The 54,362-nt window shown below is 66.2% G+C and carries 59 protein-coding genes (2 of these 59 only partly in view); 28 read left to right on the plus strand and 31 right to left on the minus strand.

Features of this window, described 5'->3' with window-relative positions:
- On the minus strand, positions 1-222 hold the 5' portion of the coding sequence (locus ASD15_RS15035) for a winged helix-turn-helix domain-containing protein (RefSeq protein ID WP_057156094.1). 354 nt of this gene lie to the left of the window's left edge; 222 of the gene's 576 nt are visible here — the first part of the coding sequence; it begins with the start codon at positions 220-222; its stop codon lies beyond the left edge, outside the window.
- Between the two features lie 289 nt (positions 223-511).
- Here ASD15_RS15035 and ASD15_RS15040 point away from each other — a divergent pair, with 289 nt between their 5' ends.
- The 3 genes from ASD15_RS15040 (at position 512) to ASD15_RS15050 (ending at position 3,065) form a co-directional block, all read left to right on the plus strand.
- Positions 512-760, plus strand: coding sequence for a hypothetical protein (locus ASD15_RS15040; protein ID WP_057155769.1), 249 nt, complete (start codon positions 512-514; stop codon positions 758-760).
- A gap of 287 nt (positions 761-1,047) precedes the next feature.
- Complete coding sequence (locus ASD15_RS15045; protein WP_229418193.1) at positions 1,048-2,094, plus strand: OmpA family protein; 1,047 nt, start codon at positions 1,048-1,050, stop codon at positions 2,092-2,094.
- Between the two features lie 74 nt (positions 2,095-2,168).
- Positions 2,169-3,065 (plus strand): YihY/virulence factor BrkB family protein, encoded by an 897-nt coding sequence (locus tag ASD15_RS15050; RefSeq protein ID WP_057155771.1) that lies wholly within the window; start codon positions 2,169-2,171, stop codon positions 3,063-3,065.
- Here ASD15_RS15050 and ASD15_RS15055 read toward each other — a convergent pair.
- From ASD15_RS15055 to ASD15_RS15070, 4 genes are all read right to left on the minus strand, one after another.
- The gene (locus ASD15_RS15055; protein WP_057155772.1) at positions 3,062-3,652 is read right to left on the minus strand and encodes a hypothetical protein; all 591 of its coding nucleotides are present in this window, start codon (positions 3,650-3,652) and stop codon (positions 3,062-3,064) included. The genes ASD15_RS15050 and ASD15_RS15055 overlap by 4 nt on opposite strands.
- Positions 3,653-3,766: 114 nt before the next feature.
- Positions 3,767-4,057, minus strand: coding sequence for a hypothetical protein (locus ASD15_RS15060; protein ID WP_057155773.1), 291 nt, complete (start codon positions 4,055-4,057; stop codon positions 3,767-3,769).
- Between the two features lie 61 nt (positions 4,058-4,118).
- Positions 4,119-5,333 (minus strand): AI-2E family transporter, encoded by a 1,215-nt coding sequence (locus ASD15_RS15065; RefSeq protein ID WP_229418194.1) that lies wholly within the window; start codon positions 5,331-5,333, stop codon positions 4,119-4,121.
- Positions 5,334-5,384: 51 nt separating this feature from the next.
- Positions 5,385-5,699 carry a BON domain-containing protein gene (locus ASD15_RS15070; RefSeq protein WP_057155774.1) on the minus strand — a complete coding sequence of 105 codons (315 nt, stop codon included), beginning with the start codon at positions 5,697-5,699 and terminating at the stop codon, positions 5,385-5,387.
- Between the two features lie 205 nt (positions 5,700-5,904).
- On the opposite strand from ASD15_RS15070, the gene ASD15_RS15075 reads away from it, so the two are divergent.
- The 3 genes from ASD15_RS15075 to ASD15_RS15080 are packed head-to-tail and all read left to right on the plus strand — an operon-like array spanning position 5,905 to position 6,909.
- Positions 5,905-6,348, plus strand: a complete 444-nt coding sequence (locus tag ASD15_RS15075) for a glycine zipper 2TM domain-containing protein (protein WP_057155775.1) — start codon at positions 5,905-5,907, stop codon at positions 6,346-6,348.
- A gap of 32 nt (positions 6,349-6,380) precedes the next feature.
- A complete protein-coding gene (locus ASD15_RS31735) occupies positions 6,381-6,533 on the plus strand; it encodes a DUF3309 domain-containing protein (protein WP_082551849.1) in 153 nt (50 codons plus the stop codon).
- A 25-nt stretch (positions 6,534-6,558) separates the two neighbouring features.
- Positions 6,559-6,909, plus strand: coding sequence for a hypothetical protein (locus tag ASD15_RS15080; RefSeq protein WP_057155776.1), 351 nt, complete (start codon positions 6,559-6,561; stop codon positions 6,907-6,909).
- A 70-nt stretch (positions 6,910-6,979) separates the two neighbouring features.
- On the opposite strand, the gene ASD15_RS15085 is transcribed toward ASD15_RS15080, so the two are convergent.
- From ASD15_RS15085 to ASD15_RS15110, 6 genes are all read right to left on the minus strand, one after another.
- Entirely contained in the window at positions 6,980-7,405 is a 426-nt protein-coding gene (locus ASD15_RS15085; RefSeq protein ID WP_057155777.1) for a hypothetical protein, read from the minus strand.
- A 26-nt stretch (positions 7,406-7,431) separates the two neighbouring features.
- On the minus strand, positions 7,432-7,812 hold the full coding sequence (locus ASD15_RS15090; RefSeq protein WP_057155778.1) for a phage holin family protein: 381 nt from the start codon (positions 7,810-7,812) through the stop codon (positions 7,432-7,434).
- 21 nt (positions 7,813-7,833) lie between these two features.
- Entirely contained in the window at positions 7,834-8,136 is a 303-nt protein-coding gene (locus ASD15_RS15095) for a YqjD family protein (RefSeq protein WP_057155779.1), read from the minus strand.
- A 63-nt stretch (positions 8,137-8,199) separates the two neighbouring features.
- The gene (locus ASD15_RS15100; RefSeq protein ID WP_057155780.1) at positions 8,200-8,736 is read right to left on the minus strand and encodes a bacterioferritin; all 537 of its coding nucleotides are present in this window, start codon (positions 8,734-8,736) and stop codon (positions 8,200-8,202) included.
- 21 nt (positions 8,737-8,757) lie between these two features.
- Positions 8,758-9,648, minus strand: coding sequence for an OmpA family protein (locus ASD15_RS15105; RefSeq protein ID WP_057155781.1), 891 nt, complete (start codon positions 9,646-9,648; stop codon positions 8,758-8,760).
- Between the two features lie 15 nt (positions 9,649-9,663).
- Positions 9,664-10,056 carry a DUF4398 domain-containing protein gene (locus ASD15_RS15110; protein WP_057155782.1) on the minus strand — a complete coding sequence of 131 codons (393 nt, stop codon included), beginning with the start codon at positions 10,054-10,056 and terminating at the stop codon, positions 9,664-9,666.
- A 121-nt stretch (positions 10,057-10,177) separates the two neighbouring features.
- Here ASD15_RS15110 and ASD15_RS15115 point away from each other — a divergent pair, with 121 nt between their 5' ends.
- The 3 genes from ASD15_RS15115 to ASD15_RS15125 all read left to right on the plus strand — a co-directional run bounded on the left by ASD15_RS15115 (position 10,178) and on the right by ASD15_RS15125 (position 12,905).
- A complete protein-coding gene (locus ASD15_RS15115) occupies positions 10,178-12,235 on the plus strand; it encodes an AsmA family protein (RefSeq protein WP_229418195.1) in 2,058 nt (685 codons plus the stop codon).
- A 134-nt stretch (positions 12,236-12,369) separates the two neighbouring features.
- Positions 12,370-12,681, plus strand: coding sequence for a BON domain-containing protein (locus ASD15_RS15120; protein WP_057155784.1), 312 nt, complete (start codon positions 12,370-12,372; stop codon positions 12,679-12,681).
- Between the two features lie 11 nt (positions 12,682-12,692).
- Positions 12,693-12,905 (plus strand): glycine zipper 2TM domain-containing protein, encoded by a 213-nt coding sequence (locus ASD15_RS15125; RefSeq protein ID WP_057155785.1) that lies wholly within the window; start codon positions 12,693-12,695, stop codon positions 12,903-12,905.
- Positions 12,906-12,975: 70 nt separating this feature from the next.
- Here the strand turns inward: ASD15_RS15125 and ASD15_RS15130 are convergent, their stop codons facing one another.
- Positions 12,976-13,719, minus strand: a complete 744-nt coding sequence (locus ASD15_RS15130) for a Crp/Fnr family transcriptional regulator (protein ID WP_057155786.1) — start codon at positions 13,717-13,719, stop codon at positions 12,976-12,978.
- 137 nt (positions 13,720-13,856) lie between these two features.
- Between ASD15_RS15130 and ASD15_RS15135 the strand changes: the two genes are divergently transcribed.
- The 4 genes from ASD15_RS15135 (at position 13,857) to ASD15_RS15145 (ending at position 16,103) form a co-directional block, all read left to right on the plus strand.
- Positions 13,857-14,543, plus strand: coding sequence for a glycine zipper 2TM domain-containing protein (locus ASD15_RS15135; protein WP_057155787.1), 687 nt, complete (start codon positions 13,857-13,859; stop codon positions 14,541-14,543).
- 123 nt (positions 14,544-14,666) lie between these two features.
- Positions 14,667-14,813 (plus strand): lmo0937 family membrane protein, encoded by a 147-nt coding sequence (locus ASD15_RS32335; RefSeq protein ID WP_157200948.1) that lies wholly within the window; start codon positions 14,667-14,669, stop codon positions 14,811-14,813.
- 14 nt (positions 14,814-14,827) lie between these two features.
- Positions 14,828-15,517, plus strand: coding sequence for an OmpA family protein (locus ASD15_RS15140; protein ID WP_157200949.1), 690 nt, complete (start codon positions 14,828-14,830; stop codon positions 15,515-15,517).
- A gap of 37 nt (positions 15,518-15,554) precedes the next feature.
- Positions 15,555-16,103: a DUF3617 domain-containing protein gene (locus tag ASD15_RS15145; RefSeq protein WP_057155788.1), complete on the plus strand. Its 549-nt coding sequence runs from the start codon at positions 15,555-15,557 to the stop codon at positions 16,101-16,103.
- 10 nt (positions 16,104-16,113) lie between these two features.
- Here the strand turns inward: ASD15_RS15145 and ASD15_RS15150 are convergent, their stop codons facing one another.
- Together ASD15_RS15150 and ASD15_RS15155 are read right to left on the minus strand one after the other, a co-directional pair.
- Positions 16,114-16,950 (minus strand): branched-chain amino acid aminotransferase, encoded by an 837-nt coding sequence (locus ASD15_RS15150; RefSeq protein WP_057156097.1) that lies wholly within the window; start codon positions 16,948-16,950, stop codon positions 16,114-16,116.
- A 63-nt stretch (positions 16,951-17,013) separates the two neighbouring features.
- Positions 17,014-18,093, minus strand: coding sequence for a porin (locus tag ASD15_RS15155; protein ID WP_057155789.1), 1,080 nt, complete (start codon positions 18,091-18,093; stop codon positions 17,014-17,016).
- A 146-nt stretch (positions 18,094-18,239) separates the two neighbouring features.
- Between ASD15_RS15155 and ASD15_RS15160 the strand changes: the two genes are divergently transcribed.
- The 3 genes from ASD15_RS15160 (at position 18,240) to cls (ending at position 23,070) form a co-directional block, all read left to right on the plus strand.
- Positions 18,240-19,550, plus strand: coding sequence for an acetyl-CoA hydrolase/transferase family protein (locus tag ASD15_RS15160; RefSeq protein ID WP_057155790.1), 1,311 nt, complete (start codon positions 18,240-18,242; stop codon positions 19,548-19,550).
- 106 nt (positions 19,551-19,656) lie between these two features.
- Positions 19,657-21,672, plus strand: a complete 2,016-nt coding sequence (locus ASD15_RS15165; protein ID WP_057155791.1) for a site-specific recombinase — start codon at positions 19,657-19,659, stop codon at positions 21,670-21,672.
- A gap of 3 nt (positions 21,673-21,675) precedes the next feature.
- Positions 21,676-23,070 (plus strand): cardiolipin synthase, encoded by a 1,395-nt coding sequence (cls, locus tag ASD15_RS15170; RefSeq protein ID WP_057155792.1) that lies wholly within the window; start codon positions 21,676-21,678, stop codon positions 23,068-23,070.
- On the opposite strand, the gene ASD15_RS15175 is transcribed toward cls, so the two are convergent.
- From ASD15_RS15175 to ASD15_RS15200, 6 genes are read right to left on the minus strand one after another with little or no spacing between them, the layout of a single operon-like run.
- On the minus strand, positions 23,051-23,833 hold the full coding sequence (locus ASD15_RS15175) for an HpcH/HpaI aldolase/citrate lyase family protein (RefSeq protein ID WP_057155793.1): 783 nt from the start codon (positions 23,831-23,833) through the stop codon (positions 23,051-23,053). The genes cls and ASD15_RS15175 overlap by 20 nt on opposite strands.
- Complete coding sequence (locus ASD15_RS15180; RefSeq protein ID WP_057155794.1) at positions 23,820-25,058, minus strand: type III PLP-dependent enzyme; 1,239 nt, start codon at positions 25,056-25,058, stop codon at positions 23,820-23,822. The genes ASD15_RS15175 and ASD15_RS15180 overlap by 14 nt, the downstream gene beginning before the upstream one ends.
- On the minus strand, positions 25,049-26,920 hold the full coding sequence (locus tag ASD15_RS15185) for an IucA/IucC family siderophore biosynthesis protein (protein WP_229418196.1): 1,872 nt from the start codon (positions 26,918-26,920) through the stop codon (positions 25,049-25,051). The genes ASD15_RS15180 and ASD15_RS15185 overlap by 10 nt, the downstream gene beginning before the upstream one ends.
- On the minus strand, positions 26,917-28,122 hold the full coding sequence (locus ASD15_RS15190; RefSeq protein WP_157200950.1) for an MFS transporter: 1,206 nt from the start codon (positions 28,120-28,122) through the stop codon (positions 26,917-26,919). Before ASD15_RS15190 ends, ASD15_RS15185 begins: the two co-directional genes overlap by 4 nt.
- Entirely contained in the window at positions 28,119-29,999 is a 1,881-nt protein-coding gene (locus ASD15_RS15195) for an IucA/IucC family protein (protein WP_229418197.1), read from the minus strand. The genes ASD15_RS15190 and ASD15_RS15195 overlap by 4 nt, the downstream gene beginning before the upstream one ends.
- Complete coding sequence (locus ASD15_RS15200) at positions 29,996-31,204, minus strand: acetyl-CoA carboxylase biotin carboxylase subunit family protein (RefSeq protein ID WP_057155795.1); 1,209 nt, start codon at positions 31,202-31,204, stop codon at positions 29,996-29,998. Before ASD15_RS15200 ends, ASD15_RS15195 begins: the two co-directional genes overlap by 4 nt.
- Before the next feature lie 242 nt (positions 31,205-31,446).
- On the opposite strand from ASD15_RS15200, the gene ASD15_RS15205 reads away from it, so the two are divergent.
- Complete coding sequence (locus ASD15_RS15205) at positions 31,447-33,558, plus strand: TonB-dependent siderophore receptor (protein WP_057155796.1); 2,112 nt, start codon at positions 31,447-31,449, stop codon at positions 33,556-33,558.
- A gap of 6 nt (positions 33,559-33,564) precedes the next feature.
- Here the strand turns inward: ASD15_RS15205 and ASD15_RS15210 are convergent, their stop codons facing one another.
- Genes ASD15_RS15210 through ASD15_RS15220 form a run of 3 tightly spaced genes read right to left on the minus strand, consistent with a single transcriptional unit; the run spans position 33,565 to position 36,096 of the window.
- On the minus strand, positions 33,565-34,389 hold the full coding sequence (locus tag ASD15_RS15210; protein ID WP_057155797.1) for a metallophosphoesterase: 825 nt from the start codon (positions 34,387-34,389) through the stop codon (positions 33,565-33,567).
- Positions 34,390-34,411: 22 nt separating this feature from the next.
- A complete protein-coding gene (locus tag ASD15_RS15215) occupies positions 34,412-35,314 on the minus strand; it encodes a diacylglycerol kinase family protein (protein ID WP_057156101.1) in 903 nt (300 codons plus the stop codon).
- Positions 35,315-35,325: 11 nt separating this feature from the next.
- Positions 35,326-36,096: a phosphatase PAP2 family protein gene (locus tag ASD15_RS15220; RefSeq protein ID WP_229418199.1), complete on the minus strand. Its 771-nt coding sequence runs from the start codon at positions 36,094-36,096 to the stop codon at positions 35,326-35,328.
- A gap of 201 nt (positions 36,097-36,297) precedes the next feature.
- Between ASD15_RS15220 and ASD15_RS15225 the strand changes: the two genes are divergently transcribed.
- The gene (locus tag ASD15_RS15225) at positions 36,298-36,522 is read left to right on the plus strand and encodes a hypothetical protein (protein ID WP_057155799.1); all 225 of its coding nucleotides are present in this window, start codon (positions 36,298-36,300) and stop codon (positions 36,520-36,522) included.
- Positions 36,523-36,531: 9 nt separating this feature from the next.
- On the opposite strand, the gene ASD15_RS15230 is transcribed toward ASD15_RS15225, so the two are convergent.
- Complete coding sequence (locus ASD15_RS15230; protein ID WP_057156102.1) at positions 36,532-37,431, minus strand: LysR family transcriptional regulator; 900 nt, start codon at positions 37,429-37,431, stop codon at positions 36,532-36,534.
- A 101-nt stretch (positions 37,432-37,532) separates the two neighbouring features.
- On the opposite strand from ASD15_RS15230, the gene ASD15_RS15235 reads away from it, so the two are divergent.
- A complete protein-coding gene (locus ASD15_RS15235) occupies positions 37,533-38,558 on the plus strand; it encodes a zinc-binding alcohol dehydrogenase family protein (protein ID WP_057155800.1) in 1,026 nt (341 codons plus the stop codon).
- 12 nt (positions 38,559-38,570) lie between these two features.
- Here ASD15_RS15235 and ASD15_RS15240 read toward each other — a convergent pair whose 3' ends face one another.
- Together ASD15_RS15240 and ASD15_RS15245 are read right to left on the minus strand one after the other, a co-directional pair.
- Positions 38,571-39,101, minus strand: coding sequence for a hypothetical protein (locus ASD15_RS15240; RefSeq protein ID WP_057155801.1), 531 nt, complete (start codon positions 39,099-39,101; stop codon positions 38,571-38,573).
- A gap of 131 nt (positions 39,102-39,232) precedes the next feature.
- A complete protein-coding gene (locus tag ASD15_RS15245) occupies positions 39,233-39,595 on the minus strand; it encodes a hypothetical protein (RefSeq protein ID WP_057155802.1) in 363 nt (120 codons plus the stop codon).
- Between the two features lie 162 nt (positions 39,596-39,757).
- Between ASD15_RS15245 and ASD15_RS15250 the strand changes: the two genes are divergently transcribed.
- The 5 genes from ASD15_RS15250 to ASD15_RS15270 all read left to right on the plus strand — a co-directional run bounded on the left by ASD15_RS15250 (position 39,758) and on the right by ASD15_RS15270 (position 44,500).
- Entirely contained in the window at positions 39,758-40,465 is a 708-nt protein-coding gene (locus tag ASD15_RS15250; RefSeq protein WP_057155803.1) for an XRE family transcriptional regulator, read from the plus strand.
- A gap of 110 nt (positions 40,466-40,575) precedes the next feature.
- Positions 40,576-42,603 carry a methyl-accepting chemotaxis protein gene (locus ASD15_RS33665; protein ID WP_082551853.1) on the plus strand — a complete coding sequence of 676 codons (2,028 nt, stop codon included), beginning with the start codon at positions 40,576-40,578 and terminating at the stop codon, positions 42,601-42,603.
- A gap of 84 nt (positions 42,604-42,687) precedes the next feature.
- Positions 42,688-43,341 carry a MarR family transcriptional regulator gene (locus ASD15_RS15260; RefSeq protein ID WP_057155804.1) on the plus strand — a complete coding sequence of 218 codons (654 nt, stop codon included), beginning with the start codon at positions 42,688-42,690 and terminating at the stop codon, positions 43,339-43,341.
- A gap of 39 nt (positions 43,342-43,380) precedes the next feature.
- Positions 43,381-43,929, plus strand: coding sequence for a carboxymuconolactone decarboxylase family protein (locus ASD15_RS15265; RefSeq protein ID WP_057155805.1), 549 nt, complete (start codon positions 43,381-43,383; stop codon positions 43,927-43,929).
- Positions 43,930-43,942: 13 nt separating this feature from the next.
- On the plus strand, positions 43,943-44,500 hold the full coding sequence (locus ASD15_RS15270; protein WP_057155806.1) for a redoxin domain-containing protein: 558 nt from the start codon (positions 43,943-43,945) through the stop codon (positions 44,498-44,500).
- Between the two features lies 1 nt (position 44,501).
- Here the strand turns inward: ASD15_RS15270 and ASD15_RS15275 are convergent, their stop codons facing one another.
- From ASD15_RS15275 to ASD15_RS15285, 3 genes are all read right to left on the minus strand, one after another.
- Positions 44,502-46,697 (minus strand): ATP-binding protein, encoded by a 2,196-nt coding sequence (locus ASD15_RS15275; RefSeq protein ID WP_057155807.1) that lies wholly within the window; start codon positions 46,695-46,697, stop codon positions 44,502-44,504.
- A complete protein-coding gene (locus ASD15_RS15280; protein WP_057156103.1) occupies positions 46,694-47,296 on the minus strand; it encodes a biliverdin-producing heme oxygenase in 603 nt (200 codons plus the stop codon). The genes ASD15_RS15275 and ASD15_RS15280 overlap by 4 nt, the downstream gene beginning before the upstream one ends.
- Positions 47,297-47,390: 94 nt before the next feature.
- The gene (locus ASD15_RS15285) at positions 47,391-48,395 is read right to left on the minus strand and encodes a 2-hydroxyacid dehydrogenase (RefSeq protein WP_057155808.1); all 1,005 of its coding nucleotides are present in this window, start codon (positions 48,393-48,395) and stop codon (positions 47,391-47,393) included.
- Between the two features lie 146 nt (positions 48,396-48,541).
- On the opposite strand from ASD15_RS15285, the gene ASD15_RS15290 reads away from it, so the two are divergent.
- Positions 48,542-48,985, plus strand: coding sequence for a hypothetical protein (locus ASD15_RS15290; protein WP_057155809.1), 444 nt, complete (start codon positions 48,542-48,544; stop codon positions 48,983-48,985).
- A gap of 105 nt (positions 48,986-49,090) precedes the next feature.
- Positions 49,091-49,609: a pyridoxamine 5'-phosphate oxidase family protein gene (locus tag ASD15_RS15295; RefSeq protein WP_057155810.1), complete on the plus strand. Its 519-nt coding sequence runs from the start codon at positions 49,091-49,093 to the stop codon at positions 49,607-49,609.
- A 17-nt stretch (positions 49,610-49,626) separates the two neighbouring features.
- Here the strand turns inward: ASD15_RS15295 and ASD15_RS15300 are convergent, their stop codons facing one another.
- Entirely contained in the window at positions 49,627-49,974 is a 348-nt protein-coding gene (locus ASD15_RS15300) for a YggL family protein (RefSeq protein ID WP_082551854.1), read from the minus strand.
- A 193-nt stretch (positions 49,975-50,167) separates the two neighbouring features.
- On the opposite strand from ASD15_RS15300, the gene ASD15_RS15305 reads away from it, so the two are divergent.
- Complete coding sequence (locus ASD15_RS15305) at positions 50,168-53,131, plus strand: sensor histidine kinase (RefSeq protein WP_057155812.1); 2,964 nt, start codon at positions 50,168-50,170, stop codon at positions 53,129-53,131.
- A 3-nt stretch (positions 53,132-53,134) separates the two neighbouring features.
- On the opposite strand, the gene ASD15_RS15310 is transcribed toward ASD15_RS15305, so the two are convergent.
- Entirely contained in the window at positions 53,135-54,079 is a 945-nt protein-coding gene (locus tag ASD15_RS15310) for a LysR family transcriptional regulator (RefSeq protein ID WP_057155813.1), read from the minus strand.
- Between the two features lie 197 nt (positions 54,080-54,276).
- On the opposite strand from ASD15_RS15310, the gene ASD15_RS15315 reads away from it, so the two are divergent.
- A protein-coding gene (locus ASD15_RS15315; protein WP_057155814.1) for a response regulator transcription factor crosses the window boundary here: on the plus strand, positions 54,277-54,362 show its beginning. Its footprint extends 544 nt past the window's final position; only the first 86 of its 630 coding nucleotides appear in the window; it begins with the start codon at positions 54,277-54,279; the stop codon falls past the right edge of the window.

The following is a 54,362-nucleotide window of genomic DNA, read 5'->3' on the forward strand; positions in this document are numbered from 1 at the left end:
GGAAGGCGAAAACTTGAGGAACCATGCAATCTCGTCGGCCAGCATTTCATGTTGCTGCAGCTCGGCGATCAACTTTTGCATGTTTTCGATGCGGCGCAGCGTAGCCGAAGTCGAACGCACCCGCTCAATGGGCGCCAGCGACAAGGCCTTGCGCTCAGGAATAGGACCGGGACGTTCTACCAGCGTCAGCCTTGGTTTGTCTGCCGCCTTGGCAGGCTCCATCATGGCGTGGCCGGAATTTTGGTTATCTCTGATTGCATGCATTTCATCACTCCTTATAACGATAGCCAGGATTGCGTGGCGAGGGGCCCGACTGCCTTGCAGGCCACGCATTCGTCTACTTCTGGGGTCTAGAATGCCGTGGCGGCCTGTTTTGGTCTGTGCGGCAACGAACATAAGTGAGCAATCGGTCAATAATGGGCCTTGCGGGGCCGCTTGGTGCGTTCGCGAACAGAGCAGTGCTGCGGGGGCCGCTACAGTGATTCCATCTTTACCAAAGAGAGGACTGATCATGAAAATTTCCATCCTGTTGGCCACCGTGGCCGCCGCCCTGACCCTGACCGCCTGCGAAAAAACCACTGTTAACAACCCGCCGGCGGTGGAAACCCCGGCGCCGGCCGCGGTGCCGGTTCCTGTGCCGGGCCCTCCTGGACCGCAAGGCGCACCGGGCGAGCCGGGCAAAGCCGGCGACACCCTGATCGTGGTGCCGGACGCTCCGAAACCTGCGGAAGAACCGGCGCCGCCACCACCTGCCCGCTAAATTCTGGGCTGGCCAAGTCACCAAGCTTGTTACTCTGCTACAATACCTACCGCGCCGCACCATTTATGGTGACGGCGCGGTTTCCATTGGACTGCGCAAACTGACGCCAGTTCACAGGCTGGACCGTCACAATTCGACAACACATTTGATGTAGCGCAAGAGTTTTGTGCGGTAGCGCACGGAGCTATTGAGCAAATGTCCATAAAGTCCAGTCCAACAGCTCAGCACCTAGCTGGAAACTTCGCTGTGTAGGCAGCACCACCCTCAAATAAAAACGGGAGTTACTTGTGAAAAAGACCAATAAAATTGCTATCGTTGCAGCCCTGATGTCGCTGGCCTCGTCCGCCGCTCTGGCGCAGGAAGCCGTGATCAACCCTAACTGGTACGTCCAGCCCAGCCTGAGCATCATGGACCAGGACTCGGACTTCGGCATCGACAAGAGCGGCCATGGCGCCGGCCTGAAGTTCGGTAAAGCCCTGAACCAGAACTGGGACATCCAGACCGGTTACACCTATGCCCGCAGCCGCGACAACGGCACCCGCTACCAGCAAGAAACGCTGGGCGTGGACGGCCTGTACCTGTTCTCGCGCAAAGCCGTGCGTCCCTTCCTGCTGGTCGGTATCGGCGCCGAGCGTTCGCGCACCAACCTGCGCAATGCCGCAGAGCGCGAAAAGAGCGCACCGTTCGTCAGCGCCGGCGTGGGCTTCCAGTCCGACCTGACCGACCGCCTGTCGCTGCAAGCCGACCTGCGCAACGTGCACGCCTTCGTGCGCGACAACGCTTTCCCGGGCGTGGGCGCCAACAGCAACAATGCTTACCTGAACTTCGCGCTGAACTACGCGCTCGGTCCTAAGCCAGTACCGGCAGCACCGCCGGCACCGGCGCCAGCGCCTGTGGCAGCACCAGCACCGGCACCGGTAGCGCCTCCTCCACCGCCGCCGCCAGCGCCGCGCTTCGAGAAGGTCACCATGTCGGCGACCGAACTGTTCGCCTTCGACAGCGCCAAGCTGAACCCGAACCAGCCTAAGCTGGACGAGCTGGCCACGCTGCTGAACAACAACCCATCCGTCGGCAACGTGACCATCACCGGCCACACCGACCGCCTGGGTTCGGACAAGTACAACCAGAAGCTGTCGGAACAGCGCGCCAACTCGGTCAAGGCTTACCTGACCGGTAAAGGCGTTGCCGCTGACCGCCTGAACGCCGTCGGCAAGGGCGAGTCCCAGCCAGTAGTACAGTGCGACAACAAGAAGCGCGCCGACCTGATCAAGTGCCTGGAGCCTAACCGCCGCGTGGAAGTCGATCAAGTGACCATCGAACGCCGCGTGAACTAATCGCACGGCCGGTCGTCTGACTGTTGGGAAAAGGGGCTTCGGCCCCTTTTTCTTTTTCGGAAGGAGATATTGCCATGAGACACATTCCGCCCAAGGTGAAGACGCTGCGCAGCGTGGCCGTCTGCACCGTCACCGAATGGCTGGAGCACCGCGCCAGCAGCAAGGGGGCAGCGCTGGCCTTCTACACCATGTTCTCCATCGCGCCCATCCTGGTGCTGGTGATCGCCATCGCCGGCGCCTTCTACGGCGAGCAGGCGGCGCAGGGCGAGCTGTTCGGGCAGCTGCGCGGCCTGGTCGGCCCGCAGGGCGCGGAAGCGCTGCAGGCCGTGCTGGCCGGCGCCCGCAACCAGGAAGAAGGCAAGCTGGCCACGCTGGTGGCGGGCGCCCTGCTGCTGTTCGGCGCCACCACCGTCTTTGCCGAACTAAAATCCAGCCTGGACGAAATCTGGCAGCTGCCGCCGCTGACGCAAGGCACCGTGTGGGACACCGTGCGCACCCGCCTGCTATCCTTCGGCATGGTGCTGGTGCTGGGTTTTCTGCTGATGGTGTCGCTGGTGGTAAGCGCCGCGCTGGCGGTGCTGGAGAAATACTGGCAGGGCTTGTGGAGCAGCGCCACGCTGGCGCTGTCGGTCATCAACTGGGCCATCGGCTTCCTGGTGATCGCCGCCATGTTCGGCGTGATCTACAAGCTGCTGCCGCGCATCGCGCTGTCCTGGCACGACGTCACCATCGGCGCGCTCGGCACGGCGGCCTTGTTCACCTTGGGCAAATACGGTATCGGCGCCTACATCGGCAACAGCGGCGTGGCCAACAGCTTCGGCGCTGCCGGCTCGCTGATCGCGCTGCTGCTCTGGGTGTACTACTCGGCGCAGATCTTCTTCCTCGGCGCCGAGTTCGCGCGCCAGTACGCGCTGCAGCTGGGCAGCCTGCGCCACCATCCGCGCGACGAGCACGGCAATTTGCTGCTTTAGTGCATGGCGTCCGGCATGCTGGCGGCAGCGTGCGTGATGTCGAGGCGGCCGTCCCCCAGGCAACCGGCGATGGCGACCGGCACCGCGCCGGGCCGCTTCACCGCGTGCAGGTGGAACAGCAGCTGGCCGTGCGCCAGTTCGCCCCAGCCGGCCATCACCAGTTCGCCGGAGCGCCGCTGCACCATCACGTGCACGCTGCACGCCAGCCCCGCCACCGGTTCCGCCAGCAGCAGATGGTCGACGCGCCAGTCCTCGTCGCCGATGGCGCGGGTGGCGACGGCGCCCAGCACGATCTTGTGCTTCAACAAGTCCGGCATGCGCTCCGGCGCCACGGCCTGGCGCGACACGCACACCACGTGCGCGGCCGGCCCATAGCGCAGGCATAGTAAATTCCGCTCGTCCAACTCCAGCCCCAGCCCGCTGTCCTGCAAGGCGGCCAGCACCGCGCGCGTCACCTGCGCGCCGGGCCGTTCAACCGGCAGCGCGTGGCCATCGCTGTCCGCCAGCGCCAGCAGTCCATCCGCGGCGGGAAAGGACAGTTCATTGCGTTCGACATTGCCAGGGGTGCCTTCAATCGGTGTAGTCATGTTTTCTCCGGTGGTTGCCATCAAAAAGGACGCAGCTGTTTTTATACGCCGCGGAGACCGGAATTTCAACTGCAGGAGTGGCTATTTTTTCTGATGAGCGCGGCGCGCAGCCGGCTATTCGCCGTCGCAGTAGAGATAGAGCTGCGACGCCGCCGCCTTGCGCAGCAGCGACTGGAACGCCGCGATGTCGGCCGGTTTGGCCTGTTTGAACAGGGCGTCGATGGCGTCCGCCAGCAGCCCGGCGTGATTGGGCGGCAGCTTGGTATTGTCGTATTCCGACATCCGCACTCCGGTCTGCCGCCGGAATGCGTCGAACACCGGCTGCAGCTGCTGCAATGCCTGCGCCGGCAGAACGCAGGCCGGGTCCCGGCCCTGCCCGGTTTCGATTTGTATGTGCAGCGGCACGGTGCTCTCCTGGCGATGATGGGCCACGGCAAGCGCCCTGCGCCCGAGTATACACGGGGCGCTACTCGCCCAGCAACTCCGCCACCACTTCCATGCCCTCGACGCGCTCGGCCACCACCTTGACGATGACGATCACCGGCACGCCCAGCAGCAGCCCCCACACGCCCCACAGCCAGCCCCAGAACAGCAGGCTGACGAACACGGCGGCCGGGTTCATGCGGGCGATGCGGCCCGTCATCCAGGTGGTGACGAAGGTGCCCACCAGGGTGGCGATGGCCAGCGAGGCGCCGGTCACCAGCAACACCATTTGCAGCGATTCGAATTGCAGGAAGGCCACCACGCCGGTGGCGCTGGTGATCAGCAGGGGGCCGAAGTACGGCATCAGGTGCAGCAGCCCGGCCACGATGGCCCAGGCGCCGGCGTTCTCCAGGCCGATGGCGCGCAGGGCCATCCACATCAGCAAGGCCAGCAGCAGGTTGGTCACCAGCAGCATGAACATATAGCTCTGGATGCTGCTGTTGATGTCTTCCAGGATGTGCACCGTCACCTTTTTCTTGCTCAGCGACGGCCCGGTCAGCTTGACCAGCTTGCGCTTGAAGGTGTCGCCCGCCAGCAGCAGGAAAAACACCAGGAAGATCACCATCGCGGCCTGGCTGACGAAGCCGGCCACCCCCATCGAGCCGGCCCACACCCAGTCGATCACCTTGATGCCGCCCTGCTCGGCCGGTATGGCCTTGCGCGGCGTGCGCTTGGCGCCGCCGGACGCGGCCTGCTCGATCTCGGTGGCCACGGCCTGGATGCGCTCGAGCGTGCTCGGTCCTTTGCCCAGCTTGTCGGACAGCAGGCGCGACAGTTTGTGCGTGACGGTGGGCAGTTCTTCGACGATGTTCTGGAATTCGCCGTGCAGCTTGTCGGCCGTGACGGCCGAGCCGAACAGGATGGCGGCCGTGACCAGCGTGGCGCCCAGCGGCCGCGCAATGCGGATGCGCTCCAGCCAGCACACCAGCGGATTGAGGGTATAAGCGATGAAGATGCCCAGCAGCAGGGGCACCAGGAAGTGCTTGGCCCATTGCAGCGCGTACAGGAAGGCGACGGTGGCGATTATGCCCAGCGCCAGGCCGCGCGCGTGCACGTGCAGCGGCAGGCGGGCTGCGGCGTCGGGCGGTATGGCGGGGGGAGTGTCTTGCGCAAGGTCCGGCTTGTCGGGCACCGGAACGGAAGGGGATGACGCCGCCGCATCCAGCGGTCGGCTTGCTGCATCGTCGGCGTGCATCATATGCTTTCGCTTGCCGGTGCCATCCCCGCAGGGACGGCGCCGGCCGCATGCTTACTTCACGCGGATGTCGTTCTTGACCGACTTCACGCCAGCCACGCCGCGCGCAATTTCGCCGGCCTTGGTGATGTCGCCTGGCTGGGCCACGAAGCCGCTCAGCTGCACGGTGCCTTTGAAGGTCTCGACATTGATCTCGGTCGATTTCAGCGTCGGCTCGTTGAAGATGCTGGCTTTCACTTTGGTGGTCAGCACGGTGTCATCGACGTATTCGCCGGCACCTTCTTTGGTCGGGGTGGAAGCGCAGCCGACCACAGCAAAGACAGTGGCGGCAGTAAACACGGCGGTGGCAAATTTTTGAGCGATCTTCATGGTGTTCTCCTTGGTTGGAAAGTGCTCAACTGAGCAGTCTGCAGTGTCACCCAGCCGCGCCGCGCCATCTGTACGCTAGCGTACACACCGTGATTTATTTTCTGCGTTTGCAACAAGCCCAGGCGCCGAAAGGCTTCGTGCGTCATCGCACAGACCCTTGCCGTCAGGCTGACTATGCTGTAAGCACACTTTCCAGGAGATCGACATGAAGACTACACAAACCGTCGCGGCACTGATGATCGCAGCTTCCACCCTGATCACCGGCTGCTCCAGCACCCCCGTCTCATCCACCAATTACTCCACCGCCAGCAACGACTCCACTCATGGGGTGATCGATTCGATCCAGATTGTCCGTCTCGATCCCGCCACCAGTGGAGTTGGCGCCGTGACCGGCGGCCTGGTGGGTGCGCTGGTGGGCAACCAGGTCGGCTCCGGCAGCGGCCGCACCGCGGCCACCGCCGCCGGCGCCATCGGTGGCGCACTGGTGGGCAACAGCGTCGAACGCAACCGCAACCAGCCATACGATGCCTACCAGATCACGGTGCGGCTCGACAACGGCGAATACCGCACCGTCAATCAGGACAGCGTGTATGACCTGCGCGTGGGCAACCGCGTGCGCATGGTCGATGGCCGCGTCTATCGCTACTAATACCATAACCCGAAGAAATCAAGGAGAACGCCATGGGCACCATTATCCTCATCGTACTGGTTCTGTTACTGATAGGCGCGCTGCCAGCCTGGCCGCACAGCCGCAACTGGGGGTATGCGCCCAGCGGCGTCACCGCAGTGATCGTGCTGATCCTGCTGTTCATGCTGTTTACCGGCCGGCTATGACTTTAGCCGGCCATAGGAGAACTCTATGAAACGAACTTTAGCCATTGCCACGCTAGCGGCCTGCTGCGCAGCGCAGGCGCAAGTCACGCCGCCCGAAGTGGCGGTCCAGCAAAAGCAGGAAATCAAGCGCGGCGATCCCGCCCGCTGGACCAGGGAAGACCGCACGCCCGCGCAGCAGATGGCCACGCTGCGCAAGGAAATCAACGCCGCGCTGGCAGAAGCGCGCGCCGAGTGCAAGCAGCTGGCGCAGCAGGAACGCGCCGACTGCATGAAGGAAGCGCAAGCCACCTACGCGGCGGACATCGGCAATATGCGCCAGCAGATCGCCAATGCCAACCACCCGCAGCAAGGCGCTTATGACACCAGCGGACAATGAAGCGATCCGCCGCGCCATGAAAAAACGCCGCGAACTTCGCGGCGTTTTTTTTGCTGCCAGGCAGGCAGCGCTACTTGCGCCTGGACAGCCAAAGGCCGGCCGCCAGGGCCGCCGCGCCGGCAAACAGCGCCGGCTTGACGAGGCGGCGACGCGCCACGAAGGCGCCCACCCGGATCGCGATGGGCAGCGCGCGCGTCAATCCCATGCCCTTCACCAGGCCGATGACGCCGGCCAGGCTGGCCAGGCCGCCCAGGCCGGCGGCTGCGCCCTGGCCATGCCCATCGGCGCCTGCCGGCGCACCGCCGCCGAACAGCCCGGCGAAGCGCTGCTGCACCGCGCCCAGCGCATGTTCGATGGCGCTGTGCACGATGGCGTCGGGACGCAGCGCATTGGCGACCTGGGCCTTGGCATGCACCACGCTGACGCGGTACAACTGGCCTTCCAGCACCAGCTTTTCCTTGGCGGCGGCCAGGGCCGCGTGTTCTTGCTTAGTCATGGACACTCCACATTACAACAGCCTGGTTACAGCAACATATCGCGGTCGCCTTGCAGCTCCGCCATCGTCATGGGCAATCCCAGCTTTTTCTGCCGCAGCAGGCCGCGCGCCATCATCACCAGCCACAGGGTGATGATGATGAACCCGGCGGCCAGGATCAGCAGGATTTTCCAGCCGATCGCTTCCCACGCCAGATAGACCACGGTGGCCGTGGTGAAGGCCACCGCGAACCAGCCGGCCACCAGCGCCAGCGCAAACACCACCGACAGCTGCACCAGGTGCTCGCGCACCTCGGACAGCTCCAGCGCAGCCAGTTCGATGCGCGACAGGATCAGCCGCGCCGTGTTGCGGCACACGCCGGCCAGCGAGCCGATCAAGCCAGGGGCAGGCGATGCAGGTTGCTCCATGTCAGCTCCTGGCACGGGCAATTACTTGCGGCCCAGGATCACACCCACCAGCAGGCCCACGCCAGCGGCCAGCGCGATCGAACGCCATGGGTTTTCCTTCACGTAGGCATCGGTCGACTGTGCCATTTGCTTGCCGGCCGCGACGGCGCTTTGCTGCGCCTCGTGGGCCTTGGCCAGCGCCGTGTCGAGCGCGCGCATGCCGCGGCCGCGCAGTTCTTCGGCCTTTTCGCCGGTCAGCGCGGTGGCTGCGGTGAACAGCGCCTGGGCGTCCTTGACCAGGGTTTTCACGTCGTTGTTCACGGTACTGATGTTATTTTCAAGCATGATGGACTCCTGTTGTTATGGTGGGTTAAACGTACTGCAAAAAAGAGGACTTGATTCGAGCGCTTACTCGAGCAGATCCCGCATATCGTCGGCGTGTTCCTCTTCGACTGCCATGATCTTGATCAACAATTGCCTGGTCGTCGGGTCCGAGTCGCCGATCTGCTCGATCATCTGGCGGTAGGACTCGATGGCCACCCGCTCGGCGATCAGGTTGGCGCGCACCATCGACTGCACCTCCCCAGACTCATCATACTCGGCATGGCTGCGATCGAGCAACGTTGCCGGATTAAAATCAGGTTGGCCGTTTAACTGAATGATACGCTCAGCCAGCCAGTCGGCGTGTTCCTGTTCCTGGACGGCATGCTCCAGGAACTCGGCCTTGACGCCGGCGTTGTCGCGTCCGGCCACTGTGTAGTAGTGGCGCTTGTAGCGCAATATGCAGACCAGTTCGGTCGCCAGCGCACCGTTCAACATCTTGATGACCGCTTCGCGGTCGCCCTTGTAGCCGGCCGTGACCGGGCCGTCCGACAGGTTTTGCGCTGCCGCGCGGATGGCTGCCGTATCGATGCCGGCGGGTGGGGATAATGTGGATTCAGCCATGACAGTTCCTTTTCAATGGGTTCATCGGCGCGAGTTCACCGGGCGGCCCGCATCGGACAGCACGATTTCCACGCGGCGGTTCAGCTGGCGGTTGCCGGCCGAGTCGTTGCCGGCCACCGGATAGGCTTCACCGTAGCCGCGGGTGGCCACGCGCGTGCCTTCAATGCCCATGGCCATCAGCGCGCTGCGCACCGCCTCGGCGCGCCGCTGCGACAGTTCCAGGTTGTGCGCCGAACTGCCGGTGCTGTCGGTAAAGCCCTCCACCATCACGCTGCGGTCCGGGTTCTGGGTCAGCACGTCGGCCAGCTTGCGCAGCGTGCGCTGGCCGCCTTCGGTCAGCACCGCCTGGTCGGTATTGAACAGCACGTCACCGAAGGTGATCACGATGCCGCGTTCGGTCTGCTTGGCCTGCAGGTCGGCCAGCTGGGCCGCCAGGGCGTCGGCCTTGGCTTGCGCGTCGCGCGTGGCGCCGGCCTGGGTCTCGGCCGCCATGCGGGCCGCCTCGGCTTGCGCCTGGGCCTGCTCGGCGCTGCGCTTGGCGTTCTCGGCCTCGGCGGTGCGCGCGTCCAGGCGGATCTGGTCGCGCTGGCGCGCCGCGTCCGCCACCTGGGCCTCGGCGCCCTTCTGCTTGGCCACTTCCTGCGCCACGCCGATGCGCTGCTTGGCGATATAGGCGAGCTTGTCCACCTCGGCGGCATCGTCCTTGCGGGCGGCCGCTTCATTGGCGCGGTCCAGCGCGGCCGTGGCCTGGCGGAATTCCACCGGCGCATACTGCGCCACCGCAGGGTTGTTCTGGGCGGCCATGTAGTCGCCGCGGGTCTGGTCCAGCAGGCTGGTGGTGGTGGGTGCGGAGCTGCAGGCGCCCAGTGCGATGGCCAGCGCCAGCGCGGCCGGTTTGAATATCATCTTCATGGTGGTCTCCCTGGATTATTTGACGGTGGTGGTGTTGGCGCGGTCCAGCTCTTCGCGCAGCACGCGGATGTTTTCCTGCAGCGCGTCGGCGGCGGCGGTGGCCTTGGCCGAGTTGGCCTTGCTCTGCGCCAGGCGGGCATCGGCCTGGGCCTGGGTGGCCAGGTCGCGCGCGGCCTGGTAATCCTTGGCGGCCAGCGCCTGGTTGGCGCGCAGCATTTTCTCGCGCGCCGACGTCATTTCAGCCGGGGCCAGTTCGGCCGCACCGGCGGAGGTGGCGTTCTCGACCGCCGCGCGCGAGACGGCGACATCGGCGGTAGCGGGGGCTTTCTGGCTGGCACAGCCGGCCAGCATCAGCAGGGCCAGGCCGCAAATGGCGGAGCTGTATTGGATACGCAGCGTAGCGTTCATTGTTTTTCTCCTTGAATGTATGAGGGGTATCGACGTTATAAGCGTTCTGGAGAACCCATTCAGTACGGTGCCGCACATTGCACCCGCCATGCGTGGTGTAGGCTGACGCCATGCTCTCTGTATGAAAGGCCGCCCCATGACCATGCCGCGCAGAACAAAAATCGCCCTCGCCATCGGCGGCACCGTGCTCGCCGTGCCCGCCGTCGCGCTCATCGTGCTGCTCAACTACGACTGGAACCGGGCCCGTCCCTGGCTCAGCGAAAAGACCAGCGAGGCCATCGGCCGCCCCTTCTCCATCGATGGCAACCTGGCGCTGACGTGGGAAAAACAAATCGTGCCGGAGCGCGAACGCAGCTGGCGCGACCGCCTGCCGTGGCCGCACCTGGTGGCGCGCGACATCCACCTGGGCAATCCGGCCGGCATGCAGCCGGCCGAGATGGCCAGCGTGGGCGAATTCTCCTTCTCGCTCAATCCCTTCGCCCTGCTCAACAAGCAGATCTCGATCCCGGTGCTGAGGTTCGAGGCGCCCACCGTGCTGCTGCAGCGCAGCGAGGACGGCCAGAACAACTGGACCTTCGAGAAAAAGGACAAGCCCTCGCCGTGGCGGCTGGATTTGCAGCGCGTGGTGTTCAACAAGGGCACCGTGCACTACAAGGACGCGCTGGCCAAGGCCGACGCCACCGCCGAGATCGACACCATCAATGCCGATCCCACCTACGGCGTGTCGTGGAAGCTCAAGGGCCAGTGGCGCGGCGCGCCGGTTAGCGGGCACGGCAAGGCCGGCGCGGTGCTGTCGCTGCAGCAGCAGGCCATGCCCTACCCGCTGGCGGCCGACGTCAACCTGGGCGGCACCCGCATCGCCATCGAAGGCACGCTGACCCGGCCCACCGCGCTGGCCGCGCTTGACGTGAAGCTGACCATGGCCGCGCCCAGCATGGCGCGCCTGTACGGCCTGACCGGCATCGTGCTGCCGGAAACGCCGCCCTTCACGACCTCCGGGCGCCTGAAAGCCACGCTGGGCAAGGACAGCGGCCACTACATCTACGACAAGTTCACCGGCAAGGTGGGCTCGAGCGACATCGGCGGCCACATGGAATACCAGCAGAAGCGGCCGCGCGGCTACCTGAGCGGCAACGTCGAGTCGCGCCTGCTGCAGTTCGCCGACCTCGGCCCGCTGGTGGGTGCCGACTCCAATGCCAGCAAGCAGGCGCGCGGCCTGCCCGCGGTGCAGCCCAGCGGCAAGGTGCTGCCGGTGGAGAAATTCCGCACCGAGCGCTGGACCAGCATCGATGCCGACGTCAAGTTCAAGGCCGACCGCATCGTGCGCGAAAAACAGCTGCCGATCGCCAACCTGGTGACCGACATCCACCTGAAGGACGGCGTGCTGGCGCTGACGCCGCTCAACTTCGACTGGGCCGGCGGCAAACTGGCCTCGAACGTCAAGCTCGACGGCAGCGGCCGCACCGACAAGAACGCCATCCGCGCCGAACTCAAGGCCAGCGCGCGCCACCTGAAGCTCAAGGAGCTGTTCCCCACGCTGGACGGCCTGAAGGCCAGCGTGGGCGAGATCAACGGCGACGCCTCGCTCAGCGCCACCGGCGACTCGGTGGCGACCTTGCTGGCCGCCTCCAATGGCGAAGTGAAGGCCTTGATCAACCAGGGCAGCATCAGCAAGCTGCTGCTCGAGCAGATGGGCCTGAACCTCGGCAACGTGGTGCTGACCAAGCTGTCCGGCGACAAGCAGGTCAAGCTCAACTGCATGGCGGCCGATTTCGCCGTCACCAACGGGCTGGCGCAAACGCGCGAATTCATCGTCGACACCGACGACGCCGTGATCGACGTGAACGGCAGCGTCAACCTGGCCAGCGAGCAGCTGAACCTCACGCTCAAGCCCGACAGCAAGGGCTTGCGCATCTTCACGCTGCGTTCGCCGCTGTACGTCACCGGCACCTTCAAGAACCCGGACGTGAGCGTGGACAAGGGCACGCTGGCCCTGAAGGCGGGCGGCGCGGTGGCACTGGCGGTCGCGGCGGCGCCGGCGGCGGCGCTGCTGCCCTTGATCAACACCGGGCCCGGCAAGGACAGCGACTGCGGCAGGCTGCTGGCACAGGCGCGCAGCAAGCCGGTGGCGCCGCCGCCCGGCAAGACGCTCAAGGGCCGTCCGGCGCGGAAACAATAAGTAACACTTATGCCGTCGCCGGCACGCATCACCGTGCGATGGCGAACAGAACATCTTGCTGAGGGCGGTTAATCTGGCCGTGTTGCAAGCGCCTTATGCCACTCGTACCAGGCGCAATTTTTCAAGGAGCAAAGATGAAAACTCTGCAATCCCTTCCCGCCCTGCTTGGCGCGCTGATGCTGGCCGCCACGGTCGGCTGCGCATCGACGCCCACGGCTGAAAGCACCGGCGAGTACATCGACGATACGGTGCTGACTGCCAACGTCAAAGCCGCCATGGTGAACCAGCCGGAGCTGAATGCATCGGAAATCAACGTGGAAACCTACAAGGGCACGGTGCAGCTGAGCGGCTTCGTCTCCTCGCAGGCGGACATCGACAAGGCAGTGGCAGCAGCCCGCAGCATCAACGGCGTGAAAAGCGTTACCAACGACATGCGCCTCAAATAAAGGAGAACATCATGAACTACATTAAACACCTCGCGGCCGTTGCCGCCATCCTGTCCCTGAGTGCTTGCGCGGGCATGTCCCAGCAAGATAAGAATACCGCGGTCGGCGCGGCCGTGGGCGGCGTGGCCGGCTCCGTGCTGACCGGCGGCAGCGCAGTCGGCACCGTCGGCGGCGCTGCGGTCGGTGGCGTGATCGGCAACCAGGTCAACAAGCCGCCGCGTTAAGCCATCCCATCCGCGTCAGCAAAAAGGACTTCCGAGGAAGTCCTTTTTTGTTGCGGCCCGCCTTGCGGGATCACAGGAACACGTTGGCCATGCCGATGCTGCCGGTGTCCTTCACCATTTCGTAGCAGCGGCAGGACACCGCCTCCAGCCCGGCCGAGTCGAGGATCTCGATATTGCCCCGGCTGTAGGTGATCAGCTTCTGGTGCTGCAGCGCGCTGGCGGCCTTGGTCACGCCGACGCGGCGCACGCCCAGCGCGTGCGCCAGGAACTCATGGGTCAGGTGGAATTTCTCCGACTGCAGGCGGTCGCGCGTGATCAGCAGCGAACGCGCCAGGCGCGCCTCCAGTACATGGAAGCGGCTGCACACGGCGATCTGGATGGCCTGCGCCAGCAAGGTGTCGGTGTAGCGGTACAGCAGGCGCTGCAAGGATTCCATGCGCGCGAACTCGGCGCAGAAGTCGGCCGCGTGGATGCGGCTTGAATGGCCGGCGCGCTGCACCACCGCGCGCACCTGCGCCAGCTCGTGCCCCAGCGCCACCGACGAGCCTATCATGCCTTCGCGCCCGACCGAGCCCACTTCCAGCGTCATGCGCCCTTCCGCCACCGCCAGCAGCGAAATCAGGCTGTCGCTGGGAAAATAGATGTACTGGATGGCCTGGCCCGGCTCGTAGAGCACGTCGCCCACGTCCGAATGCACCTGCTCGCACAGCGATTCCAGGTGCAGCAAATCGTCTTCGGGCAGGCTGGCCAGCAGCCGGTTGCCATAGTCGGGCGGCGGCATGCTGCTGTGGGCGGTGGCGAGGGTCAGGTCCATGGGGGGCGACAGTTAGCTTTTCTTCATCATGAAATGAAGGGTAGCGGCATTGAATTTCCCTGTATGTACGCTGACGCACTGAACTAGCCGCCCGGCGCGGCGAAAATCCCGTGCATCAGTCTGCAAAGGAAAACAAAATGAACACCAACTCCGTCCGTACCAACCATCCGCTGCTGCTCATCGCCGCCATTGCCGTCATCCTGTTCTGCAGCGTGGGCATCGCCGCGCTGATGGGCTGGCTGCCCAACTCCACCGGCAATCCTGCGCCGCAGCAAGTGGCCGCCGCCGCGCAGGCGCAGCAGCCGTCCAGCGACGGCGCGGCAGTGTCCTATCCCGGCTACCATCCCGGCCCCGGACCGGGCTCGAGCCTGACGCCGGTGCCGCCGCCGGCCAGCGCCGCCTACGCCGACAACAGCGCCGAAGCGGAGCGCGTGCCGGAACGCGCCTATGAACGCGCGCCCGAAGCGCAGCGCGTGGCGGCCGAGCCGGCCGTCTGCAAGAGCTGCGGCGTGGTCGAATCGGTGCGCGAAGTGACCACCCGCGCCCAGGGCAGCGGCCTGGGCGCGGGCGCCGGCGCCGTGGTGGGCGGTTTGCTGGGCAACCAGATCGGCGGCGGCCACGGCCGCCAGCTGGCCACCGTGGCCGGCGCGGTAGGCGGCGCCGTGGTCGGCAACCAGGTGGAAGGCAATATGCGCGCCACGCGCAGCTACACCATCAAGGTGCGCATGGACGACGGCAGCCACCGCACCTTCCACCGCAGCGCGCCCAACTGGCAGCAGGGCGAACGCGTGCGCGTGGTGAAAGGCGAATTGCGGCACGGTTAAAACCACGCTGACAGCGCGTAGCAATGAAATAACACTTTATGTACGGCACCGAACAGAACACGCGCCACCAAGCGCCGATACTGACAACTCCTAAATCAACATTGAGACGAGAGGGCCACTATCATGCTATATACCATCGCTGTTGTACTCATCATCCTCTGGCTGCTGGGCCTGGTTACTTCCTATACCATCGGCGGCTTCATCCACATTCTGCTGGTAGTGGCTATTATTATGATCTTGCTGCGTCTGATAAGCGGACGCGGCATTTAGCCTAAGGAGTGTCCATGAACCAAATCAGTAACAACGGCAGTAAAAAAGCCCTGGCCGGCGCGATGGCGCTGGCCATCGCTCTCGCCAGCACCGGCTGCGCCGATATGTCCGCCACCCAGCGCGGCACGGCCACCGGGGCCGGCGCGGGCGCCGCCCTGGGCGCCCTGATCGGCGGCACCACCGGCAGCCACAGTAGTGGCCGCACTGCCGGCGGCGCGCTGATCGGCGCGGCGGCCGGCGCCGTCATCGGCAATATCTGGTCCACCCGCATGGAGAACCAGAAGCGCGCCATGGAACAGGCCACGCAGGGCACCGGGGTTCAAGTGAGCAAGACCGACGACAACCGCCTGCGCCTCGAAATTCCCAGCGATATTTCCTTCGATACCGGACGCGCCGACATCAAGTCGAACTTCCGTCCCATCCTGGACCGCTTTGCCACCACCCTGAATGAAAACCCTGCCGCCACGGTCAGCATCATCGGCCATACCGACAGCACCGGCAGCGACGCCATCAACCAGCCCTTGTCGGTCGACCGCGCCTCCAACGCGCGCGACTACCTGGCTGCGCGCGGCGTCTCGCCGACCCGCATCGTGGTCGAAGGCAAGGGCTCGCGCGAACCGATCGCCTCCAACAACGACGACAGCGGCCGCGCCCGCAATCGTCGCGTGGAAATCTTCGTAGCGGAACCGCAAAGCCGAGGCTGATGCGGTATGCTGGCGGCTACGTTTAACGGGAGCCGCCATGCCATCCACTCGCAAGCTATGCCACATCCTCCCGGCCGCAGTCATTGCGGCCGCTTTCATTTTGCCCGCGTCGGCGCAGACCATCCGCCCCGGCCTGTGGGAAATCAACAATAAGGTCAGCAACGCCAAGGGCGGCAACGCCAATGCCCTGGCCGAGGCGCAAAAGCAGCTCGCCGCCCTGCCGCCCGAACAGCGCCAGATGATGGAAGCCATGATGGCCAAGCAAGGCATCGCCCTCAGCGGCGGCGCCGACGGCGGCATGAAAATCACCTATTGCGTGACCAAGGAAATGGCCGAGAAGAAGGAACTGCCGGCCGGGCAACAAGGCGACTGCAAAACCAGCCACACGCCGATACCCGGCGGCATGAACATCAGCTACACCTGCACCAATCCGCCCTCGAGCGGCAGCGGCCAGGTGCTGTTCCAGGGCGACAGCGCCTACACCATGCGCATGAATATGTCCGGCACCGTGCAGGGCAAGCAGGAGAGCATGACGGTCGACAGCACCGGCCGCCTGCTCAGCCCCAACTGCGCCGCCAGGAAATAAGCAGGCCGCCCTACGCCGCGTCCATGAAGGCGAAATACAGATCGCGCGCCTGCGTGGCCACCGGCCCCACAGGCAGCGCGCGCTCTTCATAGCGCACGCATGGCGTCACCTTGCCGTAGTTGCCGGTGTTGAAGATCTCCAGCGCCGTCAGCAGTTCCTCCGGCTTGACCGAACGCTCCTCCACCGCCACGCCGGCCCCGGCCAGCAGCTTGATCACGCGCGCGCGGGTGATGCCCGACAGGAAAGTGCCGTTGGGCACCGGCGTCACCACCTTGCCCTGCGGCGTGACGAAAAACAGGTTGGCCGTGGCGAACTCGGCCACGTGGCCCTGGCTGTCCAGCATCACCGCGTTGTCATAGCCGCGCTCCTTGGCCAGGCGCAGCGCCTTGGTGGAATTGGCGTACAGCGCCGAGGCCTTGGCATCGGCCACCGCCATGTCGGCATCCGGACGGCGCAGGCTGGACAGGCAAGCGGAAAAGCCGCTGAACGGCGGCATGGGCGCGTCGAACAAGGTCAGCGCGAAGGCCGACTTCTCGGGCACGGGGATCAGCAGGCCGTCGGTGCCGAACACCAGCGGTCGGATGTACAGTTCGGCGTCGGCCGGGAATTTGGCCACGCCTTCGCGCACCAGCTGTTCCATCTCATCCACGCTGAGCGGGCACACCAGGCCGACGCTGGTGGACGAGCGCACCACGCGCTCCAGGTGCGGACGCAGGTCGGGCATGTGGCCGCGCACCGAGCGCGCGCCGTCGAAAACGGACGAGCCGAGCCAGACGCTGTGGTCCATGGCGCCGAACAGCGGGGCATTGCCTTCGCTCCAGCTGCCGTTGAAATAGGTGAGATACATGAAGATTTCCGGGCGGTTGTTGATCACAGTCGCAAACTGTAGCACGGCTGTGGAAACACTTGCTCAGAATGAATGGCGCAGCCCCAGGTTGATGCCGCTGTTGCCCTTGCCCCGCTCGGTGGCGTTGCCCACCGTATAGCCGGCGCCGTTCTTGTTCTTGATCTTGGCGTAAGCGGCATACAGGCTGGTGCGCTTGGACAGCGCATAGGTCATGCCGGCGGCGATCTGGTCCGCATCCTGGTTGGCCAGGCTGCGGTCATTCTTGTGGATGTAGGACACCATGAAGGTGGCCGCGCCGCGCGGGATCGCGATGCCGGCCAGGATGTCGTGGCTGTTGTTGGTCGGCATGGGCGCCACCAGCGCGCCGTAGGGGTTGGACGGGTCCCACGGCGAACTGCCGATGCCGCGGTTGACGCCGTAGGCCGCGTACAGCGTGGCGGCCTTCATGTTGAAGTTGGCCGCCACCAGCGTATTGCGCGACGAATAATCGACCGCCGGCACCACGCCGGTGGCGTCCGACAGGTTGTTCTTGCGCTGGTGCGCCACGCGCAGCGTGAACGGGCCGTTCTCGTAGCCTATGGTGGCGCCGTAGGCGCGGTTCTGGCGCGTGCTGTAGGACGACTCGCCGAAACTGTAGATGGCGCCCGCGCTCCAGCCGCGCAGTTGCGGGGTGGCGTACTTGACCGTGTTGTCGTAGCGGCGCGTGGTGTAGCCGGCCAGGTTGGTGGCCGTGCCCGCCATGCCGCCCCGGAACGGGTCGGCCACGTCGATCAGGGTTTCGTACTGCAGATTGTACTGGCGGCCCAGCGTGATGGCGCCCCAGCGGCTCTCCAGGCCGACGAAGGCCTGGCGGCCGAACAGCCGCCCCTCCTCGGACTGGCCGGTATCGGCGCCCACGCCCGCCTCCAGCGTGAACACCGCCCGCACGTCGCCGCCCAGCTCTTCCCTGCCCGTCACGCCCAGCCGCGAGCCGCTGGCAACGCCGCTGCTGACCTTGGTCTTGGCGCAGGCGGCGCCGCAGCCCCGTTCGGCCACCACGCCCGCATCGACCACGCCGTACACCGTGACGGCCGAGGCGGACTGTTCCTGCGCCAGCCCTGCCAGCGGTGACAACAATGCGATGGTGCACAGTGCGGTTTTCATAATGACTACAGGTTACGCCGCGGCCACGCGTGTATCTGTGCGCGCGCTCACATTCAAACCGGTCAATTGTCGTCCGGTTGATATACATCATGGCGGGAAGGGTATAGTTTAGAAAAAACTACCAATTTACAAGCCGGAGACCAACCATGAGCACCACCGCAGCCCAGTACGCCGCCCAGTACGCCAGCAAGCGCATGTCCGCCAGCGACGCCATCCAGCAAGTGCGCGACGGCGACTTCATCATCGTGCCGTCCGGCGCCGGCGAGCCGCCCGCCCTGCTCACCGAGCTGTCCGAGCAGCGGCGCCGCTTCCGCGACGTCAAGGTGTCGCAAATTCTTGCCCTGCGAAAATACGGCTACTTCGACTGCGACACCGTGCAGCATGTGCGCCACGTCGCCCTGTTCTTCGGCGGCGCCTCGCGCGCGGCCGGCCAGGCCGGCTGGGCCGACTTCATCCCGGCCTACTTCTCCGAGCTGCCCAGCCTGATCGAACGCAACCAGATTCCGTCCGACGTGGTGTTCTCCATGGCCTCGCCGATGAACGAGCAAGGCTGGTTCTCGCTCAGCCTGGGCGCCGACTACACCATGGCCGCGGTGCAGAAGGCGCGCGCGGTGGTGCTCGAAGTCAACCCCAACGTCCCCTTCGCGCACGGCCAGTGCCACGTCCACATTTCGCAGGTGGCGGCGCTGGTGGAAAGCAGCGAGGCCATCATCGAAGTGGGCCTGCCGAAAATCGGTCCGGTGCAGGAAGCCATCGGCAAATACGTGGCCGACATGATAGAAGACGGCTCCACCCTGCAGATCGGCTACGGCGGCATACCGGACGCGGTGGTGATGCAGCTGACCGGCAAGCGCGACCTCGGCATCCACACCGAAATGATAGGCGACGGCATCCTGAACCTGGTCGAAGCCGGCGTGGTCACCAACCGCAGAAAAACCTGGCTGCCGAACAAGATGGTGGCCACTTTCGCGCTCGGCTCCAAGCGGCTGTACGACTATATGCACCACAATCCCATGCTGGAAATGCACCCCGTCAACACCACCAACGACCCCTATATCGCCGGCCAGAACGACAAGCTGATCGCCATCAACGCCAGTCTGCAGATCGACCTGCTGGGCCAGTGCGGCTCCGAAAGCATTGCCCACCTGCCCTATTCCGGCACCGGCGGGCAGGTCGACTTCGTGCGCGCCGCCAACCGCTCGCGCGGCGGCAAGGCCTTCATCGTGCTGCCCTCCACGGCCAAGGACGGCGCCATCTCGCGCATTGTCCCCACGCTCACGCCCGGCACCCACGTCACCACCGGCAAGAACGACATCAACTACGTGGTCACCGAATACGGCGTGGCCCAGCTGCGCGGCAAGTCCGCGCGCCAGCGCGCCGAAGAGCTGATCAGCATCGCCCACCCCGACTTCCGCGCCGAACTGCGCCAGGCCGCCGCCAGGATCAACCTTTGCTAAAAGCAATATGGGGTCAGGGTTAATTAGTCGGCGCGGCAATATTAACCCTGACCCCATTTTGCAGTACGGAAATGTGCGTTTGCAGCATTTCGGGTAGACTAGCGGGATGCTTAATATTCTTGAAAGCATCTCCGATGCGACCACCAGCATCGATACGCTGGTAAAACTTTTCAATGCGCTGCGCCCCAAGCGCCCTGCCGATGCGGCCCAGGCGATCGCCAACGTGCGCACCCTGACCCGGCTGCTGAAGGCCGATCCGCTGCACGCCCAGGCGCTGCGCGACTATCTGCTGCGCCTGCTCGCCGCGCGCCGCCATTCCAGCCTCTACACCGAGATCGGCGTGCTGTCGAACGACGGCTTCTTCACCGAGCTGAAACGCCGCATCGCCTACCGCGCGCTGCCGCCGGCGCTGGGCGACGAGTATCTGAGCGACGCGCTCGACCAGCTGGCCCACGAGGAAACCGACCACCTGTGGATCGGCGCCGTTCCCGCCGCCGACTGGCTGGAACTGTTCGACACCGTCTTCACCGCCGTGCCCGGCATGCGCAACGTCATGCTGCCCGGCTTGCTCGACGCGATCCGCACGCTGTCCTACCGCGTGGCCGCCATCGGCCTGGAACCGAAGCTGACCAACTTCCACACCGAAATCGAAGTCTTCGATTCGCCGTTCACCGAACAGAACCGCGAGGTGAACGCCTACCTGGAAGGCTACCGGCAACTGCTGGCGGGCCAGGCCGAACAAGTGGAGGACGCCGCCCACCTCCTGGTGATGCTGGACCAGTGCGACGCCGTGGTGGCCAAGATCCGCAAGAAGGCGCTGGCGCAAGGCACCAGCATTGCGCTGACCTATCTGCTGGTCACGCTCACGCAAAGCATCGACCGCCTGCGCAAGCTGCTGTTCCTGGTCGACACCTCCGGCGGCCTGCTGGACGCGCCCGCCGGCGAACGCCGCGCGGCCGGCATTGCCCTGATGCTGGAGCTGATCGAAGCGCACAACAAGAAGTACACGGTGCGCGACCTGCTGGCCGATAACATTCACCTGCTGGCGCGCAACGTCACCGAAAACGCCAGCCGCACCGGCGAGCACTACGTGGCCGACAACCGGGGCCAGCTGGGCGGCATGTTCCTGTCCTCGGCCGGCGCCGGCCTCATCATCGGCTTCATGGCGCTGTTCAAGATCCTGATGTCCTACCTGCGCGCCGCGCCGCTGGTGGAAGCCTTCCTGTTCAGCATGAACTACTCGCTGGGCTTCATGTTCATCCACCTGCTGCATTTCACCGTGGCCACCAAGCAGCCGGCCATGACGGCCTCGCGCATCGCCACCGGCCTGCAGAGCCGCGACGGCAAATACCTCGACATCGACAGCATGGCCGAACTGGTCAACAAGGTGTTCCGCACGCAGGTGTGGGCGGTGCTGGGCAATCTGGCCACGGCCATCCCGACCGCCTGGCTGATCGCCTTCGGCTGGCAGAAGATCACCGGCCACCACCTGGTGTCGCCGGAAAAAGCCATGCACCTGCTGCACGATATCGACCCCATCGGCAGCCCGGCGCTGCTGTACGCGGCGGTGGCCGGCGTGTGCCTGTTCCTGGCCGGCCTGATCTCGGGCTACTACGACAACAAGGCGCTCTACACCCGCTTCGCCCAGCGCATTGCGCAGCGGCGCGGCCTGGGCCGCCTCATCGGCCAGAAGCGCCTGGCCCGCCTCGGCCTGTACCTGGAGAACAACCTGGGCGGCCTGATGGGCAATTTCTACTTCGGCATCCTGCTCGGCAGCATAGGCACGCTGGGCTTCCTGCTCGGGCTACCGATCGACATCCGTCACGTAACTTTCTCGTCTGCCAACTTCGCGACAGCAATTGTGGGACTCGATCACAATGTCAGCTGGCAACTGGTGTTGAAGTCCGTATCGGGTTTCCTGGCGATCGGCGCGGTCAACCTGCTGGTCAGTTTCGCGCTGGCGCTGTGGGTGGCGCTGCGCTCGCGGCAGGTGCGCTTCAAGCATGGCTTTGCCCTGCTGAAAGCCCTGGGCCGCCGTTTCATCACGGCGCCGGTCGACTTCTTCCTTGGGGCCAGGGACACGGCCCCCATATTGCCGGATGAGACCACCATAAAGAGATAAACCATGACACTCCCAAGCGCACGCTGCTGGCTGGCAACCATACTGACCTGCTGGTCCCTGGTGGCGTGCGCTTCACTGCCCACCGTGGCAGTGGACGACGCCAAGGCCAAGGCCGCAGTCTCGGCCGCGCCGCGCATCGAGACCGCCAACGGCAAGCTGTCGGCCAACACCAGCGAATCGCTGCTGAACAAGCGCTGGGCCAAGGGCGCGCTGGACCTGGGGCAACAGGCGGCGCTGGAGGAAGCGGCCACCGGCGTGCCGCTCATTGCCGGCAACAAGGTGCAGCTGCTGTTCGACGGCCCCGCCACCCTGACCGAAATGATGAAGGCCATCGGCGCGGCCAAGAACCACGTCAATTTCGAGACCTACATCTTCGACGAGGACATGCTGGGCAACCAGTTCGCCGACCTGCTGCTGAAGAAGCAGGCCGAGGGCGTCACCGTCAACATTATCTATGACAGCGTGGGCACCATCGGCGTGCCGCAAGCCTTCTTCGACCGCATGCGCGCCGGCGGCATCAAGCTGGTGGCGTTCAACCCCGTGAACCCGGCCAAGGTGCGCGGCAACGGCTGGAAGGTGAACAACCGCGACCACCGCAAGATCCTCATCGTCGACGGCAAGGTGGCCTTCACCGGCGGCATCAACATCAGCGACACCTATTCGAAAAGCTCGCCGTTCCGCTCCAAGGCCAAGCCCACCGACAAAAAGGACGTGGGCTGGCGCGACACGCACGTGAAGATCGAAGGCCCGGCCGTGGCGGCCTTCCAGTGGCTGTTCATCCAGGCCTGGACCCAGCAGGACAGCGACGACCTGCGCGACGCCGACTACTTCCCCAACCCGGTGATCGCCGGCGACCGCATCGTGCGCGTGCTGGGCAGCGCGCCGGGCGGCAAGTTCGAAATCTTCAAAGCCTACCTGCTGGCCATGCAGGAGGCGAAGAAATCCATCCACATCACCATGGCCTACTTCGTGCCGGACCAGCAGACCATGGACGCGCTGACGGCCGCCGCCAGGCGCGGCGTGGACGTGCGCCTGGTGCTGCCCAGCGTGTCCGACAGCGGCCTGGTGTGGCACGCCGGGCGCGCCAAGTACGACGAACTGCTGGAAGCGGGCGTGAAGATCCACGAATTGAAGCTGGCCGTGCTGCACGCCAAGACCGCCGTCATCGACGGCGTCTGGTCCACCGTGGGTTCGACCAATCTGGACACGCGCAGCTTCCTGCACAACAGCGAAGTGAGCGTGATCGTGATGGGCGACTCTTTCGGCGCCGAGATGGAGCGCGCCTTCCAGGAGGACTTGCGCAACTCCACCGAGGTGAAGCTGGAGCAGTGGCGCCACCGGCCTTGGGGCATGCGCATGAAGGAATGGTCGGCGCGGTTTATGGATTACTGGCTGTAGCGTCCCGGTAAGCGCCGACGTGCGCCTTGAGTGCGCGGAAGCTCACGCCCCGGTCGTCGCCCAGCAGGAAGGCGCGCACCCCGCGCGCCAGCCATGCGGCATGCTGTCCGGCTTCGCGCGGGATGGCGCAGAACGGCACCTGGCGCGCCCGGCAGGCGTCGGCCACGCGGCCGATGGCCGCCTGCACCTGCGGATGCTGCGCCAGCCCCGGATGACCCAGCGACTGCGACAGGTCGATGGCGCCTTCCAGCACCATGTCGATGCCCGGCACCGACAGGATGCTGTCGATATTCTCCACGCCCTGCGCATCTTCTATCATTGCCACCACCATGATTTCGCGGTTGGCCTGCCCGAAATAGTCCGTCAGCGGAATGGCGCCGAAGCCCGTGGTGCGGCCGCCGCTGATGCCGCGCCGGCCCAGCGGGTGGTAGCGGCTGGCTTGCACGGCGGCGCGCGCGTCGTCCGCCGTGCAGACGTGCGGCACCACCACGCCCATCGCGCCCGCGTCCAGCGCGCGCGTGATGTCCGCGCCGCCGCCCGCCGGCACCCGCACCAGCGCCGGCAAGCCCGCGCACTCGGCGGCGCGCAGCATATGCTCCAGCGTTTCCGGGTTGACGCAAACATGCTCCGTGTCGAGGATGACGAAGTCGTAGCCGGCGCAGGCGATCATCTCCACCATCAGCGCGCACGGCATGGAATTGAGCAGGCCGTGCACGGCGCCGCCGCCGGACAGCTTTTGCCGCAGGCGGTTAGGCTTCAGCATGCAGATACCATTGATGCGGATGCCGGTGCCGCAGGAAGTCATGGTGCGATATGTGCCATGCGTAGGCGCCCGCCAGCGGGAACACCAGCACGTCGCCGCAGCGCACGCGCGACACCGGCACATCGAAAGCCAGCACGTCTTTCGGCGTGCACAGCTGGCCTACCACGCTGACCGCCGTGTCCTGCGCCTGCGGCCGCGCGTACGGATAGGGCCAGGCCTCCACCGGCATCACATGGAAGGGGTGGCTGTGGCCCTGGGCGGGCGGCGTGCGGAAATGGTGCGTACCGCCGCGTCCGACCACATAGGTCTTGCCATAGCTGGCCTTGATGTCGATCACTTCCATCGCGTAGTAGCCGCACCAGGCCGTCATGTAGCGCCCCAGCTCGAAGCGCAGTTTCACGCCGGGCATGGCTTCCTGTTGCATCAGGCGCGCCAGCTCCGAGCAGAAGCCCTGCCAGTCGAACTGCGCCTGCTCCTCGCGGTAGTTGACGCCGATGCCGCCGCCCACGTTGATGTGGCCGATGTCCAGGCCGTGCTGCGCGCACCACAGCTTGACCTGGCGCAGGTAGCTGGCCATCAGCCGCAGGTGCGCCTGCGCGTCGAGCTGATGCGACAGCAGGTGGAAGTGGAAGCCGCGCAGCGCCAGCTGCGGGTAGGCGCGCAGCCGCGCCAGCGCTGCCGGCAGCCCGGCGGCGGGGATGCCGAACGGCGTGGGTTTCCCGCCCATCATCAGGCGCGTCTCGGCCAGGCCGTCCAGCGCCAGGTTAATCCGCAGCAGCACCGGCACGCGGCCGCCCGGCGCCACGTCCGCGCGCCGCGCCGCCAGGCTGCCCAGCCGTTCGATTTCGTGCACGCTCTCCAGGTGCAGCCCGTCCACGCCCAGCTCCAGTGCGGCTTGCAGTTCGCCATCCAGCTTGCCCGGCCCGCTGAAGATTACCGGCGTGTGCGGGAAATGCTCCCTCACCCACGCCAGTTCGCCGCCGGAGGACACCTCGAAGCCGTGCACCAGCGGCGCCAGCGTGCGCAGCACCGGCAGCTCGGAATTGGCCTTGATCGCGTAAAACAGCTCGCACTGCTGCGGCAATGCCGCCATCGTGCGCGCGGCGTGCGCGTGCAGGGCCTGCATGTCGTACACATAAGCGCACAACGGCTCGCGCGCCTCGGCCAGGGCATCCTGCAGCCCCGCCCGCAGGCGCCCGAACACCGCATCCATCCTCAATTCCATGCGGCCTCCCGCGGCGCCATGGGATTGCCGACCGCGACATAGGTGGTGGCGCGGTCGGCGCGTTTGAAGAAGCGGTTCAGCAAATTGGTCTTGCCGGGCAAGGGCGCGCCGGCCAGCAGCTCGCCCAGGCGGGCTGCCGACTGGCTGTCCCCGTGCAGCTGCTGGTAGCGCGCGACGTGGTGCCGCACCACCGCCCACAAGCGCTTGCGCAGCAAGGCGTCGCGGCCGGCCAGCTGGTCCACCGCCTCGCAGAAGTTGTTGACGAACAGGCAGTAGGCGATGCGATTCCAGCCCAGGTCCGCGCTGTACCACAACGCCGTACGGGCCGCCTCGCTCACGCCGCGCAAGTCATCCGCGCTGTAGCGTTCGCGGGTCAGCTTGACGCCCTCGAAGTCGCGCAGGAAGACCTGGCACGGCAAGCCGCCGGCCACGCCCACCAGCACGTTCTGCAAGTGCGGTTCAAAGATCAGCCCATGCGCGAAATAGCAGTACAGCACCGGATACATCAGCTCTTCCACGTAGCACGAGAACCAGCGCTCGGCCATAGCGGTATCGCCGGCGCCGGTTGCGGCAGTGGTGCCGCCGCGCGCTTGCGCCACCAGTTCGCGCAGGCGCGCGGCGCCATGCACATGGTTGCCGAACAGCGCGCCGGCCAGCAGCGGCACCGCGCCGGGACGCAGGAAGTCCTGCCAGCCGCGCCGCAGTATCATGCCGAACGCTTCGCTCACGTCGCGGTCGCCGGCCGCGTCGCCGGACTTCAGGTCCACGCTCATGAAGGCCGGCTCCTCCAGCACCTCCAGGCCGGCAAAGCGCTGCTTCAGATCCGGCATCAGCCCGCGCATGATTTCGCTGACCTGCAACGCGCCTTCCAGTTCATAGTGTGCGTTCTTGCGCACGCAGTTGGTGATGCGGATATTCAGCGAGCACTTGTAGAAGTATTGCTGGTCCGGGTGGTACAGCGTGCGGATGGACGAGGTGGGGAAATAGTCGGCGCCATGCGGGCCGAGGTAGCGCAGCTTGCCCTGCTCCAGCGCGCCCGCCACCAGAGGATGCTCCAGCAGGTGGCTGGCCTGCCACGGATGCACCGGCAGCAGCGCATGGCTGTCGTCCGGCGCCAGGCCGGCCGGCGCTTGCGCCGCCACGATCCGGTCGCAGCTGCGCTCCAGCAGGGACCGCTGCATCAGGTGCTCACGCCGCACCGCGAAATAGTGCAGCGGGAAGCGCGCGCCGGTTTCCGGCGAGTAGCGCAGCATGTCGGCGTGGGTCACGCCCTGGCGGCTCTTCGGGGCCGGATGGAAGGGGTGGCCGAACAGCAGCGACTGCTCGGAGGCGATGAAGGCGGCGGCCGGCTGCGCGGCGAACGGGCCGGGGTCGGCCACCGCCAGCACAGCCGCCGTCACGCCGACGCTGTCGCGCATCTGCTGCATCAATTCCTCGTTATGGCCAGTGCCGGTCTGCTGGCCCAGTTCGCGCAGCAGCGTAGCGGCCAGCGCTTCCCAGTCCAGTATCGCCCACGGCTTGCCGTCGGTCTTGGCGTAAAACGCCGAAACGTAGCTGAAGTTGCCCGTGTGCGACGGTGCGGCGACGGCCACCAGCAGCCGCGCACGCGTGTGCGGCAACGCAATCTGCAGCACGCCCGGCCCTGCGGCGCCGCCGGCACCGGCCACGGCGGCGCGCATGGCCATGCGCAGGGACTGCGGCCAGTCGTCCTGCGCGCCGGGCGGGCCCACCTGAAGCTGGCCATGCGGCGCCGCCACTTCGCGGCAGTAGCAATTGAGCAGGGTTTCCATCGCGCGGCGCGCCGCGTCCAGTTGCGCATCCGCTTGCGCGTGTTGCGGGAAATTCGCGGTCATGACTTTCATGGTTTCTCCAATGCGTATTTTTGTGTGGGGGCGCAGGCCAGCGCCGCGGCATACAGGCCGCAGGCCAGCATCACGCCGGCGCCGGCGACGAAGGGCGCGCGCAGGCCGGTTTGCTGCACCATCAGGCCGGCGGCCAGGCCGGCCGCGACTGCGCCCCATTTGGAACTGCTTTCGAACCAGCCGAAGGTGTGGCCTGCGTTGTCATGCTGAACCAGGCTGGCGATCAGGCCGTGCAGCGCGAGATAGGCCAGCGTCATGCCCAAGCCCATCAGCACGCGCCAGGCGGCCAGCGGCTGCCAGTGCGCGCCGCCGCTCCAGGCCTGCCCGGCGAGCGCCAGCGCCAGCAACGCGCAGGCGCCCGCCATGGTGGCCGGCAGGTGGCTGCGGCCCAGCCAGCGGCTCAGCGGCACGGCGCACAGCAGGTACACCAGGTGCGGCAGCCCGAACAGCAGCCCGGCGATGGCTGGCGTGGCCGCGCCTGCCTGCGCGTAGCTGACGAAGTACGGCATGGTGGCGACGGTGGCGAACACGAACAGCCATTGCAGCAGGTAGACCTGGCGCGGCGTGGCGGCCACCGCTTCGACCCTGGCCGCCTGCGCCTTGGCCGCCTTGGCTGCGGCGCCGCTGGCCGGCAGCAGCCAGATGCCGAGCGCCGCGCACAGCGGCAGCGCGGCCAGCCAGCGGTACAGCAGCAGCGGCGAACCGGTCTGCATCAGCAGCCAGCCCAGTCCCAGCGGCGCGATCACCAGTGCGGCGCGGGCCGACCACTGCATCAGCGTCAGGCTGCGCATCAGCGCCGCGCCGCTGACCACTGTGGCCAGGTAGGCGTTGGAGGCCGAGAAGGTGCCGCCCAGCAAGCCTTGCAGCACCAGCGCGGCGACGAACCACTCTACGCTGGGCGCGAAACTGGCCAGCAGGAAGCTGGCCGCCAGACCGAGCTGGGCGCGCAGCAGCAGGCGCTTCTTGCCGTAGCGGTCCGCCAGCCGGCCCCACCACGGGCTGCTGAGCGCCGTGAAGAAGGTGGGCACCACGTATAGCCAGCCGGCCAGGAAGGGCTGGCCGCTGTGCAGCGCACCTTGCAGGATCAGCGCGAAGAATGGCGGCATGCCCAGCGCCGCGAACGCCGCCACGAAGTGGCACAGCATGACGGTACCGATCACCAGCCCCGGGCGGGTGCCGCCCGCCACGGCCGCTGCGCTCATGCCGGCCTCAGGAAGTTGGGCGCGCTGCGGCCGTAGAATTTGTTCACGTCGGCCGCGCCGGTTTCGCTCTTGTCCGACAAGGTGGCCGCGACCAGCAGGCATTTCAGGTACAGGCGCTCGTCCTCCAGCAGCACGCGCCGCGCCAGCGATGCGTCCTCGCCCTCACCTTCCAGCTGCGCCAGCACCCGTTCCACGCACGCACGCACACGCCCATGCAGCGCGGATGGCTCCACCTTGAGCGCCTGCGCATAGCGTTCCGCCAGCACGGCGATATTCAGCTGCAGCGTGATGGTGATGAACATCTGCGCCAGCGGCAGCGCGTCGGCCACGGCGATGCGCTGGTCCTGCAGGTCCGCCACGTGCGCGGCCAGCTGCGGCCAGCGCCGCGCCAGTGCGCCGGTGTGGATGCGGGCCGCGTCGTTGTCCTTCAGCAGCAGGCGCAGGCGCGGCCAGCCCTGCCGCTGCCCCAGCACCAGCACCGAGTTCTGCTGGTTGGACTCCAGCGCCACGCCATAGCGCAGCCACAGCGTCAGATGCAGGCCCAGGGTCAGGTCCAGGTAGTCGTCGAAGAACGCCGTCAGCTCGCCGTCGTAATAGCGCTGGGCCAGCTCCTGCGCCACGATGCCGCCGTGCGGCGCGGTGGCCGTGAGCGCAGCGACCGACACCACCGAGCAGCCTTGCAGCGCCGCGTCCGGATAGCGCCGCAGTATGTAGCCGAGGAACATGCGGTGGTCCGCGTGCGCGCCCGCCTGTTCGCCGGTGAGCAGCAGGCGCTGCGCGTAAGCCGGCTCGCGCGCGGCAATGGCGCCCAGCAGGGTCTGGATACTGTGGCCGTCGCGGATGGTGCTGGGCTTGATGGTGCGGATGTTGCGGGCGCCCAGCGTGCGTATCGTCAGCGGCACTTTCAGGTGCCACTCGGGCGCGTCCAGCAGCACCACGGTGCGCACCGACAGCGTGGGCGCCACCGACAGCCAGGGCTGCGGCGCGGCGATGGCCCGCCCGGCCAGGCCGCAGCCTTCCAGCATGGCGTCCAGCTGCGCGCCCCACACAAAGGGATGGACCGGCAGCAGCACATGGCTGTCCGCCAGCGCCGGCGCCAGGCCGACGTCGGCGAAACCCGGCCACGCGGCCGGCCAGCCGCCGTCCGGCGCGGCAGGAGCGTCCGGCAAGCGCGCCGGCGCCGCCCCGCCTTCGGCGAACACCAGCTCGCGCGGCAACGCCAGCCAGCGCAGCTGGAATGGCCGCTGGCATTCCGGTCCGTAGGCTTCCAGCGCGGCGCGGTCGAAGCCCAGCTTGGCGCGCGCGGTAGGATACAGCGGGTGGTCGTGGAACGCCGCCACCCGGTCGTAGTGCAGCAGGGAGGCGCTCCAGTCCAGATCCTGCGCGGCCGCCGCGTCCATGCGCAGCGCGCCGAACCAGCGTTCGCGCTCGGTGTCCGCGATGCGGCGGTGCTCCACCGCCAGGCTGCACTCGGCCGCGAACGAGGAGAACAGCGCCTGCGCCTGCGGCGCCAGGCCGCGCGCAAAGCAATCGAGGATCTGGTCCAGCGTCAGCAGCTCGGTGTAACGCACGCCCTCCTGCCACAGCAGGGGCGCGGCGGTGCTGCGCCACTGCTGCATGAAATGCGCCGGCTGCACCGGTATCCACAACACGCCGCCCTGCAAATGGGGCAGCCGCAGCCACTGGGCGCCGCTGGGACGGCTCCACGCGCCGGGATAGCCGGCCAGCTGCTCCGCGCCGGCCAGCGTGGCCTGGCTGACGCAGCCGCGCACATCCTCGCGCAGCAAGGCATCGAGCACGCGCTGGCGGATATAGCTGTCCTCCGCCCGCATGTTGACGGCCGCGCTCAGCGCGCGCAAGGCGCTGCCGCGCCTCACGCTGCAATCTCCCACACCAGGCCGGCGCTGACGCGGTCCATGGCCAGCGCCAGGCTGTGCGCGTCGCGGCCGGTGCCGCGCAGCACGCCGAGGTAGTCCTTGTTGGAGTTGCTGAGCCGGATCTGCTCGCCCTGCTCGCGCAGCGGCTGGTAATGCCACTGCACGCCGTCGCCGCCGGCGCCGAAGGCGGACGGCGACGCGGCCAGCCGGCCTTCCTCGGCAGCGGTGAAGTAGCGTATCAGCGCGGCGTTCTGCGCCGGCTTCAGGTCCGGCAGCGGCTGGCCCAGGTAGAGCCGCAGCACGGTCTCGAACAGCGGGATGTGCAATGTGTCCTGCAACAGGAACTCGCGGTAGTCGCCGATGTTGCGGTAGTTGATCTCGATCAGGCGCGGCCCGGTGGCGCTGAGCACGAACTCGGTGTGGCAGGCGCCGAAGCCGATGCCGAAGCGCTCTATCATGCGCACCACCTGCGCTTCCTGCTGCGCCGTCAGGCCGGTGCCCCAGCGCGCTTCCAGCTCCACGAAGTACGGCGGCGGCGACAGGCTGACCTGGAAGCCGCCCAGCACGCACAGGCGCTCGCCGTCGCCCAGCGTCTCCAATGTATACAGCGGGCCGGGGATGTATTCCTCCAGCAGCAGCGGCGCGCCCGCTTGCGACTGCCAGATGGCGGCGCATTGTTCGCGCAGTTCGTCCTCGGTGGCGGCCAGCGTCACCTGCTGGCTGGCCACGCCTTCGCGCGGCTTGACGATGCACGGATAGAGCACCTCGTCCACCAGCCGGTCCAGGTCGTCCTGGCTGCAGGCCAGGCCGAACCACAGCGGGTCGAGCCCTTCCGCCTTCAGGTGCTCGCGCATTTGCGCCTTGTTCTTGGCGCGGTAGGTCACGTGCCAGTCCTTGTGCGGCAAGCCGAAGTAGTCGGCCGCGACGGCGGTGCTGGTTTGCAGGTGGTCGCTATTCGAGAACAGCGCGGCCGGCGCGGCGGCACGCGCGCTGAGCACGTCGATCACGGCCAGCGGGTTGAACACGTCGCAGGCGACGATCTCGGCCGGGTAGGCGGGCAAGCCGGCCTGGTTGAAATGCTTGCGGTGGGCGTCCGCATGGTCGCTCAGCAGCACCACGTTCAGGCCCAGGGCCCTGGCTGCGGGCAGGAAGCCCAGGTTGACGGAATCGGTAGGCACGTGGGCCAGGATGATCAAGTCTTGCATCGTGTTCCTCATTCTGTGGAGACGGATGACTTGCTTGCTTCCGCGGGCGGGAAGTGGCTGGCTTGGAGCAGCGATAATACTGTGAATGCGAATCATTATCAATTAAAAGTTGTTTTTATTTATAGATTGCAATATGATATTGAGAATCATTTGCATCTAATTTGTATTTAGCCAGCCGCCGCCAGCCGAATCGTCGAATCCATCATCCAATCCAACATCCATTCCGTTCTCGAGGACTCCGCATGGCACTGAAGAAAACCCCGCTGGCGCTGCTGCTGGCACTGAGCTTCCCCGCCCTTACCCACGCCCAGGTCGACGCCGCCAGCGGCGCCGCCGATGGCGTGATGCCCACCGTGACCGTGGTGGGCGCCGCCGATGCGGAAGGCTATAACCCGGTCAAGTCGTCCAGCGCCACCAAGACCGACGCGCCGCTGCGCGACATTCCGCAAACCGTGAACGTGATTCCGCAAACGCTGCTGCGCGACCAAGGCGTGCGTTCGCTGAATGACGCGCTCAAGGCCGTGCCGGGCGTGGGCATGTCGCACGGCGACGGCCAGCGCGACCAGGTCACCATCCGCGGCTTCTCCGCCATCGCCGACCAGTTCATCGACGGCATGCGCGACGATGCGCTCTACTTCCGCGACCTGTCCAACATCGAGCAGCTGGAAGTGGTGAAAGGCCCGGCCGCAGTGCTGTACGGCCGCGGCTCGTCCGGCGGCCTGATCAACCGGGTGACCAAGAAGCCGGGCGTGGACATCAGCGAAGTGGCGCTGCAGGTGGGCAGCTGGGCGCAGAAGCGCGGCGAGTTCGACCTGGGACGCAACCTGGCCGACAGCGGCGTGGCCTTCCGCGTCACCGGCGCGGTGGAAGACGCCGATAGCTACCGCGACCAGCAGTTCCTGGAACGCCAGGCGCTGGCGCCGTCGGTGCAGTTCAAGCTGGGCGCCGCCACCACCCTGCTGCTGCAGGCCGAGTACCTGCACGACAAGCGCGTGACCGACTTCGGCATTCCTTCCTACCAGGGCCGGGTGGTCGACGTGGCGCCGGGCACCTACTACGGCGCCGCCAACGCCAGGGACAACGACTTCAGCGACGCGCGCGTGAAAGCGGCCGGCGTCGTGCTGGAGCATGCCTTCAGCGGCACGCTCAAGCTGCGCAACGCCTTCCGCTACTACGACTACACGCTGAACCGCAACAACACCCTGGTGGGCTCGGTCAACGAAGCGGCCAGGACCGCCTCGCTCACGCGCGGCAATGTGTTCCGCGCCGAAGACGGCTACTTCAACCAGACCGAGCTGGTTCAAAAGGCCGAACTGGCCGGCATGCAGCACCAGATCCTGTACGGCGTGGAATTCGGCCAGCAGGACAAGGAAGTGCTGAACCGCTCGCAGGCCAACGTGGCCACTGTGTCGCTGTTCAACCCGGTGTCGCCGGCCGTGCCCTTTACCGCCGGCGGCGCGCCGAGCGCCAACAACCTGTCCAGGTTCGACGTGAGCAGCGGCTACGTGCAGGACCAGCTGGCCCTGTCCGCCAACTGGAAGGCCCTGGCCGGCGTGCGCTACGACCGCTTCGAACAGAAGACCATCGAGCGCCGCGTGAACCAGCCCAACCTGGCGCGCACCGACAGCACCTGGAGCCCGCGCGCCGGCCTGGTGTACCAGCCGGATGCGCAGCAGTCCTACTACGCGTCGTTCAGCAAGTCCTACCAGCCTTCCGGCGAAACGTTTGCGCTGGCCGCCAACAACGCCGACATGGCGCCGGAGCAGACCCAGAACAAGGAACTGGGCGCCAAGTTCGACCTGCTGGGCGGCCGCGCGTCGCTGACCGCCGCCGTGTTCCGCCTGCAGCGCGACCACATCAAGGCTACCGACCCGGCCACGAACAAGATCATCCCGATGGGCACGCAGCGCACCGATGGCCTGGAACTGACGTTCGCGGGCGACCTGGGCCAGGGTTGGCAGGCCTGGTCCGGCTACTCCTGGCTGGACGCCACCATGATCGCGTCCATCGCCAAGGATGACGGCCAGTTCGTGCAAGGCAAGCGCGCCACGCTCACGCCGCGCCACAGCCTGAACGTCTGGCTGAGCAAGGCCTTCAACAGCCACTGGGGCGCGGGCGCGGGCCTGAACTATGTGGGGGAACGCTTTGCCAATCCGGGCAATACGGTGGCGCTGGCAGGTTTCACCACGGTGGACGCCATGGCCTACTACCGCGCCAGGGCGGTGGAAGTGCAGCTGAACGTGATGAATTTGCTGGACCGCGACTACATCGTGGCCGGCCACGGCTCCAGCAAGTTCCTCAGCCTGCCCGGCGCGCCGCGCTCGGCGCAGCTGACGCTGCGCTACAGGTTCTAAGCCGGGCTACGCCGCTGCGGGCCGGGTCGATTCCCACACGTCGCCGTTGCGGCAGAACACTTCGCTGCTGGCCAGTTCAAAACTGGCCAGCGCTTCCTGCCAGCTGTAGCGCTCGACCGTCAGCCGCCCGGTCTCCACGCGGATGGCGTTGAACGAGTTTTCCTCGCCGCGCTTGCGGGTCGAGGTGGCCGTGCCGGCCTGCACCACCAGCGCCGCGTAGCCGGCGATCTTGTAGCGCCGCGAGCTGTTGGCCGCGTGGCTGGAATGCAGGTGGCCGGCCAGCAGCAAGTCCACACCGCAGTCGGCGAAGGCTTCCATCGCCATCGGCGCGCGGTCCACCAGGTCGTCCTTGTCGAAATGCTCGGGCAGGTCGAACGGGTGGTGCGTCACCACCACGTGCGTCAGCCCGTCCGGCAGCGCGTTGAAGCGCTCGCGCAGCCGCCCCACCTGCTCGCGGTTGACGCGGCCATCCTTGAAGGTCAGCGAACGCGCCGTGTTCATGCCCAGCACGGCGATTTCATCGTCCACGTACTCCGGCGCCAGGTTGGCGGTGATGTGGCGGCGGTATTTCACCAGCGGCGTGAAGAAGCGCGCCACCACGTTGTAGAGCGGAATGTCGTGGTTGCCCGGCACCACGATCTGCGGCCCCGGCAAGGTGTCCAGCCAGGCCCGCGCCGCCTTGAACTGGGCGCTGCGGGCGCGCTGCGTCAAGTCGCCCGACACCACCACCACATTTGGCCGCAGGGCTTCCACGCGCGCCTTCAGCGGCGCCAGCAGGGCCTCGTCGACGCGGCCGAAATGCAGATCCGACAAATGCACCAGCGTACGCATGGCGTTCTCCTTTCGTTCTCACTTATTTCGGCACCACCACCGTCAGCGCGCCGGCGCGCATGCGGTAGGACAGCGGCGTTTGCATCACGGTCACTTCCCCGTCGGTCGCCACGCGGATGCGGGCATTGCCGTGCTTGCGGCCCTTGCGCGTATCTATCGTCATTTCCGTGGCCAGCAGCACGTCGAAGTCGCGCTGCTGCGCCAGCGTGCCGCTTAGCGCATGCCAGGCCAGCCGCACCAGTCCCAGGCGGCTGGGGCGCTGCGCCACGTACAGGCTCAGCATACCGCCGTCGATGCGGCTGCGCGCGCCGATATTGAAGCCTTGCATCAGATATTCGTTGTTGCCGATGAATACGAAGGGTGTGCGCCGGGCATGCTCTTCGCCATTCACGCTCAGCCGCACGTTCAGGAAAGGAAAGCGCCGCAGCGCCGCCAGCGCGGCCCAGGTGAACGCCAGCCACTTGCCGCGCCCCAGCCGGCTCTGCTGCTTCTCGCGGTCGCGCACGATGTCCGGGTACAGGCCGAGGCTGGAGTTGTTGAGAAAGATGCGGCCGTTGACTTCCCCCACGTCCACCCGCACGTGGCCGCCGGTGGCGATGGTGGCGATGGCCTGGTCCAGCTCGAGCGGAATCTGCAAGTCCTTGGCGAAGTGGTTCAGCGTGCCGAGCGGCAGCACGCCGTAGGCCACGTCGGTGCCCGCCAGCACCGACGCGACGGCATTGATGGTGCCGTCGCCGCCGCCGGCCACCACCAGCCGCTCGCCCGCCGCCACCGCCGCGCGCGCGGCGGCGATCATGTCCTCGCCGCTTTGCGCCAGCGTGATATCGGCCACGTAACCGTGCTTCGCGAACTTGGCCAGCAGCTGCTGCGAAAACTCGCCGCAGTAGCCCAGGCCTGCACCGGCGTTGATAATGACGGGGACCACGGTGGCCACGGCTATCCTTTCGTCTGCGCGCTGTGCGCGGGCGCCGCCGGCTGCGCCGCACTGGCGGCCTTGGCGGCCTGCCTGCGGCGCAAGGTGGAGCAGCCGGTGATGCATACGGCCAGCCAGCCGCAGCCTTCCACCATCGCGCCCAGCACATCGCTCGGATAGTGCGCGCCGAGATAGATGCGGCTGGTGCCGGCCAGCAGCACCATCAGCGTGGCGCCGGCCACCACGGTGCCACGCACGCGCCAGCGCTGCGCCGTCATCACCGCGTAACTGGCCACCAGGCCCCAGAACAGCGTGGCCGCCACTGTGTGGCCGCTGGGAAAACTATAGGTTGCCAGCGTCAGCATCGGTTCCTCGAATACCGGGCGGCTACGCTGGTAGATGTGCTTGAGCACCACGTTCAACAGCATGCCGCCCGGCACCGACAAGCCCAGCGCCAGCAGCCAGTAGCGGCCGTGCCGCGCTGCGCGGCGCCAGAAGAAGGCCGCAGCCAGCGCCACCAGCACGCACATGCCCGCCACGCTGTGCAGGTGGGTGAACAGCCACATGACGCTGGTGTACGGCTCCTGCGCGTGGGCATGCATCCAGTTCGACACATGCAGATCGAACGCGGCCACGCCGTCGTTCTCGGCCACGTCCTCCGCCACTTCGGCGAACACCGCCACGGCCGCCATCATCAGCGCGGCGCCGGCGGTCAGGTGCAGGCCGAATTCGCCGCCCGGGGTAAGGCGCGCTTCCACGAAGCGCATCAATTTCGATGTTGCAGTCTGGTTCAAGATGGGTGGTACTCCTTTGTTTTATAAATGATAAGGCTTGCGCGCGGTGGCTGTCCGTTCCCTGGCGCACCGAAGCTGCTGCACAAAAAAACAACAGTTATTAAAATCTACTGATATTTCATACAGTACTGTGTTTTTCAACAGTAGTTGTGATACAGTGGCTTCACTCGATCAACATTCAACTGACCCAAAGGAAGAATCATGACTACATTGAACAGCGGTTTCGGCTCCCGTTTCGGCCTGGAATATGCCCCGATGTCTTTCCTGGTGCGCTTCGGCAAACGCGAGATCCTGGTTTGCCGCGACTTCCGCAAGCGCTTCTACGCAGTCAACCCCATCCTCGAATGCGACACCGGCGTGCAAGCCGGCCACCTGGAAGTACTGCTGCTGCGCCGCTGGCTGCTGATCCTGTCCAAGGCGCATTAAGCATCCCGGCTACATTTGTTCATACTGGGCGCGCAGAAAGTCGCGCAGCTGCAGCACCGTCGGCGTCACTTGCGAGCGGTGCATGCACACCAGGTGCAGCGGCGTGGCTTCGCCCACGATGTCGGGCAGCAGCACGTGCAGCCTGCCGCTGCGCAAGTCGTCCGACAGGTCCATCTTCGACTTGTAGGCAATGCCCAGTCCCGCCACGGCCCAGCGCCGCACCAGGTCGGCATCGTCGGCGCAGCGGTTGCCGCGCACGGCCAGCGTTACCGGTCCCTTGCGGCCGGGCGGATAAAAGGTCCAGTTGTTGTGGATCACGTCGTCCAGCGCATAGCACAAGCAGTTGTGGCGCTGCAGTTCCTCCAGCGACGCCGGCCGGCCGTGTTTGCGGATATAGTCCGGCGACGCCACCAGCACGCGCCGGTTGTCCGGTGCGATCGGCATGGCGATCAGGCTGGAATCCTCCTGCTTGCCATAGCGGATGGCGAGGTCCACCGGCTGGCGGTACATGTCCGCCTGCCGGTCGCTCACGCTGATCTGGTAATGCACGCCAGGATACTGGGCCTGGAACTTGTCCAGCCAGTACAGCAGGATATTGCGGCCCAGGTCGGACGGCATGGCGATCTTCAGCGTGCCGCCGGGAACATCCTTGGCCTGCATCAGCGTATCGTGCCCCTCTTTCAGCAGGCGCAGCGCCTCGCGCGCGTGCACCAGGTAGCGCTCGCCCTCGTCGGTCAGGCGCAACGAGCGCGTGGTGCGGGCAATGAGCCGCAGCCCCAGTTCCCCCTCCAGCCGCTTCAGGGCCGCGCTTGCCAGCGCCGGCGATATCTCCATGGCGCGCGCAGCGGCCGACAGGCTGCCCTCGTCGGCCGTGCGCACAAAGACCGTCAAATCATCCAGCCGCAGCACTATCGTCATTCCTTTGAAAGTGTTTCAGGAAAAGCCCTCTTTTTCGCGCCTGCGAAATAAGTGATGATACGCGCATCGCACAACCACCCAGGAGTTTTCCCATGAAAGCAGTTGCCTACCGCGCCTCCCACCCCATCGATCATGCCGACGCGCTGATCGACGTCGAGCTGCCCGAACCGACAGCAGCCGGGCGCGACCTGCTGGTCGAAGTGAAGGCGGTCTCCGTCAACCCGGTCGACACCAAGATCCGCAAGAACGTGGCGCCGGCCGGCGGCGAGCTGAAAGTGATCGGCTGGGACGCGGCCGGCGTGGTCAAGGCGGTCGGCCCGGACGTCACGCTGTTCAAGGTCGGCGATGAAGTCTGGTACGCCGGCTCGCTCACCCGCCCCGGCACCAACAGCGAACTGCACCTGGTGGACGAGCGCATCGTCGGCTACAAGCCGAAGAACCTGGACTTCGGCAAGGCTGCCGCCCTGCCACTGACCGCCATCACGGCGTGGGAGCTGCTGTTCGAGCGTCTTGGCGTCAGCCGCGATCTGGGCCGCGAGTCCAGTGCGGCCGGAAAGTCGCTGCTCGTGATCGGCGCGGCCGGCGGCGTCGGTTCCATCCTGGTGCAGCTGGCGCGCCAGCTGACCGGGCTGACCATCATCGCCACCGCGTCCCGTCCGGACACGGCGGAATGGGTGCGCCAGCTGGGCGCCCACCACGTGATCGACCACAGCAAGCCGCTGAACGAGGAAGTCAAGCGCCTGGGCCTGCCGCCGGTGAACTACGTGGCCGCGCTGAACCAGACCGACAAGCACTTCGACGCCATTGCCGAACTGATTGCGCCGCAAGGCAAGCTGGGCCTGATCGACGACCCTGGCCAGCTGGATGTGAGCAAGCTCAAGCGCAAGAGCGTGTCGCTGCACTGGGAATTCATGTTCACCCGCTCGATGTTCGAGACCGCCGACATGGCGCAGCAGCACGCGCTGCTCAATGACGTGGCGCAGCTGGTGGACAGCGGCGTGTTGAAGACCACGCTGGGCGAGCGCTACGGCAACATCAGCGCCGCCAACCTGAAGCGCGCCCACGCGCTGATCGAAAGCAACCGCGCCAAGGGCAAGATAGTCCTGGAAGGGTTCTGACGGCGCAGCGCCTCAGGCGTTGGGCGCGGCATGCTGCCACTGCGGCGCCTGCATGTCGCGCAGCAGCGCCAGCGCCGCCGCATCATGCTCGGCCAGCACCTGCTGCAGCTGCGTGGCCGACTCGTAGGACTCGGACAACAGCTTGACCAGATTCTCCTGCAGCCGCGCCAGCCGGCGCGAACTGTAGCCGACGTTGCCGAACAGCTGAGTCACATCGAGGCAGATCTCGCGCAAGTCCCACAGGGTGCGCTTGGTGCACTCGATATCGTCGCGCATGGCCTGGCGCACATCCAGCAGTTCGGTCCTGGCCTCCTCCCTGGCGCACAACTCCTGTACCGAAGCCAGCCATGAACGGATGCGCACGGCGATGCGCTCGATGCGTGCCATCTTGGCCTGCATGGTGCAGCAATACTGCAGCGCCAGCAGCCAGTACGGCAAGCGCGCCAGCAGCATCGGCAGGCCCGCCGCGCGCAGGCGCTGTTCCATTTTCTTGATTTTCGACAGCATCCGCCAGATGCCGCGGTTCACCGGATGCGGGCGCATGGTGGCAACCTCCGAAAGCGGCGGCGCACAGCGCGCCGCCCAGTCACCCCAGTATATCTAGCGCACTGGTGCTGGGCGCTGCGTCAGCTTTGATACAGCGCAAACCCGGTGCAGCTTACACGTCGCCTGCACTAGCGGCCTCCCACCAGTGAACGCAAGCGCCTCATGACTGCGGGGATCAGCACTTGCGCTGCGATGCCCAGGCCCGCACCTCCGGCGAGGCGCATGAAGTCTCCCACGCCATTGAGCCACGGGAAATAGTGCAGTGCCGCCGCCGCGATCACCGGTGCAAAGAAGCCGGCGACCAGGGCCGATGCGGCAACGGTGCCGGCAATTTTCAAGGCCGGCATCGGCGGCAGATACAACAATGACACCAGGCCACCGATGAATCCAGCCAGCAGCGCATCATACTGCACGCCAAACGCCGAGCCGCTCAAGGTAATGGTGCCGGCGGCAATCGCAATCGACGCGCTCGAACTAACAGGTTCCGCCATGGGATTCCTTTCGCAATAGGTTGATCTAAGGGGGCCGGCGCCGGCCAGGATGAGGTCCGGTTGTACAGCTTGCCAGGGCCCAGTGTATACGCGAATGAATAGCATTGCAATCCACAAATGGATAGAGTTGCATGACTCTATCCATGCGTGTATAGTTTTACCATGACTATCTCGGAACGGCTGGAATCAGCCATGCAAGCAGCGGGTTACGAATCGCAAAGCGCGCTCGCGCGCGCTTCGGGCGTGCCGCAACCCACCATCAACCGCATCCTCAACGGAGTGGGCAAGAAGGGCCCGGAGGCGCACACGCTGGTGCAGCTGGCGGCCGCCTTGCACGTCACGTTCGAGTGGCTGCACGAGGGCATCGGCACGCGCGAGCGCGGCACGGCGCCGGCCGGCGTGCTGCCCGCGCAATACACGCCGGTGGTGGTGGCGCCGGAGGACGACACGCGCTTCTACCAGATCCAGAAGGTCAAACTGCGCCTGTCGGCCGGCATCACCGGTTTCGCGGTGGAGCCGGAAACGCACGACGGCAGCACCCTCAGCGTGCCGCGCCACTGGGCCGACCGCAACGGCTTCGATCCCGAGCGCCTGATCGGCATCAAGGTGCGCGGCGAGAGCATGGAACCGGCGCTGTACGAGGACGACCTGGTGATCATCAACACGGCCGACAACAAACCGGTCGACGGTGTCGTGTTCGCGGTGAACTACGAAGGCGAGCCGGTGGTCAAGCGCATGTCGCGCGACGCCGGCCAGTGGTGGCTCACTTCCGACAATCCGGACCAGCGCAAGTACCACCGCAAGGTGTGCCGGGGCCCGGACTGCATCATCATCGGCCGCGTGGTGCGCAAGGAGAGCGACCGGATTTGAAACGACCGCGCACGCAAACAACACCCCGCTCGTCTTCCTAAAGAAATAGGCATAGAATCAATTCAAAGAGTTGCGCCTAAAAAAGTTGCAGACCGTAGGGGGATAAAATCGTGAACGCTCATTCGTGGCTGGACAGGCTGCTGCTTTGGCAGAAATTCATTATCCTCAGTGTGATCGCGCTGCTGCTCGCCGGCATACCGACTGCGCTTTACCTGCGCGAGGCCGGCAAAACGCTGGACGCGGCGCAAACCGAAACGGCCGGCCTGGCGCCCTCCGCCGCCATTCTCAAAGTCATCCAGAACACGCAGCAGCACCGCGGCCTGGCCGCGCTGGTGCTGGGCGGCGTGGCAGGGTCGCAGGAAAAGCGCGACGCCAAGCAGCGCGAGGCGGATCAAGCCTACCAGACGATGGACGCCATCATCCGCAGCCTCAATGACAAAACCATCGAGCAGGCGTGGGAAACGCCCAAGCGCGACTGGGAAGCACTGCGCACGCAAGTGTCCAGCCGCAGCATCTCGGTACCGGCCAGCTACGAGGCGCACAGCGCGCTGGTGCCCAAGCTGCTGGTGGTGAACGATCTGATCGGCGACCTGTTCGGCCTGAGCCTGGACCCCGACCTGGACAGCTACCAGCTGATCCAGGCCATGTACTACCAGCTGCCCTACCTGACCGAGGAAACCGGCAAGATGCGCGCCAAGGGCGCCGGCCTGCTGGCCAAGCAGGAGGCGACGCCGGAAGACCGGATGGCGCTGGCGGCCATCGTGGCACGCGTGAACGACAGGATGACCCAGACCGCCACCGCCTACAACAAATCGGTGGGGGCCAATCCCGCAGTGAAGGCCATGGTGGGCGCGCAATGGCAGGAGGCGCAGGAGCTGGCCGTGAAATCCATGCAGCTGGCCACCGAGCAGATCGTGCGGGCCGAAGCCCTCACCTATCCCGGCACAGACTATGTGGCACAAACCACCAGGGCCATCGACGCCCAGTTCGCCGCCAACCAGGCCGCCAGCAAGGAACTGGCAATACTGCTGGAGAAGCGGGTCTCCGCCCTGCACCGCATGCGCTGGATCATGATCGGCTCCATGCTTGGCCTGATTCTGCTGGCGGGCCTGGTCGCGCGCATGATCGCGCGCTCGGTCAGCGTGCCGCTCGATGAGGCGGTACGCATCTCGAAACGCATCGCGCAGGGCGACCTGACCGCGCACTTTGCGCTGGAGGGACGCAGCGAGACCGCGCAGCTGATGCGCGCGCTGAAGGACATGAACGACAGCCTGGTCAACATCGTCGGCAGCGTGCGCGGCAGCATCGACACCATAGGGCACGCGTCGAACGACATCGCCAGCGGCAACTCGGACCTGTCCTCGCGCACCGAGGCGCAGGCGTCCAACCTGGAAGAAACCGCCGCGTCCATGGAGCAGATCACGTCCACTGTGCGCCAGAGCGCGGACAACGCACGCCAGGCCGATGAGCTGGTCAGCAGCGCCACGGCCGTCGCCAGCAAGGGCGGCCAGGTGGTGGAGCAAGTGGTGCACACCATGGGCGCGATCAACGACAGCTCGCGCAAGATCGTGGACATTATCGGCGTCATCGACGGCATCGCATTCCAGACCAATATCCTGGCGCTGAACGCGGCGGTGGAGGCGGCGCGCGCCGGCGAACAGGGACGCGGCTTCGCCGTGGTGGCGTCCGAGGTGCGCAACCTGGCGCAACGCAGCGCCAGCGCAGCCAGGGAAATCAAGGACCTGATCAACGACAGCGTACAGAAAGTCGATGCCGGCAACCTGCTGGCGGCCGACGCGGGCAAGGCCATGAGCGAAGTGGTGGACAGCGTCAAGCGCATCACCACCATCATGTCCGACATCGTGCACGCGGCGCAGGAGCAAAGCTCGGGCATCGAACAGGTGAACCAGGCCATCACGCAGATCGACGAGATGACGCAGCAGAATGCCGCGCTGGTGGAGCAGGCCGCCGCCGCGTCCGAGAGCCTGCGGCAACAGGCGGGCGCGCTGTCGGAGGCGGTATCGGTGTTTACCTTGCATGAGAACGACACCGCACGCGGCGCCGCACGCACCGCCCACACGCCCGCGCGTTCCGCTGCACGCCAGCTCGCGCTGGTAAAGCGCGCCGGGAGCGCCTGATGCCACCAGGCGCACGCTCGAACTGCGCAATTTATTTAATTAGGAGTCCTTTACAAACTGAAAAACAGGCTTATAATTCGCTGCATGGACATCAAACCTGAAACCCCATGGGACGGCACCCCGGACGTGTCGGCACGCATCATCACGGCGATCTCGCGCATTGCCAGTGTCATGCGCTCCGGCGTGTGGGAATTCGCCACCAGCGAAAACCTGAACCCGGCCCAGACCGAGATACTGCAGCTGCTGCATGCGCGCCCCAACGGCGTGCGGCTGTCGTGGGTGGCGGCGCAGTTGTCCATTTCAGCCGCCAGCGCCAGCGACTCGGTCGCCTCGCTGGTGTCCAAGGGCCTGGTGCGCAAGGCGCGCGCCGAGGATGACGGGCGCGCCACGGCGCTGTTTCTGACCGCCAGCGGCAATGCGGTGGCCGAACGCATCGGCAGCGCGGTCAGCTTCGCCGACGACGCGGCAGCCGCCCTGCCCCCGGCCATGCAAGTTCATATGCTGACCGGGCTGCTCAAGCTGATCGCCGAGCTGCAGAAGTCCGAACGTTTTCCGGCGCTGCGGGCCTGCCCGTCGTGCCGCCACTTTGAAGCGAACAAGTATCCCGGTGCGGAAACGCCGCACCACTGCGCATTGGTCAACGCGCCGCTGCCGATATCGTTTATCCGCATCGACTGCGCTGAGCATGAAGAGGCCGAACCGGCCACCCAGCAACGGAACTGGGCGATCTTTGCATGACCTTCCGTTTTTTTCCACTCACATACTTAGGAGTCCTATATGAATACCTCGCGCATCCCTCTCGTCACCCCTGCCGACACCACCGGCGAACGCCAGCAACTGCTGGGCCAGATCCAGCAAGCGTTTGGCGCCACGCCGAACATGTTCAAGGCCGTGGCCAATTCCACTGCGGCGCTGAAAAGCATGTGGGGTTCCTTCGGCGCCCTGGGCGGCGGTGTCATCCCGGCCAAGCTGGGCGAACAGATCGCCGTCGCCATCGCCGACCGCAACAACTGCGAATACTGTCTGGCCGCGCACACTGCGCTGGGCCGCAAGGCGGGCGCCAGCGCCGACGAGATGGGCGCCGCGCAAGCCGGCCAGTCCGCCGACGCCAAGACCGCCGCCGCGCTGCGCTTCGCCGTGGCCGTGGTGAACAACCGCGCCCAGATCGACGACGCCGACGTGGCCGGCCTGCGCGAAGCGGGCTACAGCGACGAAGAGATCGTCGAGATGCTGGCGCACGTGGCGCTGAACCTGTTCACCAACTACATCAACGTGGCCTTCCAGGTGCCGGTCGATTTCCCGTCCGTCAAACTGCGCGCCAAATAAGGGAGCAAGCGCCATGATCGTCAACCATCCCGCGCCGGAACTGCAGGTTTCGGCTTGGATCAATACCAGCCAGCCTCTCAGCCTGGCCGCGCTGCGCGGCAAGGTCGTGGCGCTGTACGCCTTCCAGATGCTGTGCCCCGGCTGCGTATCGCACGGCATCCCGCAGGCCAACCTGATACGCGACACCTTCGACGCCGAAGACGTCGCCGTGATCGGCCTGCACAGCGTGTTCGAACATCACGACGTGATGACCAGGCGCGCGCTGGAAGTGTTCATGCACGAGTACCGGATCAAGTTCCCGGTGGCGGTGGACATGCCGTCGTCCAACGGCCCGGTGCCGCTGACGATGGAGCAGTACCAGCTGCGCGGCACACCCAGCCTGCTGCTGATCGACCGCCAGGGCAAGCTGCGCTACAGCCATTTCGGCCGCGCAGGCGACATGCAGGTGGGCGCGCTGATCGGCCAGTTGCTGGCGGAAACGGTGGCGGAACCAGTGGCCGAACCCGCAACTGATCCGGCAACCGGGCTGGCGGCGGATTGCAGCGGCGAAGGCTGCGCCATCCACCGCTAAGCTAGGCCGGCTTGCCGCCCCTGCGCGGCAGGCCGACACTGAATACCACATGCGGCGCCTCGTAGCGATAGACGATGCTGCCGCGATGCTCCTCGGCGATGCGCGAGGCGATGTACAGGCCCAGCCCCATGCCGGTGCGGTTGTTCGGATTCTGCAGCGAGATGCGCTTGAAAGGATTGAACAGCAGCGCTTCAGTTTCCGGCGCCAGTTGCGCGCCGTGGTTGCGCACCGAGATCGTCACCTGCTCGCCGCCCTGCGCCAACGCCAGCGCCACGTGCACCGGCATACCGGCCATGCCGTGGTGGCGCGCATTGCTCAGCAAATTGCTGACCACCTGCTCCAGGCGGTCCGGGTCCACATCGGCCGTCACGGCGGGCGCGATGTCCGCCTCGTAGACCACGCCAGGATGGGCCAGGCGCGACTCGTCCAGCAAGTCCTCCAGCAGGCGGCTCAGGTCCGCCTCGCGCGGGCGCATACCCAGGCCCATGCCGCTATCGAGCCGGCTCATGTCCAGTACCTGGCTGATCAGCCGCTGCATGCGCCCGCTGGAACGCTGGATGCGCTGGCCCAGCTGGTGCGGCTGCGCGCCATGCTGCAGCACGTTGGCGGCCATGGTGATGGACTGCAGCGGGTCGCGCAGGTCGTGGCCCAGCATGGCCAGCAGCTGCATGCGGGCGCGCTCCAGTTCCGCGTGGCGCGCCATGCAGGCGCGGTGCATTTCCGCCAGCAGTTGCTCGGCCACCAGCACGTGGCCGTCCTCCCACGGCTCGGCGCTGCCGTGCACCAGGTCCACCCATTCGTCGAACGAGCCGCGTGGCGTCAGGCGCACGCCGTTCGGGCCGAAGCTCAGCGTCTTGTCCGGGCGGCCGCCCCAGCGCACGGTCTGCACCTGCTCCGGGCGCAGCGCCAGCAGCCAGCCGCCGGACGATGGATCGAAATGCAGCGCCAGCATGCCAACCCAGCGCCCGGTCCGGCCGCGCAAGTCTTGCGGCCAGTCGGCCACGCCGCCGCGGCGCACCAGCTGCGCGCCCTCCGGCGGCAGCGAGGCCACCATGCGCGCGGCCAGCGCCTCGTCCACCGGATTGCCGTCGCCGCTGTACACCACCAGCTTGCCGTGCTGCGCGAACACCAGCGCGCCCGCCTCCAGCACCGCGCACAGCGCCGGCGCGTGGCGCTGCAGCGCCAGCAGCACGTCGTCCTCGTGCAGCAGCGTTTCTATCAGTTCGGTGCGCAGGGCCGCGCCGCGCTCGGCCAGATCGCTGCGCTCGCGCGCGTCGGTGCTCTGCACGTGCGCGGCCAGCACCTGGGCCAGCACGTCGCACGCCATGCGCACCGAATACGGCACCTGGCGAGGCGCCATGTGGTGGCAGGCCACGAGCCCCCACAAGCGGCCGTTGACGACGATGGACACGCTCATCGAGGCGCCCACGCCCATGTTCTGCAAGTACTCGATGTGGATCGGCGACACGCTGCGCAGGATGCTGTGGCTCAGGTCCAGCGGCACACCTTCTCCTGCGCCTGCGGCCCCCAGCAGCGGCACCGGCTGGTAGCCCACGTCGGCAATCAGGCGCAGCGTATTGATGGTGTACAGGCGGCGCGCCTGCGCCGGAATGTCGCCGGCCGGATAGCGCTGGCCCAGGTAGCGCGGCAGACCGTCGCGCACGGCTTCGGCCACCACGTCGCCGCTGTCGTCATGACGGAAGCAGTAGCCCATGACGCGGTCGAAACCGGTAATCTCGCGCACCTGCTCCGCCACCAGCTGCATCAGGGCCACCAGCGACTTCTGGCGCTTCAACTGGCCGATGGCGGCGTGCGCCCGCAGCGCGAACGCCGCCACTTCGTTGCTGGGCGCATGGCGCAGTTCGAATTCGGCGATCACGCGCTGGCCGTAGCCGTGCACCACGCAATCGAAGGTGTGGCCGGCGCGCGCCACGTCGGCCATGGCGGGCGGCGTGGCGCCGTCGGCCTGGTCGGCCAGCGCGGCGCGCAGCAAAGCGTTCACCGCCTCGTCCAGCCCCATGCTGTCGAACGATGCCCCGGGCAGCGGCGCCACCTCCAGCAGTGCGGCGGCGTTGGCGCTCCAGGCCACCAGCCCGCCCTGCAGGTCGAACGCCAGCAGTGCGCCTTGCGGCTGTATGCTGCCGGGAATATGGATCGGCTCGTTGGCGCAATTGGCCAGGTCGACTGGCGCCGTCACGCGGCCTCCGCCTGCGGCACTTGCGGCGGCAACTGCGCAATCAAGGCATCGAAGGCGGCGCAAGCGCCGGCGCAGGCTTGGGCGATGTCGGCCGGGCTGCGGACTTCGGCGCGCAGGCGCGCCAGAAACAGCTGCCAGCGCGGGCCAGGCGGCACGCCGTCGCCATGCAGGTAGCGCAGCGGGTGCGGCGCCAGGCTGGCGACAAGGCGGCGGTACAGCACCACGCCGCCCAGCTGCGAGCCTTCCACCACGTAGGCCACGCCCCAGCGCCACGCAGCGTTGCCGTCCAGCTCGGCCGCGCTGGGCGTTGCGGCGGCGCCGCCGGCGTCGATGGCAAGCGCAGGGTCGGCCAGGTCGGCATCGATCAGGCGCAAGCGGTCCACCGGCGGCAGCAGGCGCCGATCCTGCGGGCCGTCGCGATGGCGCAAAGTCGCTTGCATCATGCTAGCCAACCAGCCGCGCAGCAGGCGCAAGTGTTCGCGGTAATCGCTCAGCGACGGGGCCATCCGCGCCAGCGGCATGGCCTGGTCCAGCACGGCATGGCGGCTGGCCGTTGCATCACGCAAGGCAGCAAGAACATCGTCATGGAAAGAAATCATCAACCCATTCTAATGCAGGCTGAAGAAATGAAGAAGTGCATACCATCCGGCAATTAAAACGGGATTGACCGTGCCGCCGCCACGCCGCCCGGCGTCAAGTAGCCAGGCAGGCGTTGGCGCAAGGCTTGCCGGCCCTGTGGCATTCCAGATTATCGAAGGTGGTTTCGGCGATCTCGCGCAGCGCTTCGGTGGTGAAGAAGCCTTGGTGGCCGGTCACCAGCACGTTGGGGAAAGTGAGCAGGCGCTGAAACACGTCGTCGGAAATAATGTCGGCCGAATGGTCGTGGAAGAACAGCTCGCTTTCCTGCTCGTACACGTCGATCGCCAGCGCGCCCAGGTGGCGCGACTTGAGCGCATCGATCACCGCGCCGGTGTCGAGCAGGCCGCCGCGCGAGGTGTTCACCAGCATGGCGCCCGGCTTCATGCGCGCCAGCGCCGCCGCGTCCAGCAGATGGTGGGTGGCCGGCAGCAGCGGACAGTGCAGCGACACGATGTCCGACGCCGCCAGCAGCGCGGGCAACTGCGCCGCCTGGCCCAAGGCGCGAAACCCGGCGGGCGGCGCCGGGTCGTAACCCAGCACCCGGCAGCCGAAACCGTGGAAGATCCGCGCCGCCGCCAGGCCGATCTTGCCCAGCCCGATCAGGCCCACCGTCTTGCCGTGCAAATTGCTGCCCAGCAGCCCATCCAGCGCGAAATTGCCTTCCCGCACGCGGGCGTAGGCGCGGTGCGTGTGGCGGTTCAGCGTGAGCACCAGCGCCAGCGTGAACTCGGCCACCGCCTCCGGCGAGTACGCCGGCACGCGCGCCACAAACAGGCCCAGCCGCGCAGCCGCCGCCAGATCCACATTGTTGTAGCCCGCACAGCGCAGCAGCACGGCGCGCACGCCCTGCGCCGCCAGCGCGGCCAGCACGCCGGCGTCCAGCGCGTCGTTGACGAACACGCACACGGCACCGCATCCCTGCGCCAGCGCAACCGACTGCAGCGACAGCGGCTCGGTGAAATACTGCAGCGCTAGCGCCCCGCCGGCCTGGCGGCGCGCCAGCGCGTCATCCAGGAAGCGGCGGTCATAAGGCTGCGCGCTGAATACGGCGATCTTCATATAAGGCTCCAAGGCAGTAAAAGGTTAAGTTCATTACGGCAACTTAGTTTTCTTTAAGGAAAAATGATGACATAATCATGCTTGCTGCTAAAGCTGCAATGCTAGCCAACTTGCAATCTTAGTACCGAATCACCCGCATCGCCGCCATGACTTACGCATCCGACACCCAAACCCTGCTCGACCAGCGACTGAAAACGACCGGCTGGCAGATCGCTCAAACCGTCGTGCTCGGGCTGCTGGCCGCTTGCCTGTCGCTGTTTGGCCAGGTGTGCCTGGAACGCGCCCGTCCCATCTTCCCCGCCCTCGACCAGAACTTCGCCGCCTGGCAAAGCGGCTACACGCTAGTGCTGATGGTGATCGGCATCGTGTGGCTGGTGGCCATGCTGCAAAGAATCAGTTTCTTCCAGGACTGCCTGGAGCGCCTGCGCAGCCAGCGCCGGCTGGACGAGCAGTACGCGGTGCGCCGGCAGCAGGCCGAGGAAGCACGCGCGGCCAAACTGGCCGAGAAGGCTGCCAGGGAAGCGGAAGCCGAAATGGCGCGCGCGGTCAAGCTCGGCAAGAATGAGCGCAGTACCAAGTTTGATTACTGAGCAGGCCCGCAAGGTTAGCCAGCACACAGTCCATTCGCGCAATCGCGCCTAGCATCTGTCCTGAACAGCCGAGGCATGAGGCCTGGGCGACTTAAGGAGAATGCAATGGACAGCATCAACCGCAATCAGCCGGAGCACAACCGCCGCAACCTGACTGGCAGCGAAGCCATACAACGCATCAAGGACATCGCCGAAGAAGCCAAGAGCGGCTTCTTCTGCACCGCCAACCGCGTTATTCCCATGAGTCCGCTCAAAGTCGACGAAGCGGGCAACCTGTGGTTCCTCAGCGCCGACGACAGCCACCACAACCAGGACATCGCCGCCAATCCGGCCGTGCGCCTGTATTTCCAGGCCTCGCACCATTCCGGCTTCCTTTATTTCGACGGCCACGCGGTGATCTCGCGCGACCCGGCGATGATCAAGGAACTGTGGAGTTTCACGCTGAAAACCTGGTTCACCGAAGGCGAGAACGACCCGCGCATCACGGTGATCCAGGTGCGGCCGGTGGAAGGCTACTATTGGGACAACAAGCACGGCAACGCCGTGGCCGGCGCCAAGATGCTGGTAGGCGCCGTCATCGGGCAGACGCTGGATGATTCGATTGAGGGGACGATACGGCTGTAGCCGTGTCGGAGTGCGGCTTAACCCCAGCCGTACCAGGCGTCGCGCAATTCGCCCACCTGCACTTGCTGCAGCGCGCTTTGGCTTTCCAGCCAGGCCCGCACCAGTTCGCGGTGCTGCTCTTCGACCTTGCCGTAGGCCTTGCCGGAAACGACGAAGCCGCTGAAGTCGCTGTTCATGCCGCCGCCGAACGCCAGGCCGTTGGCTTCGACCGCTTCCAGCAGGAAGCGGTACAGCAGGCTGTCGCGCTGCGCCTCGTCCTGGCCGGACGCCAGTTTGGCGTCGACCATGAAGCCCAGTTCCTGGAATTCGCCCAGGTGCATTTTCTTGCGTTGGCGCCGGTTGGCGCGGTGGTGGGATCGGCTCATGTCGTGTAAAGATAAAAAGTGAAGGACAGGGCGAATTGTCTCACGGCACTACGTGGCGGGAACAGGGGCAGTTTATCGTGCGCGGGACGGTCCCGGATGACGAAGGCCATGATGAAAGCCACTCTATCGAAAGGCAGAGCAGGCAGAACGAGAAGCACACTAGAATAGGGATTTATCCAACGAGAGCGGGTACATGTCCAAGCAGTTGCGGAAGGTGTTGGCCGGACTGGTGCTGTTGCTGCTATGTCCATCGTCGATTGCACTCAATCCTGCCATCCGGCTGGCCAATCTCAACCACGCCAGCTGGAGCGAGAAGGACGGCATGCCATCCGACATCCAGTCGCTGGCCCAGACCATCGACGGCTGGCTGTGGCTAGGCACGACGGACGGCCTGTACCGTTTTGACGGCGTCAGCTTTGAACGCCTATCGCTCAAGTCCAGCCGCATCAATGACCTGAGCGCCCTGCCCAATGGCGATCTGTTGATCTCTTTCGTGTGGGCCGGCATGGTAGCGCTACATTCCGATGGCAGCGTCACGGAGTTGGCGGGCAGCGAAGACACCTTCCGCATGGGCAACTTCAGCGGCATGATGGCCGACCGCGAGGGCGCCATCTGGGCGGTCAGCATGAAGGGGCTATTCCGCTACCGCAACGGCAAGTGGGAAAACATGCAAAGCAGCCCCAACTGGGCCACGCTGGCGTCCCGGGTGCTGATCGACCAGTATGACCGGGTCTGGTACGCCGATGAACAAGGGCTGTACCGCTATGACCGCAACACCGGGAAACTGCGACGGATTGCCGACGGCGGCAAGCGCGGGCCGCTGATCCAATCGCCCGACGGCCGCATCTGGATTAGCGCGGACGGTGTGCTGTATCCGGTGCCGGCGTCGGCGCCCGGCGCTCCCCTGCCGCGTTCGCCCGAGTTCAACCATCTGCAATCGCGCAGCGCCGGCCAGTTCGACCGCGACGGCAATTTCTGGGCGCCGCGTTGTCCCCGCAGCCCGTGCCGCCTGGCGCGTGCCGGCGAGCTGCCCGACCAGCCGATCGACGTCGCCGGGCAAGCTGCCGACCGCCTGGATGCGAGCCGGCAAGCGGGCGCCATGACCGCCGAGCAAGTGCTGGAAGACCGCGAAGGCAATATCTGGCTGATGACGGCATCCCGCCTGGAACGCTTCCGCGAAAACAAGCTGCAGCCCTTGCAGCTTGCCGCGCAGTCCATGGTCTCCACCATGGTCAAGGATAGCGAAGGCCGATTGTGGATACGGGAAGAGGACGGCAACAAGCTCTCGCGCCTGGAGGCGGACGGAACGGCCGTGGCCGATCCACGGCGCGGCATCACTGCCCTCGTTAGCGGCCGCGACGGCGCCTTGCTGCTGGCGGGAAAACGCGATATCGAACGGATCCACAAGGGACGCTCCAGCCGCATTCCACTGCCGGCGCCGGACGGCAAACCGGCCGACCTGCAAGTGATGGGCATTACCGACGACGGCAAGGTGCTGTGGATGGCGGCCGCCGAGACCGGCCTGATGGGCTGGGTGGACGGCCAGTGGAAGCCACGCTCGGCGTTCAACCTGCCCAAGCGCATCAACATGACGGCGGCGGGCGATACCGGCCAGATGTGGCTCAGCCACAGCGACGGCTTCCTCAGCCTGTACGACAACGGCAAGCTGGCGCGCTACGACATCGGCATGGTGGGCCAGGAGTCGGGCATCTTCCCGGGGCCGCACATGGTGATCGCCGGCGAGCGCGGCATCGCCGTGCTGCGCGGACAGAAGTTCGAGGCACTGGCGCCGCTGGACGCGGAAGTCCTCCGCAACGTGACCGGGCTGGCGATCACGCCGGAAGGCGACCGCTGGCTGAACGGCGCGCGCGGCGTGGTGCACATCCGGCGCGACGCCTGGGAAGCGTCGGTGCGGCAGCCGTCGATTCCCCTGGTGTACGAGGTGATCGACGCGCTGGAAGGTTACCCGGGCCGCGCGTCGATCGTCAACCGCCTGCCCTCGGCCTTCAACGCCGGCAACGGCCAGCTGTGGTTCCGCGCCACCGGCGGCGTGGTGAAACTGGATACCAGGGCCTTGCGGCCCAACGCGGTCAAGCCCGTCATCCGGCTGCTGCGCGTGAACACGGACGACGGCAGCCATCCCGCCGGAGGCCGCCTGCTGCTGCCGCCGGACTCGCGCAACTTCCATATCCAGTACACCGCGCCGGGCCTGCGCAAGCCCGAGGCGATCCGCTTCCAGTACCAGCTGAAGGGCGTGGACGCGCATTGGCAGGACGCCGGCACGCGCCGCGCCGCCTACTACAACAACATCGCCCCCGGCCGCTATGTGTTCCAGGCCCGCGCGGTGAACGAAGACGGCGTCGCCGGCGACGCCATCGCCTCCATGGAGCTGGAGGTAGCGCCCACCGTCACGCAAACGTGGTGGTTCAAGCTGGCCTGCCTGGGCGCGGGCGCGCTGGTGCTGTACTGCCTGTACCGATACCGGCTGAAGGCCGCCACCCACACCCTGTTCCACCAGTTGCAGGTGCGCCAGGAGGAACGGGAACGCATCGCGCGCACCTTGCACGACACCATCCTGCAAACCGTGCAGGCGCTGATACTGCACGTGCACAACGTGGCGCTCAAGCTGCCTGGCGGCAGTGAGCCGCGCGAGCAGCTGGAGAAAATCCTGCAGAATGCGGACCACGCCATCAACGAAGGCCGGCGCCAGGTGCAGCAGTTGCGCAAAGGCCCGGACATCGAGCAATGCCTGAGGCAAACCGGCGACATGCTGTCGGCCGTCTACGCCAGCACCGCCTTCACCCTGCAGGTGAGTGGCAAGCGCCAGGTGCTGGAGCCAACCATACTGGAAGATCTGTGCGCCATCGGGCAAGAGGCGATGCACAACGCCTTCCAGCATGCGCAAGCCAGCGCAGTGACCGCCAGCCTGGACTACGGCGCCGCGCTGCTGGTGCTGCGCGTGGCCGACAATGGACGCGGCATCGACGACGCGGAAGTGGCCGAGCGCATCAAGGAGCAGCACTGGGGCATGATAGGCTTGCGCGAGCGCGCCATGCGCATCGGCGCCAAGCTGGGCAGCAAGGGCGAGAGCGGCAAGGGCACCACCATGGAGCTCACGCTCGACAGCAGCCGGGCCTATGCCGCCGCGCCCCGCTAAGGCTCAGGCGCAGGCCAGCGCCCTCCCGCACGCCGGGCCCGCCTGCCCGGCATTCAGGTGCGCATGGGCACGCAGATGCTCGACCAGCAGGTCGATGAATTTGCGCACCTTGGAGGCGCCGAATTTATTGCCCCGATGGAGCACGTACACCGGCAGCGGCGCCTCCTCATGGTCCGCCAGGATGATGTGCAGACGGCCATCGTCCACCGCCGTGCCCACCTGGCAGGACAGCAGCCGGCAAATACCCAGGCCGCCGATCGCCGCGTTGATCGCCGCTTCGTTGCTGGTGACGGTCAGGCGCGGCTTGATGCGCACCACCATGGGATCGTCCTGCGCGCCGAAGCGCCACTCAAGCCGCGGCGAAACACCGCTGGCCGCGATCACCGTATGGCGCAGCAAGTCCACCGGATGCAGCGGCAAGCCGTTCCTCGCCAGGTAAGCGGGCGCGGCGCACAGCACCGGCCGCACCTGCCCCACCCTGAGCGCCTTCAGGCTGGAGTCCGGCAGATGGCCGATACGCACCGTGACATCCATCCCCTCCTCCACCAGGTTCACGGCCCGGTCCAGGAAATAGGCGGACACATCCACTTCCGGATACTTGTCCAGGAACTTGACGATGCAGGGCATGATGAAGTCCTTGCCGAACGCGTCGGACGCCGCCACCGACAAATTTCCCCGCAGCGCGGAATTGGCGGCGGCCACCGCCTGATTGGCTTCGGCGATACTGGCCAGAATGCTGCGGCAGTCGTCGAGATAGCGCCGTCCCGCCTCGGTTAGCCGGACATTGCGGGTCGTGCGCAGCAGCAGCTCCACACCCAGCTGATCCTCCAGCCCCGAGATGGCGCGCGTCACGGCGGCTGGGGACAGATCAAGGCGGCGTGCGGCCGCAGCAAAACTCTCCCCCTCGCCGACACTGACAAACACATTCATTAGGTGAATCTGATCCATGCCTTGCTCCTGACGAGATACGGGCTAACGGTTGGCACATCATTGCGCCTGGACCATTATTCCGCACCGCGTAGCGAGCAACAATGCACTTTCGGGTAACCGTTTTACCCGGCTCTAGCCGCGCCGGCGTACACCCCATCGTGTGATGCCGCTTCACGCCGCCAGTGGTAGAGTGGCGGAAGGAAAGAGAGCGAAATATGACGAGCGGCGACACCATTAGCGTCTTGATCGCAGACGACCACCCGCTGCTGCGCAGCGGGATAGCCGGCGTGCTGACCTCCGA

The organism is Massilia sp. Root351 (assembly GCF_001425045.1).
In the GTDB taxonomy this organism is placed as follows: domain Bacteria; phylum Pseudomonadota; class Gammaproteobacteria; order Burkholderiales; family Burkholderiaceae_D; genus Rugamonas.

What these genes read in the sequence shown, in the direction of transcription:
- ASD15_RS15040 (WP_057155769.1), top strand. Translation starts at nt 512, where the DNA reads ATGAAAATTTCCATCCTGTTGGCCACCGTGGCCGCCGCCCTGACCCTG.
- ASD15_RS15050 (WP_057155771.1), top strand. Translation starts at nt 2,169, where the DNA reads ATGAGACACATTCCGCCCAAGGTGAAGACGCTGCGCAGCGTGGCCGTC.
- ASD15_RS15055 (WP_057155772.1), bottom strand. Translation starts at nt 3,652, where the DNA reads ATGACTACACCGATTGAAGGCACCCCTGGCAATGTCGAACGCAATGAA.
- ASD15_RS15065 (WP_229418194.1), bottom strand. Translation starts at nt 5,333, where the DNA reads ATGATGCACGCCGACGATGCAGCAAGCCGACCGCTGGATGCGGCGGCG.
- ASD15_RS15070 (WP_057155774.1), bottom strand. Translation starts at nt 5,699, where the DNA reads ATGAAGATCGCTCAAAAATTTGCCACCGCCGTGTTTACTGCCGCCACT.
- ASD15_RS15075 (WP_057155775.1), top strand. Translation starts at nt 5,905, where the DNA reads ATGAAGACTACACAAACCGTCGCGGCACTGATGATCGCAGCTTCCACC.
- ASD15_RS31735 (WP_082551849.1), top strand. Translation starts at nt 6,381, where the DNA reads ATGGGCACCATTATCCTCATCGTACTGGTTCTGTTACTGATAGGCGCG.
- ASD15_RS15080 (WP_057155776.1), top strand. Translation starts at nt 6,559, where the DNA reads ATGAAACGAACTTTAGCCATTGCCACGCTAGCGGCCTGCTGCGCAGCG.
- ASD15_RS15085 (WP_057155777.1), bottom strand. Translation starts at nt 7,405, where the DNA reads ATGACTAAGCAAGAACACGCGGCCCTGGCCGCCGCCAAGGAAAAGCTG.
- ASD15_RS15090 (WP_057155778.1), bottom strand. Translation starts at nt 7,812, where the DNA reads ATGGAGCAACCTGCATCGCCTGCCCCTGGCTTGATCGGCTCGCTGGCC.
- ASD15_RS15095 (WP_057155779.1), bottom strand. Translation starts at nt 8,136, where the DNA reads ATGCTTGAAAATAACATCAGTACCGTGAACAACGACGTGAAAACCCTG.
- ASD15_RS15100 (WP_057155780.1), bottom strand. Translation starts at nt 8,736, where the DNA reads ATGGCTGAATCCACATTATCCCCACCCGCCGGCATCGATACGGCAGCC.
- ASD15_RS15105 (WP_057155781.1), bottom strand. Translation starts at nt 9,648, where the DNA reads ATGAAGATGATATTCAAACCGGCCGCGCTGGCGCTGGCCATCGCACTG.
- ASD15_RS15110 (WP_057155782.1), bottom strand. Translation starts at nt 10,056, where the DNA reads ATGAACGCTACGCTGCGTATCCAATACAGCTCCGCCATTTGCGGCCTG.
- ASD15_RS15115 (WP_229418195.1), top strand. Translation starts at nt 10,178, where the DNA reads ATGAAAGGCCGCCCCATGACCATGCCGCGCAGAACAAAAATCGCCCTC.
- ASD15_RS15120 (WP_057155784.1), top strand. Translation starts at nt 12,370, where the DNA reads ATGAAAACTCTGCAATCCCTTCCCGCCCTGCTTGGCGCGCTGATGCTG.
- ASD15_RS15125 (WP_057155785.1), top strand. Translation starts at nt 12,693, where the DNA reads ATGAACTACATTAAACACCTCGCGGCCGTTGCCGCCATCCTGTCCCTG.
- ASD15_RS15130 (WP_057155786.1), bottom strand. Translation starts at nt 13,719, where the DNA reads ATGGACCTGACCCTCGCCACCGCCCACAGCAGCATGCCGCCGCCCGAC.
- ASD15_RS15135 (WP_057155787.1), top strand. Translation starts at nt 13,857, where the DNA reads ATGAACACCAACTCCGTCCGTACCAACCATCCGCTGCTGCTCATCGCC.
- ASD15_RS32335 (WP_157200948.1), top strand. Translation starts at nt 14,667, where the DNA reads ATGCTATATACCATCGCTGTTGTACTCATCATCCTCTGGCTGCTGGGC.
- ASD15_RS15140 (WP_157200949.1), top strand. Translation starts at nt 14,828, where the DNA reads ATGAACCAAATCAGTAACAACGGCAGTAAAAAAGCCCTGGCCGGCGCG.
- ASD15_RS15145 (WP_057155788.1), top strand. Translation starts at nt 15,555, where the DNA reads ATGCCATCCACTCGCAAGCTATGCCACATCCTCCCGGCCGCAGTCATT.
- ASD15_RS15150 (WP_057156097.1), bottom strand. Translation starts at nt 16,950, where the DNA reads ATGTATCTCACCTATTTCAACGGCAGCTGGAGCGAAGGCAATGCCCCG.
- ASD15_RS15155 (WP_057155789.1), bottom strand. Translation starts at nt 18,093, where the DNA reads ATGAAAACCGCACTGTGCACCATCGCATTGTTGTCACCGCTGGCAGGG.
- ASD15_RS15160 (WP_057155790.1), top strand. Translation starts at nt 18,240, where the DNA reads ATGAGCACCACCGCAGCCCAGTACGCCGCCCAGTACGCCAGCAAGCGC.
- ASD15_RS15165 (WP_057155791.1), top strand. Translation starts at nt 19,657, where the DNA reads ATGCTTAATATTCTTGAAAGCATCTCCGATGCGACCACCAGCATCGAT.
- cls (WP_057155792.1), top strand. Translation starts at nt 21,676, where the DNA reads ATGACACTCCCAAGCGCACGCTGCTGGCTGGCAACCATACTGACCTGC.
- ASD15_RS15175 (WP_057155793.1), bottom strand. Translation starts at nt 23,833, where the DNA reads ATGCTGAAGCCTAACCGCCTGCGGCAAAAGCTGTCCGGCGGCGGCGCC.
- ASD15_RS15180 (WP_057155794.1), bottom strand. Translation starts at nt 25,058, where the DNA reads ATGGAATTGAGGATGGATGCGGTGTTCGGGCGCCTGCGGGCGGGGCTG.
- ASD15_RS15185 (WP_229418196.1), bottom strand. Translation starts at nt 26,920, where the DNA reads ATGAAAGTCATGACCGCGAATTTCCCGCAACACGCGCAAGCGGATGCG.
- ASD15_RS15190 (WP_157200950.1), bottom strand. Translation starts at nt 28,122, where the DNA reads ATGAGCGCAGCGGCCGTGGCGGGCGGCACCCGCCCGGGGCTGGTGATC.
- ASD15_RS15200 (WP_057155795.1), bottom strand. Translation starts at nt 31,204, where the DNA reads ATGCAAGACTTGATCATCCTGGCCCACGTGCCTACCGATTCCGTCAAC.
- ASD15_RS15205 (WP_057155796.1), top strand. Translation starts at nt 31,447, where the DNA reads ATGGCACTGAAGAAAACCCCGCTGGCGCTGCTGCTGGCACTGAGCTTC.
- ASD15_RS15210 (WP_057155797.1), bottom strand. Translation starts at nt 34,389, where the DNA reads ATGCGTACGCTGGTGCATTTGTCGGATCTGCATTTCGGCCGCGTCGAC.
- ASD15_RS15225 (WP_057155799.1), top strand. Translation starts at nt 36,298, where the DNA reads ATGACTACATTGAACAGCGGTTTCGGCTCCCGTTTCGGCCTGGAATAT.
- ASD15_RS15235 (WP_057155800.1), top strand. Translation starts at nt 37,533, where the DNA reads ATGAAAGCAGTTGCCTACCGCGCCTCCCACCCCATCGATCATGCCGAC.
- ASD15_RS15240 (WP_057155801.1), bottom strand. Translation starts at nt 39,101, where the DNA reads ATGCGCCCGCATCCGGTGAACCGCGGCATCTGGCGGATGCTGTCGAAA.
- ASD15_RS15245 (WP_057155802.1), bottom strand. Translation starts at nt 39,595, where the DNA reads ATGGCGGAACCTGTTAGTTCGAGCGCGTCGATTGCGATTGCCGCCGGC.
- ASD15_RS15250 (WP_057155803.1), top strand. Translation starts at nt 39,758, where the DNA reads ATGACTATCTCGGAACGGCTGGAATCAGCCATGCAAGCAGCGGGTTAC.
- ASD15_RS15260 (WP_057155804.1), top strand. Translation starts at nt 42,688, where the DNA reads ATGGACATCAAACCTGAAACCCCATGGGACGGCACCCCGGACGTGTCG.
- ASD15_RS15265 (WP_057155805.1), top strand. Translation starts at nt 43,381, where the DNA reads ATGAATACCTCGCGCATCCCTCTCGTCACCCCTGCCGACACCACCGGC.
- ASD15_RS15270 (WP_057155806.1), top strand. Translation starts at nt 43,943, where the DNA reads ATGATCGTCAACCATCCCGCGCCGGAACTGCAGGTTTCGGCTTGGATC.
- ASD15_RS15280 (WP_057156103.1), bottom strand. Translation starts at nt 47,296, where the DNA reads ATGATTTCTTTCCATGACGATGTTCTTGCTGCCTTGCGTGATGCAACG.
- ASD15_RS15285 (WP_057155808.1), bottom strand. Translation starts at nt 48,395, where the DNA reads ATGAAGATCGCCGTATTCAGCGCGCAGCCTTATGACCGCCGCTTCCTG.
- ASD15_RS15290 (WP_057155809.1), top strand. Translation starts at nt 48,542, where the DNA reads ATGACTTACGCATCCGACACCCAAACCCTGCTCGACCAGCGACTGAAA.
- ASD15_RS15295 (WP_057155810.1), top strand. Translation starts at nt 49,091, where the DNA reads ATGGACAGCATCAACCGCAATCAGCCGGAGCACAACCGCCGCAACCTG.
- ASD15_RS15300 (WP_082551854.1), bottom strand. Translation starts at nt 49,974, where the DNA reads ATGAGCCGATCCCACCACCGCGCCAACCGGCGCCAACGCAAGAAAATG.
- ASD15_RS15305 (WP_057155812.1), top strand. Translation starts at nt 50,168, where the DNA reads ATGTCCAAGCAGTTGCGGAAGGTGTTGGCCGGACTGGTGCTGTTGCTG.
- ASD15_RS15310 (WP_057155813.1), bottom strand. Translation starts at nt 54,079, where the DNA reads ATGGATCAGATTCACCTAATGAATGTGTTTGTCAGTGTCGGCGAGGGG.